General features: G+C 71.5%; 44 protein-coding genes and 1 riboswitch. Of the genes, 19 read left to right on the top strand and 25 right to left on the bottom strand.

Annotated elements, in window-relative coordinates:
• Nucleotides 1-331: 331 nt before the first annotated feature.
• Together ABZZ74_RS07770 and ABZZ74_RS07765 are read left to right on the top strand one after the other, a co-directional pair.
• Nucleotides 332-1,195: an alpha/beta fold hydrolase gene (locus ABZZ74_RS07770; RefSeq protein ID WP_356762406.1), complete on the top strand. Its 864-nt coding sequence runs from the start codon at nucleotides 332-334 to the stop codon at nucleotides 1,193-1,195.
• 230 nt (nucleotides 1,196-1,425) lie between these two features.
• On the top strand, nucleotides 1,426-2,883 hold the full coding sequence (locus ABZZ74_RS07765; protein ID WP_356762405.1) for a M23 family metallopeptidase: 1,458 nt from the start codon (nucleotides 1,426-1,428) through the stop codon (nucleotides 2,881-2,883).
• 80 nt (nucleotides 2,884-2,963) lie between these two features.
• Here ABZZ74_RS07765 and pcrA read toward each other — a convergent pair whose 3' ends face one another.
• Nucleotides 2,964-5,450: a DNA helicase PcrA gene (pcrA, locus tag ABZZ74_RS07760; RefSeq protein ID WP_356762403.1), complete on the bottom strand. Its 2,487-nt coding sequence runs from the start codon at nucleotides 5,448-5,450 to the stop codon at nucleotides 2,964-2,966.
• 240 nt (nucleotides 5,451-5,690) lie between these two features.
• Nucleotides 5,691-5,862: riboswitch (cyclic di-AMP (ydaO/yuaA leader) on the top strand.
• Nucleotides 5,863-5,869: 7 nt separating this feature from the next.
• On the opposite strand from pcrA, the gene ABZZ74_RS07755 reads away from it, so the two are divergent.
• On the top strand, nucleotides 5,870-7,024 hold the full coding sequence (locus ABZZ74_RS07755; protein ID WP_356762402.1) for an NlpC/P60 family protein: 1,155 nt from the start codon (nucleotides 5,870-5,872) through the stop codon (nucleotides 7,022-7,024).
• A gap of 727 nt (nucleotides 7,025-7,751) precedes the next feature.
• Nucleotides 7,752-8,747, top strand: coding sequence for a tellurite resistance/C4-dicarboxylate transporter family protein (locus ABZZ74_RS07750; RefSeq protein WP_356762401.1), 996 nt, complete (start codon nucleotides 7,752-7,754; stop codon nucleotides 8,745-8,747).
• On the opposite strand, the gene ABZZ74_RS07745 is transcribed toward ABZZ74_RS07750, so the two are convergent.
• Entirely contained in the window at nucleotides 8,725-9,078 is a 354-nt protein-coding gene (locus tag ABZZ74_RS07745; RefSeq protein WP_240863530.1) for a hypothetical protein, read from the bottom strand. The genes ABZZ74_RS07750 and ABZZ74_RS07745 overlap by 23 nt on opposite strands.
• 414 nt (nucleotides 9,079-9,492) lie before the next feature.
• Between ABZZ74_RS07745 and ABZZ74_RS07740 the strand changes: the two genes are divergently transcribed.
• Nucleotides 9,493-10,557: an NlpC/P60 family protein gene (locus ABZZ74_RS07740; RefSeq protein ID WP_356762400.1), complete on the top strand. Its 1,065-nt coding sequence runs from the start codon at nucleotides 9,493-9,495 to the stop codon at nucleotides 10,555-10,557.
• An 18-nt stretch (nucleotides 10,558-10,575) separates the two neighbouring features.
• Here ABZZ74_RS07740 and ABZZ74_RS07735 read toward each other — a convergent pair whose 3' ends face one another.
• Together ABZZ74_RS07735 and ABZZ74_RS07730 are read right to left on the bottom strand one after the other, a co-directional pair.
• Nucleotides 10,576-11,295: a response regulator transcription factor gene (locus ABZZ74_RS07735; protein WP_356762399.1), complete on the bottom strand. Its 720-nt coding sequence runs from the start codon at nucleotides 11,293-11,295 to the stop codon at nucleotides 10,576-10,578.
• Nucleotides 11,292-12,584 carry a PspC domain-containing protein gene (locus ABZZ74_RS07730; RefSeq protein ID WP_356762398.1) on the bottom strand — a complete coding sequence of 431 codons (1,293 nt, stop codon included), beginning with the start codon at nucleotides 12,582-12,584 and terminating at the stop codon, nucleotides 11,292-11,294. Before ABZZ74_RS07730 ends, ABZZ74_RS07735 begins: the two co-directional genes overlap by 4 nt.
• A gap of 188 nt (nucleotides 12,585-12,772) precedes the next feature.
• Between ABZZ74_RS07730 and ABZZ74_RS07725 the strand changes: the two genes are divergently transcribed.
• Both ABZZ74_RS07725 and ABZZ74_RS07720 read left to right on the top strand, forming a co-directional pair.
• Nucleotides 12,773-14,287 (top strand): PspC domain-containing protein, encoded by a 1,515-nt coding sequence (locus tag ABZZ74_RS07725; protein WP_356762397.1) that lies wholly within the window; start codon nucleotides 12,773-12,775, stop codon nucleotides 14,285-14,287.
• Nucleotides 14,274-14,519, top strand: a complete 246-nt coding sequence (locus ABZZ74_RS07720; RefSeq protein WP_356762396.1) for a hypothetical protein — start codon at nucleotides 14,274-14,276, stop codon at nucleotides 14,517-14,519. The genes ABZZ74_RS07725 and ABZZ74_RS07720 overlap by 14 nt, the downstream gene beginning before the upstream one ends.
• Before the next feature lie 60 nt (nucleotides 14,520-14,579).
• On the opposite strand, the gene ABZZ74_RS07715 is transcribed toward ABZZ74_RS07720, so the two are convergent.
• Together ABZZ74_RS07715 and ABZZ74_RS07710 are read right to left on the bottom strand one after the other, a co-directional pair.
• Nucleotides 14,580-15,107: a DoxX family protein gene (locus tag ABZZ74_RS07715; protein ID WP_356762395.1), complete on the bottom strand. Its 528-nt coding sequence runs from the start codon at nucleotides 15,105-15,107 to the stop codon at nucleotides 14,580-14,582.
• 160 nt (nucleotides 15,108-15,267) lie between these two features.
• Nucleotides 15,268-16,557: a hypothetical protein gene (locus tag ABZZ74_RS07710; protein ID WP_356762394.1), complete on the bottom strand. Its 1,290-nt coding sequence runs from the start codon at nucleotides 16,555-16,557 to the stop codon at nucleotides 15,268-15,270.
• A 187-nt stretch (nucleotides 16,558-16,744) separates the two neighbouring features.
• On the opposite strand from ABZZ74_RS07710, the gene ABZZ74_RS07705 reads away from it, so the two are divergent.
• Nucleotides 16,745-17,626 (top strand): DUF4429 domain-containing protein, encoded by an 882-nt coding sequence (locus tag ABZZ74_RS07705; protein ID WP_356762393.1) that lies wholly within the window; start codon nucleotides 16,745-16,747, stop codon nucleotides 17,624-17,626.
• Nucleotides 17,627-17,643: 17 nt separating this feature from the next.
• Here ABZZ74_RS07705 and ABZZ74_RS07700 read toward each other — a convergent pair whose 3' ends face one another.
• Nucleotides 17,644-18,438 carry a class II aldolase/adducin family protein gene (locus ABZZ74_RS07700; RefSeq protein WP_356762392.1) on the bottom strand — a complete coding sequence of 265 codons (795 nt, stop codon included), beginning with the start codon at nucleotides 18,436-18,438 and terminating at the stop codon, nucleotides 17,644-17,646.
• A gap of 140 nt (nucleotides 18,439-18,578) precedes the next feature.
• On the opposite strand from ABZZ74_RS07700, the gene ABZZ74_RS07695 reads away from it, so the two are divergent.
• Nucleotides 18,579-19,052, top strand: a complete 474-nt coding sequence (locus tag ABZZ74_RS07695; RefSeq protein ID WP_356762391.1) for a pyridoxamine 5'-phosphate oxidase family protein — start codon at nucleotides 18,579-18,581, stop codon at nucleotides 19,050-19,052.
• 18 nt (nucleotides 19,053-19,070) lie between these two features.
• On the opposite strand, the gene guaA is transcribed toward ABZZ74_RS07695, so the two are convergent.
• A complete protein-coding gene (gene guaA / locus ABZZ74_RS07690) occupies nucleotides 19,071-20,645 on the bottom strand; it encodes a glutamine-hydrolyzing GMP synthase (protein WP_356762390.1) in 1,575 nt (524 codons plus the stop codon).
• Nucleotides 20,646-20,980: 335 nt separating this feature from the next.
• Between guaA and ABZZ74_RS07685 the strand changes: the two genes are divergently transcribed.
• The gene (locus tag ABZZ74_RS07685; RefSeq protein WP_240863518.1) at nucleotides 20,981-21,235 is read left to right on the top strand and encodes a chorismate mutase; all 255 of its coding nucleotides are present in this window, start codon (nucleotides 20,981-20,983) and stop codon (nucleotides 21,233-21,235) included.
• 597 nt (nucleotides 21,236-21,832) lie between these two features.
• On the opposite strand, the gene ABZZ74_RS07680 is transcribed toward ABZZ74_RS07685, so the two are convergent.
• Nucleotides 21,833-22,984 (bottom strand): hypothetical protein, encoded by a 1,152-nt coding sequence (locus ABZZ74_RS07680; RefSeq protein WP_356762389.1) that lies wholly within the window; start codon nucleotides 22,982-22,984, stop codon nucleotides 21,833-21,835.
• A 226-nt stretch (nucleotides 22,985-23,210) separates the two neighbouring features.
• On the opposite strand from ABZZ74_RS07680, the gene ABZZ74_RS07675 reads away from it, so the two are divergent.
• Nucleotides 23,211-24,230, top strand: a complete 1,020-nt coding sequence (locus ABZZ74_RS07675) for a hypothetical protein (protein WP_356762388.1) — start codon at nucleotides 23,211-23,213, stop codon at nucleotides 24,228-24,230.
• A gap of 100 nt (nucleotides 24,231-24,330) precedes the next feature.
• On the opposite strand, the gene ABZZ74_RS07670 is transcribed toward ABZZ74_RS07675, so the two are convergent.
• The 4 genes from ABZZ74_RS07670 to ABZZ74_RS07655 form a co-directional block, all read right to left on the bottom strand.
• Complete coding sequence (locus ABZZ74_RS07670; protein WP_356762387.1) at nucleotides 24,331-26,106, bottom strand: GMC family oxidoreductase; 1,776 nt, start codon at nucleotides 26,104-26,106, stop codon at nucleotides 24,331-24,333.
• Nucleotides 26,107-26,136: 30 nt separating this feature from the next.
• Entirely contained in the window at nucleotides 26,137-27,750 is a 1,614-nt protein-coding gene (locus ABZZ74_RS07665) for a succinic semialdehyde dehydrogenase (protein WP_356762386.1), read from the bottom strand.
• Nucleotides 27,751-27,902: 152 nt separating this feature from the next.
• On the bottom strand, nucleotides 27,903-29,609 hold the full coding sequence (locus ABZZ74_RS07660) for a protein kinase (protein WP_356762385.1): 1,707 nt from the start codon (nucleotides 29,607-29,609) through the stop codon (nucleotides 27,903-27,905).
• 48 nt (nucleotides 29,610-29,657) lie between these two features.
• Nucleotides 29,658-30,563 (bottom strand): MBL fold metallo-hydrolase, encoded by a 906-nt coding sequence (locus tag ABZZ74_RS07655; RefSeq protein WP_356762384.1) that lies wholly within the window; start codon nucleotides 30,561-30,563, stop codon nucleotides 29,658-29,660.
• 102 nt (nucleotides 30,564-30,665) lie between these two features.
• Here ABZZ74_RS07655 and ABZZ74_RS07650 point away from each other — a divergent pair, with 102 nt between their 5' ends.
• Nucleotides 30,666-31,559: an AraC family transcriptional regulator gene (locus ABZZ74_RS07650; protein WP_356762383.1), complete on the top strand. Its 894-nt coding sequence runs from the start codon at nucleotides 30,666-30,668 to the stop codon at nucleotides 31,557-31,559.
• A 10-nt stretch (nucleotides 31,560-31,569) separates the two neighbouring features.
• On the opposite strand, the gene ABZZ74_RS07645 is transcribed toward ABZZ74_RS07650, so the two are convergent.
• From ABZZ74_RS07645 to ABZZ74_RS07630, 4 genes are all read right to left on the bottom strand, one after another.
• The gene (locus tag ABZZ74_RS07645) at nucleotides 31,570-33,207 is read right to left on the bottom strand and encodes a serine/threonine-protein kinase (RefSeq protein ID WP_356762382.1); all 1,638 of its coding nucleotides are present in this window, start codon (nucleotides 33,205-33,207) and stop codon (nucleotides 31,570-31,572) included.
• A 67-nt stretch (nucleotides 33,208-33,274) separates the two neighbouring features.
• Nucleotides 33,275-34,981: a serine/threonine-protein kinase gene (locus tag ABZZ74_RS07640; RefSeq protein WP_356762381.1), complete on the bottom strand. Its 1,707-nt coding sequence runs from the start codon at nucleotides 34,979-34,981 to the stop codon at nucleotides 33,275-33,277.
• Nucleotides 34,982-35,155: 174 nt separating this feature from the next.
• A complete protein-coding gene (locus tag ABZZ74_RS07635) occupies nucleotides 35,156-37,912 on the bottom strand; it encodes a protein kinase (protein ID WP_356762380.1) in 2,757 nt (918 codons plus the stop codon).
• 163 nt (nucleotides 37,913-38,075) lie between these two features.
• Nucleotides 38,076-40,448 carry a serine/threonine-protein kinase gene (locus tag ABZZ74_RS07630; RefSeq protein ID WP_356762379.1) on the bottom strand — a complete coding sequence of 791 codons (2,373 nt, stop codon included), beginning with the start codon at nucleotides 40,446-40,448 and terminating at the stop codon, nucleotides 38,076-38,078.
• A gap of 246 nt (nucleotides 40,449-40,694) precedes the next feature.
• Between ABZZ74_RS07630 and ABZZ74_RS07625 the strand changes: the two genes are divergently transcribed.
• Nucleotides 40,695-41,738: a serine hydrolase domain-containing protein gene (locus ABZZ74_RS07625; RefSeq protein ID WP_356762378.1), complete on the top strand. Its 1,044-nt coding sequence runs from the start codon at nucleotides 40,695-40,697 to the stop codon at nucleotides 41,736-41,738.
• Between the two features lie 195 nt (nucleotides 41,739-41,933).
• Here the strand turns inward: ABZZ74_RS07625 and ABZZ74_RS07620 are convergent, their stop codons facing one another.
• Nucleotides 41,934-43,640, bottom strand: coding sequence for a glycerol-3-phosphate dehydrogenase/oxidase (locus ABZZ74_RS07620; protein WP_356762376.1), 1,707 nt, complete (start codon nucleotides 43,638-43,640; stop codon nucleotides 41,934-41,936).
• Between the two features lie 271 nt (nucleotides 43,641-43,911).
• On the opposite strand from ABZZ74_RS07620, the gene ABZZ74_RS07615 reads away from it, so the two are divergent.
• Both ABZZ74_RS07615 and ABZZ74_RS07610 read left to right on the top strand, forming a co-directional pair.
• Nucleotides 43,912-45,120, top strand: a complete 1,209-nt coding sequence (locus ABZZ74_RS07615) for a nucleotide sugar dehydrogenase (protein WP_356762375.1) — start codon at nucleotides 43,912-43,914, stop codon at nucleotides 45,118-45,120.
• A gap of 124 nt (nucleotides 45,121-45,244) precedes the next feature.
• Complete coding sequence (locus ABZZ74_RS07610; RefSeq protein ID WP_356762374.1) at nucleotides 45,245-45,847, top strand: hypothetical protein; 603 nt, start codon at nucleotides 45,245-45,247, stop codon at nucleotides 45,845-45,847.
• A gap of 578 nt (nucleotides 45,848-46,425) precedes the next feature.
• Here the strand turns inward: ABZZ74_RS07610 and ABZZ74_RS07605 are convergent.
• The 4 genes from ABZZ74_RS07605 to ABZZ74_RS07590 all read right to left on the bottom strand — a co-directional run bounded on the left by ABZZ74_RS07605 (nucleotide 46,426) and on the right by ABZZ74_RS07590 (nucleotide 50,851).
• The gene (locus tag ABZZ74_RS07605; protein ID WP_133043226.1) at nucleotides 46,426-47,550 is read right to left on the bottom strand and encodes a GuaB3 family IMP dehydrogenase-related protein; all 1,125 of its coding nucleotides are present in this window, start codon (nucleotides 47,548-47,550) and stop codon (nucleotides 46,426-46,428) included.
• Nucleotides 47,551-47,656: 106 nt separating this feature from the next.
• A complete protein-coding gene (guaB, locus tag ABZZ74_RS07600) occupies nucleotides 47,657-49,159 on the bottom strand; it encodes an IMP dehydrogenase (RefSeq protein WP_356762373.1) in 1,503 nt (500 codons plus the stop codon).
• Between the two features lie 172 nt (nucleotides 49,160-49,331).
• Nucleotides 49,332-49,919, bottom strand: a complete 588-nt coding sequence (locus ABZZ74_RS07595) for a sigma-70 family RNA polymerase sigma factor (protein ID WP_093724548.1) — start codon at nucleotides 49,917-49,919, stop codon at nucleotides 49,332-49,334.
• A gap of 320 nt (nucleotides 49,920-50,239) precedes the next feature.
• Nucleotides 50,240-50,851: a response regulator transcription factor gene (locus ABZZ74_RS07590; protein WP_003948568.1), complete on the bottom strand. Its 612-nt coding sequence runs from the start codon at nucleotides 50,849-50,851 to the stop codon at nucleotides 50,240-50,242.
• Between the two features lie 381 nt (nucleotides 50,852-51,232).
• On the opposite strand from ABZZ74_RS07590, the gene ABZZ74_RS07585 reads away from it, so the two are divergent.
• Nucleotides 51,233-51,562 (top strand): WhiB family transcriptional regulator, encoded by a 330-nt coding sequence (locus ABZZ74_RS07585; RefSeq protein ID WP_356762372.1) that lies wholly within the window; start codon nucleotides 51,233-51,235, stop codon nucleotides 51,560-51,562.
• A gap of 133 nt (nucleotides 51,563-51,695) precedes the next feature.
• Here ABZZ74_RS07585 and ABZZ74_RS07580 read toward each other — a convergent pair whose 3' ends face one another.
• A complete protein-coding gene (locus tag ABZZ74_RS07580; protein ID WP_356762371.1) occupies nucleotides 51,696-52,604 on the bottom strand; it encodes a LysR family transcriptional regulator in 909 nt (302 codons plus the stop codon).
• A gap of 91 nt (nucleotides 52,605-52,695) precedes the next feature.
• On the opposite strand from ABZZ74_RS07580, the gene ABZZ74_RS07575 reads away from it, so the two are divergent.
• From ABZZ74_RS07575 to ABZZ74_RS07565, 3 genes are all read left to right on the top strand, one after another.
• Nucleotides 52,696-53,364, top strand: a complete 669-nt coding sequence (locus ABZZ74_RS07575; protein ID WP_356762370.1) for an MOSC domain-containing protein — start codon at nucleotides 52,696-52,698, stop codon at nucleotides 53,362-53,364.
• A gap of 61 nt (nucleotides 53,365-53,425) precedes the next feature.
• Nucleotides 53,426-54,199 carry an SDR family oxidoreductase gene (locus ABZZ74_RS07570; RefSeq protein WP_356762369.1) on the top strand — a complete coding sequence of 258 codons (774 nt, stop codon included), beginning with the start codon at nucleotides 53,426-53,428 and terminating at the stop codon, nucleotides 54,197-54,199.
• Between the two features lie 126 nt (nucleotides 54,200-54,325).
• Nucleotides 54,326-55,033, top strand: a complete 708-nt coding sequence (locus ABZZ74_RS07565) for an ester cyclase (protein WP_356762368.1) — start codon at nucleotides 54,326-54,328, stop codon at nucleotides 55,031-55,033.
• 53 nt (nucleotides 55,034-55,086) lie between these two features.
• On the opposite strand, the gene groL is transcribed toward ABZZ74_RS07565, so the two are convergent.
• Together groL and groES are read right to left on the bottom strand one after the other, a co-directional pair.
• Nucleotides 55,087-56,712, bottom strand: coding sequence for a chaperonin GroEL (gene groL / locus ABZZ74_RS07560; RefSeq protein ID WP_133043233.1), 1,626 nt, complete (start codon nucleotides 56,710-56,712; stop codon nucleotides 55,087-55,089).
• A 117-nt stretch (nucleotides 56,713-56,829) separates the two neighbouring features.
• On the bottom strand, nucleotides 56,830-57,138 hold the full coding sequence (groES, locus tag ABZZ74_RS07555; RefSeq protein ID WP_055493212.1) for a co-chaperone GroES: 309 nt from the start codon (nucleotides 57,136-57,138) through the stop codon (nucleotides 56,830-56,832).
• Between the last annotated feature and the right edge of the window lie 533 nt (nucleotides 57,139-57,671).

Genomic DNA, 57,671 nt, shown 5'->3' with positions numbered 1-57,671 from the left:
CGGAAAGTGAACGAACGTTATCGACAGCATCCCGCAACCGGCAGTTTCGCGGTGCGGACCGAGGGGGAAATCACACGGTGGGACACGTTCACCGCGCACCGTTCCGGCGGGAACAGGCGCAACGGGAGCCGCAACGAGGTCGCCGCACCACCGCGACGCAGGCCGCGCGCCGCGGCGGTACGGCGTGTCGGCGTCGGCTGGAAGGGCACGCGGGGTGCAGCAGCGACCCCACGCATCCCTCAGTCGCGCCGTCGGCCGTCTTCGTCGAGGCTATCCACGAGGGCACACGGGGGACAGAGACGTCCTCCAGTGTGCCGACAGGAGGTCGGCCATGACGGTCAGCAAGGCGGTGCAGCCCTTTCTCCCGTTCTGCCAGCGACTGCTCCCGAGCAGGCTGGCGGGGCTCTCCCTGGCCCTGCTGAAGGCCACCGCCCTGGAACTCGCGATCCTCGCGGGCCACCTCCTGCTCTATCCCTCCGGCATCACCCCGGAACGCCGGGGACCGGTCCCCCTCCCTCCGCCCGACGGCCCGGCCCAGCTGCCGACCGAGGCGAAACCCCCGGTCGTCCTGCTGCACGGCTTCATCGACAACCGCTCGGTCTTCCTGCTGCTGCGCCGCAGCCTCATCCAGCACGGCCGGCAGCAGATCGAGTCACTGAACTACTCGCCGCTGACCTGCGACATACGCACCGCGGCTGAGCTGCTGGGCCGCCACATAGAAGAGATCTGCGAGCGCACCGGCAGCAGCCAGGTCGACGTCGTGGGGCACAGCCTCGGCGGCCTGATCGCGCGGTACTACGTGCAGCGGCTCGGCGGGGACCTGCGGGTGCGCACCCTCGTCACGCTGGGCACCCCGCACTCCGGCACCCGGGTGGCGCCGCTGGCCAACGCGCACCCGATCGTGCGCCAGATGCGTCCCGGCTCGGAGCTGCTGGAAGAGCTCACCCGGCCCGCGCCCGGGTGCCGTACGCACTTCGTGAGCTTCTGGAGCGACCTCGACCATCTGATGGACCCGCTGGAGAGCGCCTGCATCGACCATCCCGACCTGCTCGCGGAGAACGTACGGGTGAGCGGGATCGGCCATCTGGCACTGCCCGTGCACCCCGCCGTCGCGACGGGGATACGCCAGGCCCTCGACGCCGCGGGGTCCGGCGCCGCGGCCGCTGCCTCCACCGGCGGTCTGACGGTGGCGTGAGACCCCCGAACGGCCGATCCACAGCCGCCGAAGAACCCGTTCACACCGACCGGACATCGAACACTCTTCGAACACAAGGCCAAACCCGCGCCCGCGCTCCCCCGAAACACGGCCGAATGCCCGTTTCCTGCGCGCCCGAAACCAGTTGAAGATTGTCGCGCCCGCATACCGCCGGGTACAGTCGCCGCACTGCTCTGGCAGCCCCTGTTGTCGAGGCGAAAGAGAAGTTGGTGAACGACCGTCACCCGTCGGGGACCATGACCACCCCGGCTCCGGCTTCCGACGCCACCTCGGCGCACTACGCGTCGTACGGCACCGAGGAGGCCCAGTACGGCGACTTCACCACGTACGGCGGCTACGACGCCAACGGTTTTCACACCGGCGCGCACACCACTACGACCTTCGCCGCCGACCCGCTCTTCGGCAGCCTCCCCGACGACGGCACCGGCTCCTACGACAGCACCCAATGGGCGACAGGCCACCACCAGACGCCGCACTACGACGCCTACGCGGCCCAGCACCACGCCGCCTATGACACCGGCGTGTACGAGACGGCCGCCTGGACCGGCGAACACCAGCATCTCTCGATGATCCCGGCGCAGGCCACCGGCCACGACGTCTCCGGGCAGTGGGACGCGAGCGCCTGGCTCCAGCCCGACCAGTCCGGTGGCGCGGCCGACCAGACCCAGCACTGGGAATGGGGCACGCAGACCTTCGACACGGGCGCGTACGACGCGACGCAGTGGAACTCCGACGTCCCGGTCGATCAAGGCGAACCGTTCGACCAGCAGGCGACCGCCCTCTTCGAACAGGTCGAGCACGGCTCCTACGACGAACCCGCCGGGGACGAGGGGGAGTTGACCGCCACGGGTGAGCCGCCCGCGGTGACGCCCCTGCTCGACGACCAGGAAGAGGTCACCCCCGCCCCGGCCTCACGCACCGCCGCCCGCAACGCGGCGCGCTCCCGCCGCCGTACGCCCGCCAGGCGCTCCGCGCTGCTGACCATCGCCGTGCCCTCGGCGTGTGTGATGGGGGTCGCGGGGATCGCCGCCGCGTCGGTCGGCACCTTCTCCGGCGACGACACCTCGACCACCGCCTCCGACGCGCCCACCGTGAAAGCGGCCGTCGCCAACAACAAGCTGGACGCGCAGCTGCGGAGCCTGTCCGCCGGCGCCGACGACTTCGCCGACCGGGCCAGCCGGACGCAGGAGCGCATCGACCTCAAGGCGCAGCAGGAGGCCGAGAAGAAGAAGGCGGCCGCGGAGGCGGCCCGCAAGGAGCGGCTGCGCCCCAAGTACGTCCTGCCGGTCACCCAGAAGGGGCTCAGCGCCTACTTCGGCCAGGCCGGCGTCAACTGGATGTCCGTGCACACCGGCATCGACTTCCCCGTCTCCTACGGCACCACGGTGATGGCCGCGACCGACGGCACCGTGCGCACGCAGTGGAACAGCGCCTACGGCAACATGTTGATCGTGACCGCGAAGGACGGCACGGAGACGTGGTACTGCCACCTCTCCAGCTACCGCGTCGCCTCCGGTACGACGGTGAAGGCCGGCCAGCCGATCGCGTACTCCGGGAACTCGGGCAACTCGACCGGCCCGCACCTGCACTTCGAGGTGCGTCCGGGCGGCGGCGCGCCGATAGACCCCCTGCCGTGGCTGCGCAGCCACGGACTTGACCCGACGTAGGCCGCCCAACTCTCCCCGTGAGCCCCCGCCCTTGGGGTGAATTCAATCAGGGTGAATTCAAGGGGTCGGGGGCTCAGTCCTCACAGCTTTTCGACCGGCGCGTACCTCAGCAGCAGCCGCTTCGGCTTGGCGTCGCCGAAGTCGATCGTCGCCTCCGCGTTGCCGCCCGTGCCCTTCACGGCCACGACCGTGCCGAGCCCGAACTGGTCGTGGGTGACCCGGTCGCCGACCGCCAGCGACACCACCGGCTTCTCGGAGGTCCGGCTGGTGGCGAACCCGGGCACCCCCGACGCCGACGAGCGCGAGCGGGAGGACGACAGGGAGGCCGCGACGCCGGACGCCGGTCCCGAGGAGACGGGAGACGTGGCGCCCGTCCGCTTCCAGTCCACGTGCTGCGCCGGGATCTCCTCCAGGAAGCGGGAGGGCGGGTTGTACGACGGCTGCCCCCAGGCGCTGCGCAGCGCGGAGCGGGTCAGATACAGCCGTTCACGCGCGCGCGTGATGCCGACGTACGCGAGCCGCCGCTCCTCCTCCAGCTCCTTGGTCTGGCCGAGGGCGCGCATGTGCGGGAAGACGCCGTCCTCCATGCCGGTGAGGAAGACCACCGGGAACTCCAGGCCCTTGGCGGTGTGCAGGGTCATCAGGGTGATGACCCCGGAGCCGTCCTCCTCCTCGTCGGGGATCTGGTCGGAGTCGGCGACCAGCGCGACCCGCTCCAGGAAGTCGGCGAGCCCCGGGGACTCCTCGCCCTCACCGGACTCCTGCTCGAACTCCAGGGCCACGGCCGCGAGTTCCTGGAGGTTCTCGATACGGGTCTCGTCCTGCGGGTCGGTGGAAGCCTGCAACTCGGCGAGGTAGCCGGTGCGTTCGAGCACCGCCTCCAGGACGGTCGCCGGGCCCGCGCCGGACTCGACGATCGTACGGAGGTCCTCCATCAGCGTGTTGAACTTCTTGACCGCGTTGGCGGAGCGCGCGGCCATGCCGTACGCCTCGTCGACACGGCGCAGCGCCTGCGGGAAGCTGATCTTCTCCCGCTGCGAGAGGGCGTCGATCATCGCCTCGGCGCGCTCGCCGATGCCGCGCTTGGGGACGTTCAGGATGCGGCGCAACGGCACCGAGTCCTCGGGGTTGGCCAACACGCGCAGATAGGCCAGGACGTCCCGGACCTCCTTGCGCTCGTAGAAGCGGACGCCCCCGACGACCTTGTAGGGCAGGCCGACACGGATGAAGACCTCTTCGAAGACACGGGACTGGGCGTTCGTCCGGTAGAAGACGGCGACGTCCCCGGCCTTCGCGTCACCCGCGTCGGTGAGACGGTCTATCTCGTCGGCGACGAACTGGGCCTCGTCGTGCTCGGTGTCGGCGACATAGCCCGTGATGCGCGCGCCCGCGCCGGCGTTGGTCCACAGGTTCTTGGGGCGGCGGGACTCGTTGCGCTCGATGACCGCGTTGGCCGCGGACAGGATCGTCTGGGTGGAGCGGTAGTTCTGCTCCAACAGGATCGTCGTCGCGTCCGGGTAGTCCTCCTCGAACTGGAGGATGTTGCGGATCGTCGCCCCGCGGAAGGCGTAGATCGACTGGTCCGCGTCACCCACCACGCACAACTCGGCGGGCGGGACGTCGTACTCGTTCGGCGGGACGTCGACGGGGTGCTCGCTCGTCCCCACCAGCTCGCGCACGAGCGCGTACTGGGCGTGGTTGGTGTCCTGGTACTCGTCGACCAGGACGTGCCGGAAACGGCGGCGGTAGTGCTCGGCGACGTCCGGGAAGGCGCGGAGCAGGTTGACCGTCGTCATGATCAGGTCGTCGAAGTCGAGGGCGTTCGCCTCGCGCAGCCGTGACTGGTAGAGGGCGTAGGCCTGGGCGAGGGTCTTCTCGAAGCCGTCGGTGGCCTGGGCGGCGAAGTCCTCCTCGTCGATCAGCTCGTTCTTCAGGTTGGAGATCTTGGCGCTGAAGGATTTCGGCGGGTAGCGCTTGGGGTCGAGGTCCAGGTCGCGGCAGACCAGGGCCATCAGGCGCTTGGAGTCGGCGGCGTCGTAGATCGAGAAGGACGAGGTGAAGCCGAGCTTCTTGCTCTCCCTGCGCAGGATGCGCACGCACGCGCTGTGGAAGGTCATCACCCACATCGCGTTCGCGCGCGGGCCGACGAGCTGCTCGACCCGCTCCTTCATCTCACCGGCGGCCTTGTTGGTGAAGGTGATCGCCAGGACCTGGCCCGGGTGCACGTTCCGCTCGGCCAGGAGGTAGGCGATGCGGTGGGTGAGGACACGGGTCTTGCCGGAGCCGGCACCGGCCACGATGAGCAGGGGGGCGCCATGGTGCACGACGGCCGCGCGCTGGTTCTCGTTCAGCCCGTCCAGCAGCGCCGCCGGGTCGATCGCCGGGCGGGGGGCGCCGTCGCGGTAATAGGCGTCCCGGTCCGGCGGCACGTCGAACTTCCCGCCGAACAGATCGTCCGGAACGGGCTCCGGTACGTGATCGTCCTCGGGCGGCGGCGGGGGTTCGTCCGCGGGCCCGCGAGGGGCTTGGAGGTCCGCCAGGAAGCTGTCGTCAAAGAGGCTGCTCATCGCTCTCCGAGTCTAGGGCGCCCCACTGACAGCCCGCCGCCGCCCTGAGAACATCGCCCGATCCGATACCTCGCACACGCTCCGTGGCGCGCCATCACCGCACGTGGCCGGGCGGGCGGGGCTGATCAAAGGTCACGGAAATGTATCGGACAAATCGAACATCAACCTTCACACGGACCACACGAGTTGGCTACCGTTCGGACGGGCCGTACGACCCCCACCGGCGAACCTCGCCGGGCCGTGCGGCCTCCGCCGAGTCCGGGGCGCCGCCGCGCAGCCGGAGCCGGGGACCCACGAGGACCTTGGGGTGAATCGGCCGGCCCCCTCCCGGGGACCGGGCCGTAGGGCAACCCTTCCGAACCACCCGCCCGAACCCGACAGCTAACCCGGTAGGCGGACGATGGAAGGAGTCGCCGGTCTTGGCGTCGCACCGCAAGACGCGTCCCGCCGTTACGCGCGTAGCAGGCATACGCACCCCCGCTCTCGCCACGGCCGCCCTCACCTCCGTGGCCCTGCTCTCCCAGTCGGCCAACGCCGCCCCCTCGGCCGACGGCAGCCCCAGCCTCGAGGAAGTCGAGAAGAAGGTCGACGACCTGTACCGCCAGGCGGAGTCGGCCACCGAGAAGTACAACGCGGCCAAGGAGAAGACCACCAAGCAGCGCAGACGGGTCGACTCCCTGCTCAACGACGTCGCCAAGCGCGCCCAGAAGCTCAACGAGGAGCGCGACAGGCTCGGCTCCTTCGCCGCCGCGCAGTACCGGACGGGTGCCGCCGCGCCCGACACGGCGACCTTCCTGCTCGCCGACTCCCCGCAGGACTACTTCGACCAGACGCAGCTGATGGGCCGGCTGACCGCCCGCCAGAAGAGCGCGGTCGACGACTACTTCACCGAGCAGTCCGCGACGATGAAGAAGCGCGAGGAGGCCTCCCGGAGCCTCGAGACGCTCAGCACGTCGCAGAGCGATCTGCAGACCGCCAAGGCCACGGTCCAGAAGAAGCTCTCCGACGCGCGCGAGCTGCTGTCGAAGCTGACGGCCGAGGAGAAGGCGCGGCTCGCGGCGATCGAGAAGAAGCAGCAGGAGGAGGCCGCGCGCAAGGCCGCGGAGCTGGCCCAGCAGCAGGCGGCGGCGCGGAAGGCCCAGGAGGGGACCACGTCCCAGGGCGGCACCTCCTCCTCGGACACCGGCACCACGGACTCCACGGACTCCTCCTACGCCGCCAAGGCCGCGAAGGCGCTCGCGTTCGCCCGCGCGCAGATCGGCAAGCCGTACGTCTGGGGCGCCACCGGTCCCGGCTCCTACGACTGCTCCGGCCTCACCCAGGCCGCCTGGAAGGCCGCGGGCGTGGACCTCCCGCGCACCACCTACGACCAGGTGAACGCGGGCACCACCGTCTCCCTCGCCGACGCCCAGCCCGGCGACCTGATCTTCTTCTACGACGACATCAGCCACGTCGGCGTCTACATCGGCAACGGCATGATGATCCACGCCCCCAAGCCGGGCGCGTACGTCCGCGAGGAGTCCATCTACTACGCCGGCGAATCAATCATCCACAGCGTGGTACGCCCGGCGTGAGGCGCCGGGCCGGGGCGCGCGGACGGTCTCGTGCGCCCCGTATGAGGCCGCCGGGCGCGCGACGCACTCGGCACACCACCCGGCGATGAGATGCGCGGCGCGCGACGGTCTCAGAGCGCCCGCCGACCCAGCGCGCGACAGGCGTGCGAAGCCGCTTCACGCGCCGCCGCACGACCGTGGGATGCGGGGCCCGCAAACACCTCCGCGCGGCCCCCAAACGTGCTGCAGCATGCGGCATCGCTTCCGCGCCACCGGCGGAGGGACGTGGGCACGCGACGGTCTCAGAGCGCCCGCCGACCCAGCGCGCGACAGGCGTGCGAAGCCGCTTCACGCGCCGCCGCACGACCGTGGGGCGCGGGGCCCGCAAACACCTCCGCGCGGCCCCCAAACGTGCTGCAGCATGCGGCATCGCTTCCGCGCCACCCGGCGGTGGGATGCGCGGCACGCGACGGCCTCTGAGCGCCCGCCGACCCAGCGCGCGACAGGCGTGCGAAGCCGCTTCGGGCGCCACCGGCCGTGGGGTGCGGGGCGCGCAAGCGGCTGGGGGCGGTCGGCTGCGGTTGCGGTAGGCGTGGGGCGTTGTTTGTGTGCCGTCGTGCACAGCCGCACTTCGGCGCGTAGGTGTCGGTCCGCGCCCATCCACCGCTCCGCGCGCCCGCGCGTATTTCCTTCCGACCGCGCGCGTGCCCTTCTCGGACGCCGGGCCGGGCTCCCTACCATCGGCCGCATGCCCGGCAGCCGCAGCCCCGTGCCCGACCGCTCCGCTCTCCTCGTCTGGTGGGCGCAGCGGCCGCCCGCGGCCGGGGCCGCCGTCATGGCGACCGGGATCCTGTCGGTCGGGCTTCAGCTGACGGGACACGAGACGGTGTCGCGGATCGCCCTCGTGCTGACCTGCGGGGGCTGGCTGGACCTGGCGGCGGACTTCGCCGCGCGGCTGCTGTGGGACCGGGAGAGTTGGCTGGCGGAGGCCAGGACGCCCGGGTCGCTCGCCGCCGTCGCGGCGACCGCCGTGCTCGGCACCCGCTTCTCGCTCCTGGGATGGCAGACCCTCGCGGAGGCTCTGCTCGCGCTGGCGGCCGTGCTGTGGCCGGTGCTGCTCGTGGACGTCGTACGGCACTGGCGGCGGCGCATGCCCGGCGCGGTGTTCCTGTGCTGCGTGGCCACCCAGGGGCTCGCCGTGCTCGGCGCCGTGCTCGCGGCCGCGGAGTCGACGGCGTGGCTCGCGCACACCGCGCTCGTGCTGTTCTGGCTCGGGCTCGTCCTCTACGGTCTCGCCTTCGCCCGGTTCGACCTGCGGCAGGTCGTGGAGGGCGCCGGCGATCAGTGGGTCGCGGGTGGCGCGCTCTCCATCTCGGCGCTGGCCGGCGCGAGACTCGTGGCCGCGGACAGCGCGTCCCTGTATCTGTGGAGCGGCGACGACCGCGGTGTCCTGCGCTCCGTCACCTTCGCGCTGCTCGCGCTGGACGCGGCCTGGTACGCCGTACTGCTCGTCGCAGAGGTGCTGCGGCCGCGGCCCGCCTACGACGTGCGCCGCTGGGCGACCGTGTTCCCGATGGGGATGACGGCGACGGCCGTCCTGTCGGTCGCCGCCGCCCTGCACGTGCCGTGGCTCACGGGGCCGGGACAGGTGTTGCTGTGGATCGCGGTGGCCGCGTGCCTGGCGGTCGCCGCTCAGGCTCTCGCGGCCGCCCTCGCAGGCCTCAGGTCCACAGCACCGCGATGAAGATGTTCACCGTGGTAAGGGCGCCGACCAGCCCGAACAGGCTCTTGTCCACCTTCTCCTCGTCCCGCTTCACATAGACCAGGCCGAGGATCACGACCAGCAGCGCCAGCTTGATGCCAATCTTGATGTTGTTGACGTGATGGTCGTCGGCCTGGTTGAGCCCGACCAGGATCGCGCCGGTGACCAGCATCGTCAGCGCGCCGTGCAGCATCCCCGGGACGAAGCGGGCCTCACCGCGGCCCATCGCCTTCAGCTGGGTGAGGAAGCCACCGAGGAGCGCGGCGATGCCGACGATGTGCAGGCCGACGAAGAGGTGGATGAGTACGTCCATGAGGCCGGAGCTTAAACAGGGGCGCATGGGGCGTCCGACACCGGCCCGCCTCCCCTGACCCGATCCTGCATATATGCGGCCCATAGCACCATGCCGCCCACAGGTGTCCCGAAACCGTCACTTCGGTCAGCGTCCTGCGCGAAGTCGACGGTCCCGGATCGCCGTCACGGTCGTATCCGGTCACCCGCCGGTCCGCTCGCGGCAGTTCCGCACAAGGCGTTACCCCGCCGACACCATCAGGTTTAGCGTCCTCCCCCAGGTGACCGGCTCCCCACCGCCGCCCGGGCCAGGGGCGGCAGTCGGCCACCACCGCCGAGAAGGTCCGGCGGCGGGCCGTTCCCCCTGTGCGGGCCGTCGCCGGACGCGTAAGCCGCCTCGGTACGGGGCGGTCGTACGAAAGGACGTGCAGTCCACGTGGCAGCGCACCGCAAGCCCAGTCGGCGTTCGCTCGGCGGCAACACGGCCCGTACCGCGTTCACCATCGCCCTCGCGGGCGCGGCCACCGCCACGGCCTTCGACGGGACCGGACACGCCGAGCCGAAGCTGACGCCGGCGCAGGTCAAGGCGAAGGTGGACAAGCTGTACCAGGAGGCGGAGACCGCCACGGAGAAGTACGACGGGGCGAAGGAGAAGGCGGACGCGGCCGAGAAGCGGCTGTCGGCGCTGCGGGACCAGGCGGCGCGCAAGACGGACAAGCTCAACTCGGCCCGGGACGCGCTGGGTTCGATGGCCGCGGCACAGTACCGGGCCGGCGGCATCGACCCGGCGGTGCAGCTCGCGCTGTCCGACGACCCCGACCGGTACCTCGACGGGGCCGAGTTCGTCGACCGGGCGGGCACCCGGCAGGCGGCGGCCGTGGCGGACGTCCGCAGACAGCTGCTGGACATCGAGCGGTTGCGCGGAGCCGCGCGCGTGGAGCTGACCGCGCTGAAGTCACGCCAGGCGGAGCTGCGGCGCCAGAAGAAGACGATCACCGGGAAGCTGGCCGCGGCACGGCGACTGCTGGACACGCTGCCGGCCGAGGAACGCTCCCGGATCGGAGCGGACGGGGGCACGCGTGCGTCACGGTCCGGCTCGGACGTGCGGGTCGGTCTGGACGCTCCCGGTTCCGCGACCGCCCAGGCTCCGGACTCCCGGGCCGCGGCGGCCGTCTCGTACGCCTACTCCAAGCTCGGCAGCCCCTATGTGTGGGGCGCGACCGGCCCCGGCGCCTTCGACTGCTCGGGCCTCGTCCAGGCCGCCTACCGCTCCGCGGGCCTCTCCCTTCCCCGCACCACCTACGCCCAGATCGACGCGGGCCACCGCGTGTCGCGCTCCGAACTCCTCCCGGGCGACCTGGTGTTCTTCTACTCCGGCATCAGCCATGTCGGTATCTACATCGGCAACGGCCGGATGATCCACGCCCCGAACCCCTCGGAGCCGGTGAAGATCGCCCCGGTCGACGAGATGCCGTTCGCGGGCGCCACGCGCGTGGTGTGAGCGCGTGTGGTGTGAGGCTCACACCAGCCGGCGTGCCGTCGCCCATCGGGTCAGCTCGTGCCGGTTGGACAGCTGCAACTTCCTGAGGACCGCCGAGACATGGGACTCGACCGTCTTCACCGAGATGAACAGCTGCTTGGCGATCTCCTTGTAGGCGTACCCGCGGGCGATCAGGCGCAGCACCTCGCGCTCGCGCTGGGTGAGGCGGTCCAGGTCCTCGTCGACCGGCGGGGCGTCGGTGGAGGCGAAGGCGTCCAGGACGAAGCCGGCCAGACGCGGCGAGAAGACGGCGTCGCCCTCCTGGACGCGGAAGATGGAGTTCACGAGGTCGGTGCCGGTGATCGTCTTGGTGACGTAGCCGCGGGCGCCGCCGCGGATCACCCCGATCACGTCCTCCGCCGCGTCCGACACGGACAGGGCGAGGAAACGCACCGGCTGCTCGGCGTCGGCCATCAACGCGGCGCAGCGGCGCAGCACTTCCACCCCGCCGCCGCCCGGCAGATGGACGTCGAGGAGGACCACCTCGGGCCGGGTCGCGGTGATGACGGTGACTGCCTGGTCGACGTCCGCGGCCTCGCCGACGACCTCGACGCCGGTCTCGTCGGTCCGGCCGATCTCGGCCTGCACACCGGTACGGAACATACGGTGGTCGTCGACGAGGACCACGCGCACGTGCCGCTCGCCGGCGCTCCCGCCGGTCGCCTCCACGGGCTCGTTCGCCTCGGTCGGGTCGCTCATGACGTCTTCTCCGCCCTCTCCATCTCCAGCTCGACCTCCGTGCCGCCGTCCGGCACCGCGCGCAGCCGCGCCGTGCCGCCGTGGCGCTCCATGCGGCCGATGATCGATTCTCTGACGCCCATGCGGTCGGCGGGTATCGAGTCGAGGTCGAAGCCGGGACCGCGGTCCCTGACCGACACGAAGACCGTCTTGCCCTCCACTTCGGCGTAGACCTGTACCGCACCGCCCTCGCCACCGTACTTGGCGGCGTTGACCATCGCCTCGCGCGCGGCCTGCATCTGCGCGCCGATTCTCTCGTCGAGCGGGCAGTCGCCGACGACGACGACCTCTATGGGGACGCCGTGCTTGTCCTCGACCTCGGCCGCGTTGCGCCGTACGGCGTCAGCGAGGTTGGCGGGTTCGTCGGCCTCGTCCTTGCCGGTGCCCTCCGGTTTGTAGAGCCAGGTGCGCAGGTCGCGCTCCTGGGCGCGGGCGAGGCGGCGCACCTCGCCGGCGTTCTCCGCGTTGCGCTGGATCAGGGTGAGGGTGTGCAGCACGGAGTCGTGGACGTGGGCGGCGACCTCGGCGCGCTCCTGGGCGCGGATGCGCATCAGGCGCTCCTCGGAGAGGTCCTGGGTCATACGGACGAGGTACGGCCCCGCGAGGAGCGTTATCCCGACCAGCACCGCGAGCGCGGCCTGGAGGACCGAGCCGAGATGGGCGGCGGAGCCCTGCAGGACGAAGACGCCGGAGACGCCCGCCGTGACGAGGAGGACACCACCCGCCGCGCGCAGCAGGGTGAGGGTACGGCGGCGGCTGCCGACCTCGACCCAGCGGGCCCGGCGGGCGTTGTCCGCCTGGCGCCAGACGAGGGCGACGCCCGCGCCGACGAGGACGGCCGGCCACAGGTAGGCCTTGGCGCCGCCGCTCAGATTGACGTTGCCCACGAACACCAGGGCCACCACGACCATGAGGAGCAGGGCGACGATCTGGCCCCGGTCCGGCTTGCGGGCGACGAGTCTGCGACGGCCGTCGGGCGAGGTCTCGGTCCCGACGAGCGACGGGGGCCGCTGCCCGCCGACGCCGCCGACGCCGAGCGGTACGAAGAACCAGAACGCGGCGTACAGCAGCGCGCCGAGGCCGTCGGCCATGAACAGGCCGACGAAGACGAGCCGCACCCAGACCACGGGCAGCCCCAGATGCCCGGCGAGCCCCCGCGCCACACCACCGAGCCAGCGTCCGTCGCTGCTGCGGTAGAGCTTGCGCGGCGGCCGCGGTTCGACAAGGGGCGCTGCAGCGGCTTCCGGCATGGCATCGATACTCACACGGTCGGCGGAGCCGGGCATCAGGGTCGACCCCCGAGACTCCCCTGATCTTCGCCGTCCTCGCCCTCCCGGCCCGTCGAACGCTTCCCGGGCGCCGGCTCAGGGGCGATATCAGGGTCCGGCCAGGGTCGTCCCGACTCCCGTCGGGGGCGCCCGGCCGTCACCATGGACACATGACAGATCACCAGCACGCCGCGACGGGTCCGGGGCCCGGCACCCCGCCCGACGCGGGCACGCACGCACCCGCGGGGGCGCCCGGGCAGGCGGGCGCGGGCGCGTGGAAACAGGGGAGCGCGGGAGCGGCTGCTGGAGCACGAGAGATCGGGGACGCGGAGAGCACGGAAGCCAAGACCGACTCACGCGAGGCGGGAGCCGTGGGCGGGGAGGCCGGAGCCGTCGGTGGTGACCAAGCCGCCGCCCCCGAGAAGTTCCGCCGGGACCGGCAGTTCAAGATGCTCGCCGGGGTCTGTTCCGGGCTCGGGCGGCAGTGCGACATGGACCCGGTGATCTTCCGGATCACCCTCGCCGTGCTCTCCGCGACCGGCGGTATCGGTCTGATCTTCTACGGCTTCGTCTGGCTCCTCGTCCCGTTCGAGGACGACGAGGAGAACGAGGTCCGCAAGCTGCTGACCGGCCGCGTCGACGGACAGGCGCTGGCCGCCGTACTGTTCGCGCTGGTCGGCTGCGGAGTGTTCCTGACCATGCTGAGGAACGGCGGGGTGCTGGCCTTCGCCGTGGTCCTCTCCCTGCTCCTCGCCGGCGCCGGGTACTGGTCGCGCCGGCGCGGCGCACCCGACCCCGACCCGCTGGCCGCCCAGGCCGTCGCGGACGCCCCGCCGGAGGCGAAGGCGCCGCCGGCTCCCGCCGCCTACCCCTCCTGGTGGCGCGACCCGATCGTCAAGGACGGCACGCACGTCGGCGGCACCGGCTATCTCTGGGGCCCCCGCGACTCCCGCGACCGAGACATCGCCGCGGCGGTCGACATCAGCCTCGGCACCCCCTGGACCGCCCACCCGAGCCCGCAGACCCCGCGCCCGGCGGCACCCAGGCCGCGCGGCCCCCGCTGGATCGGCGGCTGGATCTTCCTCCTCGCTCTCGTGGCCGGCGGCATCGGCACCGGCACGACCTGGCACGACCACGCCCTGGGCACCAGCCTGCAGACCGGCCTCGCCTGCGCGCTGCTCGTCTTCGGCCTGGGCATCGCGCTCAGCGCGTTCCTGGGACGCACGGGAGCCGGCTCGGTCTTCCTGGCCGTCGTGACGGCGGCGCTGCTCGCCGCGTCGGCCGCCCTGCCCAAGGACATCAGTACGCACTGGACACGCACGACCTGGCAGCCGGCCGCGGTGGCCGACGTCGGGACGTCGTACCACCTCGGGAGCGGTGTCGGGACTCTGGATCTGAGCCGGCTACGGGTGCCCGAGGGGCGGACGGTGACGACGGAGGCCGAGGTGGGGGCGGGCCAGTTGAAGGTCGTCGTGCCGAAGGACGCGACCGTGAGGCTGAGCATCGACGTGGGGGTGGGCGACATCCAGTTGCCGGGCGACGAGAAGAGGGACGTGGACGTGGAGCCGGGCAAGCACAAGGACGTCACCCTGACACCGGCCCCGGGTGCCGGGAAGGGCGGCACGATCGACCTCGATCTCCGGGTCGACGTCGGACAGGCGGAGGTGTCCCGTGCTGCGTCATGAGTTCCAGCCGGGAAGGCTGGTCGCCGGTGTCTTCCTCACGCTCGCGGGGGCGATGTACGCCGGTGACGCGGGCGGGTGGTGGGAGACGCCCTGGTTCGCGGTGATACCCGTCGTCACCGTCGGACTGTTCCTCGCCGGTGTGGTGGGGATGGTCAGCCGCGGGATACGCCGGCGACGGGCGGTGACGGCTCGGCGGGACGGTGCCGACAGGGAGCCGGCCGCGCATGCCTGACGGAGCGTCAACCCCGTACGGGTCGGCGCTCCGCCACCGGTAGCCCCCGCCGACCAGGAGCTACCGGTAACCTCCCGCCCGTGTTCGCCGCGCTCGGAGTGCGGCATCCAGGGAGAAGACGGGGGCTCCCGCCAGGACGAGGGGGAGCCAGGCCATCAGGTAGGCGAGGTCGTTGCCGTAGTAGTACGGGTCCGACGCCCAGCTCACCGTCAGCCACAGGCTGAGCGAGATCAGTGCTCCGCCGAGGGCGGCGAGGCGGGCGAGCAGGCCGATCAGGGTGCCGATGCCGACGGCCAACTCGCCGAAGGCGATGGCGTAGCCGAAACCGGTCGGGTTCTTCAGCGCCAGGTCGACCAGGGCCGGAATGGCGGACGAGTCGCGAACGGACCGCATGGTGTCACCGATGGAACCCGCGCCGGAGGATTTCATGAAGGCGCTGTTGGTGATCTTGTCCAGGCCGGCGTAGATGAAGGTGACGCCGAGGAAGATCCGGAGTGGAAGGAGGGCGTAGCGGGTGGCGCTGTCGCGCCAGTTCCGGTCGCCGTCGAGATAGGGGGTGTGCGTGTCCGTGCGTATGCCGTGAGTCATCACTGTCGCCTCTCGCCCGTGTGCCGGGGCCCCTTGAAAAACGGTACGTACGTCGGGGGCCGGGCGCTCAATGTGTTCGTGCCGATTTCTGACGGAGTGCGCGGGATCGAACAGCGCGTCCGCGTCGACAAGTGCCGTTCCCCTCACGGCGTCACATGAATCACTCGGTCACGTCGACCGCGTACCGGTTCGTCTCCACCCCCGCGGCCGTGACGACCTGCACCTCGACCCGGCCCGGTTCCACGTCCGCCGGTACCGGGACGGTGAGGACCGCGTCGGTCGGGTTGCTGAAGCCGCCGCTCACCGGGACGAGGGGGACGTGGACGTTGACCGGGCCGATGCGGACGACCATGCGCGACAGCCGGTCGGCGCCCTGGGCGCCCGGGGGCACGAAACCGGCGCCGCGGATCTCGATGTCGTCGCCGGTGCGGATCGGGGCGTCCAGGTCGCCGGCCTCCCGGGCGCGGACGACGGAGAGGATCACCGGGCGGCCGCCCTCGGCGTACTTGCCGGCCAGATAGGTCGCCGCCGAGACCAGCACCACCACGGCCAGTCCCCAGGGCAGGTCGGGCAGCTGGTCGGGGCGCCGGGCGAGCCGTACCGCGGCGAACAGCACGGCGACGGTGCTGATGACGACGTACTGGATGTCGGCGAAGCTGCCGCGGCCCGCGTCGTCGGTGAGCAGGTCGGCGGCCCTGGGCCGGTGCGCCCGTACCTTCTGCAGGCGTTGGGCGAGGACGCGCAGTCCGACCACGCGGCGCACCAGGACCGCGATCCCGCAGACCACCGCCAGCACGGTCACCACACCGGCGGCGCGGGCGAGTTCGAGGCCGGAGATCAGCGCGTCCCGTTCCGCGTGGTCGGAGGCGGCGGCCAGGCGGCCCACCAGCACCAGGACAGCGAAGGCGACGAGGAGGACCCAGGCCGCGGCCACCGTGCGGGAGGTGGAGAGACGGTTGTCCTCGCCGATGACCGGGGCCAGCGCGCCGCCCCGGGCGCGGTGGAACCAGGAGGCGGCCGTGAGCACACCGGCGGTCAGCAGCGCCGCCAGCAGTCCGGCCGTGCGCGCCGCCGTCCATCCCGCGCCGATCGCCGTCAGGGACTGCACCAGCAGCAACACCAGCACCAGGGCCCACACGGTGATGGTCGTACGGAGCCACAGCCGGGCCAGCCAGGCCTCGCCCTCGGCGCGGCCGCGTTCGGCGACCAGTTCCGCGGACTGGCTGAGCTCCTCCGACACCCACTGGCGGGATGCCTGCGCGGAGTGGGCGACCGCGGCGGGCACCCCCTGTCCGGCCGCGAACCCGTCGCGCATCAGCAGGAACTCGGCGACCGCCCGCCGATGTCCCTCGCGCGCCCCGTGCGGGCAGTCTCCGCAGGTGCAGCCACCCGCGTGCGCCCCTCCCGGCGCGCCCATGTCCGCCCCGCCTCTCGCCTCCTGCACCGCCACGCCCGACGCCCGCCTTCCGCACGATCCCATCGACCGGCGGCCCCCGTCCGGGGGTCGGCCGCCGTCCTGCAACTCCCCTGTGATGCCAGCGAATTGTGCCCTACGCCACCCCCTCCTCGTCGGCCAGGTCTGGTCAGCGTGGGTGAAGCGGGGGCCGCCGTGTTGACCCGGCTGCGAGAATTTCCCTATGGCCGAGATCATCCAGCGCGACGGGACCTGGGCCTTCGACGGCACCACGGTCAGGATCACGCCGGGCCTGCACCGCTCCGTGCCGCTGTTCCGGCAGACGTACGGGGAGGTCGCCGTACCCCTCGAGGCGATCGCGGGTGTGGTCTTCGAGCCCGAGCGCAAGCGGGGGCGGCTGCGGATGCGGCTGCGCGAGGGGGCGGATCCGTTGCTGCAGGCGACCGGTGGGCGGCTGCCGGACGCGGCGGATCCGTACCGGCTGCTGGTGGACGTGGACCGTTCCGGGGTCGCGGAGTACGTGGCGGAGGAGATCCGGCAGGCGCTCCTGCTGGAGCAGATCCCCAAGGAGCCGACCAAGGCGTATCTGCTGCCGGGTCCGCCGGTGCCGGTCTCGGTCCGTTCCTCCGACGGCACGGTCTCCTTCGACGGCACCCAGGTGCGCCTCGACTGGGCCGACACCTCGGACCGGGTCAAGCGGGCGACGGGGCCGCGGATCATGGCCGTCGGCGATGTGGTGCAGGTGGAGTGGCTGCCCAACTCCGGTTACGAGGACGGCTTTCTGCGGTTCGTGACCCGGGAGACGGTGTTCTCCAAACTGCCGCCGGAGAAGGACCCGTACGCCCTGGACCTGTGGGGCAGCGCGCGGCGCGATCTGCTGACCGCGCTGGTCGCCACCGCGGTCACCGCGCGACTGCCGCATCCGTCCACCCGGGGCGGCGGCGAGCTCGCCGGCCGCCGCCCCACCGGCGCCGTCCCGCCGCCGGCCGACCACCACGACGTACTGCTGCGCAGGTTGCGGGAGTTGGGCGAGCTGCACCGGGACGGGGTGCTCACGGACGAGGAGTTCGCGATGACCAAGGCGGCGGTGCTGCGCGGTTTCTGAAGGCCCGCGACACCCCCCTACGACAGCAGGTCCGGTTCGCTGCGGCTGATGTCCTGCCACAGGGGCTGGTAGTTGATCCAGGCGACCAGGTCGCCGCCGAGTTGTTCGCGGGTCGCGACCGCGAGCCGGTGGTCGATGAGGAGGGGGCGGCCGGCCGCCTTGGCGGTCAGCTGGACCTGCGCGGAGCGTTCCATGGACAGGAACCACCAGGCCGCCGCGTCCACCGAGTCGCCGACCGTGAGCAGGCCGTGGTTGCGCAGCACGAGCGCCTTGCGGGTGCCGAGCGCGGAGGCGATGCGGCGGCCCTCCTCGGCGTCGACGGCGACGCCGGTGTAGGCGTCGTAGAGGGCGTGGTCCTCGTAGAAGGCGCAGCTCTCCTGGGTGATCGGGTCCAGGAGCTCGCCGAGCGCGGACAGGGCACGGCCGTTCACCGAGTGGCAGTGGGCGACGGCGACGACGTCCGGGCGGGCCGCGTGCACCTGGGCGTGCACGGTGAAGGCGGCCTGGTTGACGTGGTAGCGGCCCTCGATGACCTGCCCGTCGGAGTTGGCGAGGACCAGGTCGCTCACCGTGACGTGCTTGAACGGCATACCGAACGGATTGACCCAGAAGCAGTCGCTGTACTCCGGGTCGCGCGCGGTGATGTGGCCGGAAACGCCGTCCTCGAACCCGTACCGGCCGAAGATCCGCAGCGCGCCCGCGAGCCGCTCCTTCCGGTGCCTGCGCTCGTCGTCGACCGAGTCGTGCATCGGCGGCATGGCGAAGCGCAGCCGATCGCTGGGCAGCGGAGTCGGTGGGGTCGGCCCGGGCATGTGGTCCTCCGGCACTGGGTTGCTTGACGAGGCGGAAGTTACCCTCGGTCAGCGCAGGAGAACAGAGCTGTTTTGTAAAGATGACGCGCGCAGCCGATACACGACAGAAGATGTCCGGTATCGGCGGCACCCTGGGTCGTATGGCATGGAACTGGGCGGCTTTCAGCGCCGCCGAACCCGAGTTCGCGAAGACCGCCGAGGAGCGCTTCGGAGCCTTCACCCATCATGTCCTGGCCACGCTCCGGCAGGACGGTTCCCCGCGTACGACCGGTCTCGAGGTCCGTTTCCTCCAGGGTGAGCTGTGGCTCGGCATGATGCCGGACTCGCTGAAGGCCCTCGATCTGCGCCGCGACGCGCGGTTCGCGCTCCAGGCGAACCCCGGCGAGGGGCAGACCATGGGCGGGGGCGACGTGCGGATCGCCGGGCGGGCGGTCGAGGTCGAGGATCCCGCGGCGAAGGCCGCATACGGCGAAGAGGTGGAACCGCCGGAGCCGTTCCACCTCTTCCGCACCGAGCTGACGGAGGTCGTGCGGACCTACGTCGAGGACGACACGTACCTGGTCGTCCAGGTCTGGAAGCCCGGTGAACCCCTGCGGACGATCAAGCGCACCTGATCGTCCGCGTGCGGGGGCCTACTCCCACTCGATCGTGCCCGGCGGCTTCGAGGTGACGTCCAGGACGACCCGGTTGACGTCGCGCACCTCGTTGGTGATCCGCGTCGAGATCTTCGCGAGGACGTCGTACGGCAGACGGGACCAGTCGGCCGTCATGGCGTCCTCGGAGGACACCGGGCGCAGCACGATCGGGTGGCCGTAGGTGCGGCCGTCGCCCTGGACGCCGACCGAGCGGACGTCCGCGAGCAGCACCACCGGGCACTGCCAGATGTCCCGGTCGAGGCCGGCCGCGGTCAGTTCCTCGCGGGCGATGGCGTCGGCGTCCCGGAGCAGGTCGAGCCGCTCCTTGGTCACCTCGCCGACGATGCGGATGCCGAGGCCGGGGCCCGGGAACGGCTGGCGCTGGACGATCTCCTCCGGCAGGCCCAGCTCCTGGCCGACCATCCGGACCTCGTCCTTGAACAGCTTGCGCAGCGGCTCGATGAGCTGGAACTCGAGGTCCTCGGGCAGGCCGCCGACGTTGTGGTGGGACTTGATGTTGGCGGTGCCGGTGCCGCCGCCGGACTCGACGACGTCCGGGTAGAGGGTGCCCTGGACCAGGAACTCCACCGCCGGGCCCTCGTCCGCGATGATCTCCGCCTGGGCCTGCTCGAAGACCCGGATGAACTCGCGGCCGATGATCTTCCGCTTCTCCTCGGGGTCGGACACACCCTTGAGCGCGGTCAGGAAGCGCTCCTCCGCGTCGACGACGACCAGCTTGACGCCGGTCGCGGCCACGAAGTCCTTCTCGACCTGCTCGGTCTCGCCCTTGCGCATCAAACCGTGGTCGACATAGACGCAAGTCAGCTGGTCGCCGATGGCGCGCGCCACGAGGGCGGCGGCCACGGCGGAGTCCACGCCGCCGGACAGACCGCAGATGGCGCGCTTGTCGCCGACCTGCTCGCGGATGGCCGCGACCTGCTCCTCGATGACGTTCCCGGTGGTCCAGTCGGGGCTCAGGCCCGCGCCCCGGTACAGGAAGTGCTCCAGGACCTGCTGGCCGTGCGTGGAATGCATGACCTCGGGGTGGTACTGGACGCCGTAGAGCTTCTTCTCGTCGTTCTCGAAGGCGGCGACCGGGACGACGTCCGTGGAGGCCGTGACGACGAAGCCCTCGGGGGCGGCGGAGCAGGCGTCGCCGTGGGACATCCACACGTGCTGCTCGGCGGGGGTGCCCTCGAAGAGGGTGGAGGACGCCTTGGACACGTGCAGGTCGGTGCGGCCGTACTCGCGGGCGCCGGTGTTGTCGACCGTGCCGCCGAGGGCCTGGGCCATCAGCTGGAAGCCGTAGCACATGCCGAAAACGGGGACGCCGGCCTCGAAGAGCTCGCGGTCCAGGCGGGGGGCGCCCTCCTCGTACACGGACGAGGGGCCGCCGGAGAGGATGATCGCCGCCGGGTTCCTGGCGAGCATCTCCGCGACCGGCATGGTGCTCGGCACGATCTCGCTGTAGACCCGGGCCTCGCGGACGCGACGGGCGATGAGCTGGGCGTACTGCGCGCCGAAGTCGACGACCAGGACGGTGTCGGTGGCGGCTGGGGTCGCTGATGACACGGGGTGCCTTCCGGCGGTTGGGCGAGGGCTGTGGTACCGAGTCTAACTGGGTTGGCGTGGGTGACCTCGCCGCCTCTGGGGGCTGCCGCCCCCAGGACCCCGCTTCCGCCCTGAACGGGCCTCGTCCTCAAACGCCGAACGGGCTGATGTATAGTCCCCGGCATGCTTCAGCGCTCGACGTTTACCTATGGCAACCGGCCCACCGGCTGCCATGGTCGTGCTGCTTGAGCCACTGACAAGCGACTTCCCCAGGCGCCCCGGGCCGACAAGGTCCGGGGCGCCTGGTGTTTTCCGGATCCTGTCGACTCGGGGCACCCCTCACCGAGGAGCCCGACATGACCACCACACCGGAAGCGACCATCGCGGACGCCCGGGAGCGCATCGACGCGCTCGACGACCGGATCATCGGTCTCATCCAGGAACGGATGGCCGTCTCCGCCGTCGTGCAGCAGACCCGTATCGCCTCCGGCGGCCGGCGGGTGCACCTGTCCCGCGAGATGGAGATCCTCGGCCGCTACCGCGAGGCGCTGGGCAAGCCGGGGACGCCGCTTGCGATGACGCTGCTCGAACTGTGCCGCGGTCGCATCTGAGTTCGGGCCCTTCTCACCCGTACGGCGCGTGACCGCCCCGTGAACCGCCTCGTTGGTGGGGTGTCCGCGCCAGCCAGGGGCGGGCCCGAAAGAACCACGCGTGGCTTGCTGGAGCGATGAGACGCACGGGTCGTGCCGTGCGTCGTGGGACCTCGTTCCAGGGTCGTGACCGGACGGCAGGGGACAGCAGCCCGGTCACCCAAGTAAACGGTCGGCTCCGGGGACGCCCGGGGCCGACCGGCGGAAACTGCAAAAATGCACAACCCTGGGTCAAACGGTTGCGGAGGGCGCGTCCATCCAGCACGATGCCTAGAAAGCCCCCAAGTCCCATCGCAGACAACCGCATTGCCGTGTCCTTGCGGAGTGCCAGAGGTCCAGACCATTCGTGCGCCGCTTGTGCGCCCGGTCGGCGACCCGGGGCACTCGGGACCACCAGGGCGCACTCAGGACCAGCGGCGCAACCCCCCGGCGCCGCTCCCCGGGCACCGGCGCTGCCCTGACGTCGGTGCTGACGGAGAAGGGCCCCGCGGCCTCAAGTCCCGCGGGGCCCTTCGCATGCCGGGTACGGCGTGTGCCCGCCCTGCCGCGCGTGCGGTACTAGGTGCGGCTCAGCGTTCCGCAGGAGTCCGCCTGGCCGATGGGGCGGCTGCGGTCGTACGGGTCGACCGACGGGCCGGTCGGCGTGGTGCCGTCGGTGGGCGCCCGGGACGGGAACTGCGGGTGCAGGTAACCGTCGTAGACGTCGCAGGAGGTGTTGCCGCCGTCCTCGTCGTAGTTCAGCAGGTTCAGCCGGCCGGGGGTGACCCGGTAGTGCACGGGGTCGGGGAGTTCGGCGTCGATGACGCGGCGCACGATGGTGCGGGTGACCTCGTCGGAACCGTCGGCGGGGGCGACCGGGTAGACGAAGGTGTAGTCGGCGTGCACGGCGACCCCGGCGAAGTCGCCCTTCTTGAAGGTGATCCGGCCGCGGACCTTGATGACCTTCCCTGCGGGCTTCACCTCCTTCGGGTCGAACCGGCTGAACAGGGACAGCGGGTCGTGGTGCTTGCTGGGCGTGCGCAGGGCCGTGTCGAGGTCGTCCAGCAGCTTCGGCTGCTTGGGGTCGAGCACCGAGAGGGCCGCCTCGGGGCGGCCGCCGGCCACCACCTTCGGGTTGAGGTTGGCGTCGACCAGCAGCTTCCTGGTCTGCTGGAGGGCCAGTTCGACCCGGTCCTTGGGGATCGAGCCCAGCGCGGTGGCCTTCGGCAGCACGATGCCGGCCTCGCCGTCGGCCCACTGCTGTGCCGGGGATCCCGCGAACGGGCGGGCCAGGGTGGGCACTTGGGGGTCCGCGGCGGAGGGCGGCGCGGTGGGCGGCGCCGTCTCCTCGGGCAGCGGCGAGGCGGCCGCGTCCGACGTGCCGGAGCCGAAGGGGTCGCCGGGGATCAGCGACGGCTTCATCGCGACGACGGCCACGGCGGCGGCGAGCAGCACGGCGAACACCGCGCCCACCCGGCGGCGCCTGCGCCCGCGCCCGTTCATCTCCTGCCAGGCCGGCCCGGTGCGCCAGCCCTCGGGCTCCTTCCCCCGCGCGTCCTGCTCGCGCAGCCGCTCGGTGACCATACGGGCCCGCGCGGACGGCTCCTTGGGCGCGGACCTGAGGTCACGTTCGCTGTCCTGGAGGAACTTCTCCCAGACGTCGTCGGGTATGGAGGGTTCCCCGCCGGAACCCGATCCGGATCTCGGCTCGTCGGACGGTCTGTCGGCCACGGCGCGAACGCCTTTCTGTGAAGCGTGACATGGGATGCGTGACAAGCGCACGGGTTGCGGCACGGTGGTGTCGAGCAGGAGAGCGTACGTGACGCAGGGCACATAAAAAATCTGTGAAGGTAAACACAACCATTCACCCCGGTCACGGATCCAACTTCACGAACCAAGGGCCACAACCCGCGCCCCACACGCGGAGCCCTCCACACTGGACTCCCTTGAGGTCTTGATGAAGCTTCGCCGTGCCATGGGCGTGGCGGCCGCGACGGCCGTCCTGGCTCCCCTTGCCCTGCTGTCCGCTCCGGTCGCGTTCGCGGACGGAACCCCGGAGACGTCGACGAGCAGCCCGACGGCGCCGGAGAGCACTGCGCCGGAGACCACCCCCGCGGCGCCGGAGACCACCCCGGCCGCCCCCGAGACCACCCCGGCGGCGCCGGAAAGCACCCCCGCCGCCCCGGAGAGCACCCCCGCCGCCCCCGCGAGCTCCCCGGCCGCCTCGCAGAGCAGCTCCACCTCCCCGTCGCCGAGCCCCAGCGAGAGCTCCCCGGGCGGTGCCGAGCTCTGCGTCGACGAGAACGGCGACAGCACCGCCGAGCTCAGCGCCGACCTGAAGAGCGGTCTGTCCGGTCTGCCCGACACGATCGTCGCCGGAAGCGGCTGGGTGCCGTTCTCCTTCAACGTCACCAACCACGGCGACACCAAGATCAAGGACATCAAGCCGCTGATCGGCGTCGCCGCCGTCGGCTGGGAGGACGCGAAGGACTACTCGGGACAGATCAAGGTCCAGGTCCTGGACAAGTCCTCCGGCACCTGGAAGACGATCGCGGACGCCGCGGGCGAGGGCGGCACGTTCACCGCGTTCTCGCTGGACGCGGGCAAGTCGGTCTCGTACCAGCTGCGCCTCAGCGTCTCCGGCAAGGTGCCGGACTCCCTCGGTCTGACCGGCGGTCTCGCCGAGTACGCTGACGACCAGGGCTGCTGGGTCGCCGACGACCCGAACGGCTGGGTCTACTTCTTCGACATCCTGGCCGCCGGCTCCGACGCCGGTAAGCCCGGCGACGCCAAGCCGCAGACGGGTGGCCGCAAGCCGCTGAAGGACGTCAGTGACGTGTCCGCCACCGGCAGCCTCGCCGAGACCGGCTCCAGCTCCGCGCTGCCCGTGATCGGCCTGGTCGGCGGTGTCGCGGTCGTCCTCGGCGCCGGCTCCGTCGTCGTCGCCCGGCGCCGCAGGGCCGGGTCGGACGCATAACCGGAACCGGAAAACCCACCGCAAGAAAAGTGAAGGACCCGCGCTCGGAGGGGAGCGCGGGTCCTTTCCTGTCCGATGCCGGAGCCGTACCGGCGTGGCCCTACGGCTTGGGCGGCACCGCCGGCATTCCCAGGAACGGCAGCCTCAGCGCGCCGAACGCCTCCGCGGGGACCGCCGGACTCATCGGCTCGACCGGCTTCAGCCGCTCGTACGCCGCTCCCTGCTCCGGACGCGGGTCCGCCTCCCCCTTGTTGGGCCAGTACGACATCGCCCGCTCGGCCTGCGCGGTGATGGTGAGGGACGGGTTCACGCCCAGGTTGGCGGAGACCGCGGCGCCGTCCACGACCGAGATGCCGGGGTGGCCGTACAGGCGGTGGTAGGGGTCGATGACACCGGTCTCGCGAGAGGAGCCGATGGGGCAGCCGCCGAGGAAGTGGGCGGTGAGGGGGGTGCCCATGAGCTCGCCGACGTTGGAGCCGGCGAAGCCGTTGATGTCGGCGGCGATCGCGGACGCGGCCTCGGAAGCCGCCTTGATCTGCTTGGGGTTGGGGGCGCCGTGGCCCTGGCGGGCGGTGAGCAGTCCCTTGCCGACGCCGTCCGGCTTCAGGTACGTCGTCAGGGAGTTGTCCAGTGACTGCATCACCAGGCCGATGATGGTCCGCTCCGACCAGCGGCGGTTGGAGAGGGAGCGCAGGACCAGCAGCGGGTGGCGGGCGGCGCTCCTGAGCCAGGCCAGCACCCTCGACGAGCCTTCCGCGTACGGCACTTGGAGGATCGACAGACCACCCATCGAGTTGGAGCCCTTGCCGTAGCGGACCGGCTCGATGTGGGTGTTCTCGTCCGGGTGGACGGACGAGGTGATGGCCACGCCACGGGTGAAGTCGACCTGCGGCGCGCCGGTGGCCTTGCGGTAGCGCCGGTTGTCGGTCTGCGCACCGACCAGGGCTTCGGAGTTGGTGCGGGTCAGCTCCCCCAACCTGTCCGAGATGTAGGGCAGTTGCCCGCCGGCCTTCATACGGTGCAGCAGGGTCTGGGTGCCGTAGGTGCCGGCGGCGATGACGACCTGGCGGGCCCGGAAGGTACGGCCCTCGGCGCTGCGGTCGTCGGTCGGCAGGGTGGCGACCGCGTACCCGCCCTGCGAGTCGTCCGTGACCGACACGACCGTCGTCATCGGGTGCACGACCGCGCCCGCCTTCTCGGCGAGGTAGAGGTAGTTCTCGTTGAGGGTGTTCTTCGCGCCGTGCCGGCAGCCGGTCATGCACTCGCCGCACTCGATGCAGGCGTTGCGGGCCGGGCCCGCGCCGCCGAAGTAGGGGTCGTCGACCTGCTGCCCGGGGGCCGCCTTCACCTTTCCCTCGGCGTCCTCGCCGTCGCCGAAGAACACGCCGACCGGCGCCAGGTGGAAGGTGTCGCCGACGCCCATCCGCTCCGCCGCCGCCTTCAGATGGACGTCGGAGGGGGTCATCGTCGGGTTGAGCCGTACGCCGAGCATGCGCCGGGCCTGGTCGTAGTACGGCTTCAGCTCTTCCTGCCAGTCGGTGATGTCCCGCCACTGCGGGTCCTCGAAGAACGGCTTCGGCGGGACGTAGAGGGTGTTGGCGTAGTTCAGGGAGCCGCCGCCGACACCCGCGCCGGCGAGGACCATGACGTTGCCGAGCAGGTGGATGCGCTGGATGCCGTACATGCCGAGCTTCGGCGCCCAGAGGTAGTTCTTCAGGTCCCAGGAGTTCCTGGGCAGGCTCTGGCGGGTGAAGCGGCGGCCGGCTTCCAGGACACCTACGCGGTAGCCCTTCTCGGTGAGGCGCAGGGCGGTGACGCTGCCGCCGAAGCCGGAGCCGACGACGATGACGTCGTAGTCGTGGGTGTCCTGGGGCACGTGCTCTCCTCGTTGAGAACCGAAGCGTTCCTACTTGAAGCGCAGAGCCTTCATCAGCCGCAGGCTCCGGCTCATGAACTGCGCGTACTGCTCGTCGTCCATCCCCAGCGACGGAGCCATCGGCAGCAGCCTCTGCTGGGCGACCGTCTGGGCCTCGGTGTACTTGAGGATGCCCTCGGAGCCGTGGCGCCGGCCGAGCCCGGAGTCCTTCATGCCGCCCATCGGGGACTGCACGCTGCCGTAGGCGGGGGCGTAGCCCTCGTTGACGTTGACCGTGCCGGTGCGCAGGCGCGCGGCGACCTGGCGGCCGCGGGCGCCGTTCTTCGTCCAGACCGAGGAATTGAGGCCGTACGGCGTGGAGTTGGCGTGCTCGACGGCCTCGTCGTCGGTCGTGAAGCGGTAGACGGAGACGACCGGACCGAAGGTCTCCTCCGTGCACACCGCCATCGGCTCGGTCACGCCGTCGAGGATCGTCGGCTCGAAGAAGTACGGGCCGATGTCCGGGCGTGCGACACCGCCGGCGACGAGCTTCGCGCCCTTCGCCACCGCCTCCTCGACGTGCCAGGTGACCGTCTCCAGCTGCCGCTCCCCCACCAGCGAGCCCATGTCGGCGCCGTAGGCGAGGGACGTGCCGAGCCGCATGGCCTTGGTGCGGGCGGCGAAGCGCTCCAGGAAGGCGTCGGCGATCGACTCGTGGACGTACAACCGCTCGATGGAAATGCACAGTTGGCCGGCGGAGGAGAAGCAGGCGCGGACCGCGCCCGCGGCCGCCTTCTCGATGTCGGCGTCCTCGAGGACCAGCATGGCGTTCTTGCCGCCGAGTTCGAGGGAGACGCCTACCAGCCGGGCGGCGGCGCCCTGGGCGACCTCGCGGCCGGTGCGGGTGGAGCCGGTGAAGGAGACGTAGTCGGCGTGCCGGACGACCTCGGGGCCGACGACCGGGCCCTCGCCGAGCACGACCTGGAAGACGTCGGCGGGCAGCCCCGCCTCGATGAGCAGGTCGCGGGCCCACAGGGCGGTGAGGCAGGTCTCGGTGTCCGGCTTCATGACGACGGCGTTGCCCGCGACGAAGGCCGGCAGCGCGTCGCCGACGGAGAGTTCGAGGGGGTAGTTCCAGGGGGCGATCTGGCCGACGACCCCGCGCGGGTGGCGCAGCTCGGTGACCTTGGTGAGGGTCGGTACGGCGCCCGTGTGCCGCTTCGGCTTCAGATACGCGGGTGCCTTGCGGCCGTAGTGGCGGGCGGCGACGGCGACGGCCTGCACCTCCTCGTGGGCGTGCAGCCGGGCCTTGCCGGTCTCCAGCTGGATCAGGTCCAGGACCTCGGCCTGACGCTCCAGGACCAGGTCGTGGAGGCGCAGCAGGACGGCCGCGCGCTGCCGTACCGGCGTCTGCGCCCACACGGCCTGGGCCTTGCGGGCAGCCTGGAAGGCCTTCTCCACGTCCTCGGGCGTGGACTCCGGCAGGTCGGCCAGCTTCTCGCCGGTGAACGGCGTGTGGTTTGCGGTGCGTCCGGAGCCGACCACGCCCTTGGTGAGCTGGGCGACCAGCTCCGGGGTGACCACGTCGGAGGCGGTACGGGCGCCCTCGGGCGCGGGGGCGAGGGGGTTCGTGCCGGTCTTGGCCGGGGCTTGCGCGTCCGTCATGAGCCGCAGGGTATTCCGGTACCGAAACTTTGGGTACCCGTCGGTAACGCGGCTTCACCGAGTACACACACACCGCCAGTGGTCACTGGCAAGGTTTGCGCTGATCAGGGCGTTGGGCGGGGACGGCGGGCGAGGGTTCGGGCTTTTCCGGTTCAGCCCTTTCCGATCCGCAGGCGCTCCCGCGCGCCTTTGAAGACGGCGGTGCCCCGCTTCTCGTCCGGGGTGCCCTTGGGCATCTGCACCTGGAGCTGGTACATCCGGTCGTCGGCGGTGCGGACGACGAGCTGGAGCCCCCGGACCGGTTTACGGTCCTGATCGTAGGTGACGTCGGCGAGGGCGGCCTGGTCGCCGTGGAAGGTGGTGGCGGTGTACTGGCCCGCGGTGCGCTCGTGCCCCTCCATGCCGATCGCTGTCTTGCGCGCCTCGGTCATCGGGGCGGCGGGGGCCTTGGTCCACTCGGTGAAGTGGACCGAGATGACCTCATCGGCGCCGTCGTTGTAGATGCTCCACCGTGGGTCGTCGCCGGGTTTGTCCGTCCCGTAAAGCTTCTGGTACCCCTTCGGCAGATAGAGCACGGCGTCCGTCCCCGTGTCCCGGTGCGCGGTCCAGGCCGCCGCACTGGGCGTCGCGCGGGCCGGTGTCTCGGTGAGGGTGGCGGTCTGCTCGGAGACGCCCGCGTCCTCGTCGGATCCGGCGAAGTACGAGGTGCCCCACCAGGTCCCGCCGACGAGGAGCGCGGCGACCGCGGCGAGCGGGACGGGACGGACACGGAGGGCCCGCTTCGGGGCGCGCGGGACACTCGCGGTGTCCGGCTCTTCCGCGCCGCCGGACGCGCTCACCGTCCCGGGCGGCGGCCCGGCGGACGGTTCGGCATCCGCGTCCGGACCCGGGTGCGACCCCGGGTCCGGCCCCGGGTCCTGGGGCTTCGCCCCCAGCCGTACGGTCCCCGCGTCGTCCGCGAACCCCCGCAGCAGCCCGACGTCCTGAGCCCTCGTCACCCGTTCCTCGACCCGCGGCACCGGCCACCCCTTTGCCACCGCCTCCAGCACCTCCCCGGTCTCCTCCGGGCCGGGCCGCTGCTCGGGGTCCTTCACCAGGAGCCCGGCGATCAACGGGCCCAGCGGGCCGGCCCGGCGCGGCTCGGGCGGATCGGCGGTGATGACGGCGGCCAGCGTCGACTCCACCGCCGTACGCCTGAAGGGGGACGCGCCCTCGACGGCCGCGTACAACAGCACGCCCAGTGACCACAGGTCGGAGGACGGCCCGGCGCCGCGCCCCGACATGCGCTCCGGCGCGACGAACTCCAGTGAGCCGACGAACTCCCCGCTGACGGTGAGGGATTCCTCGCCCTGGACATGGGCGATGCCGAAGTCGGTGAGGACGACCCGGCCCTGGGGACCGAGCAGGACGTTCGCGGGCTTCACGTCCCGGTGGACGATCCCGACGGAGTGCGCGGCACGCAGCGCGCCGAGGACGGCGAGGCCGATCCGGGCGGCCTCGACGGCGTCGACCGGGCCGCGCCGGAGCACCTCGTGCAGGGACTCCCCGCGCACCAACTCCATGACGATCCAGGGCAGTCCGTCCTCGTCGACCACGACGTCGAGAATGGAGACGGCGGACGGATGGTCGACGCGGGCGGCGGCGCGGGCCTCGCGGTAGAGGCGGTGGGCGGCCCGCTGGTGCTGCTCGTCCTCCGGGTCGCCCGGCAGCCGCGGCTGCTTCACGGCGACGTCCCGGTCCACGAGTTCGTCGTGCGCCTCCCACACGGTGCCCATGCCGCCGGAACCGATGCGCCGGGTCAGCCGGTAGCGCCCGCCAAGTACCCGGCCCACGCGCGTCTGTTCGCCGCCTGCACTCATGTCCCATGAGTACCGTGCGCGGCGGCGACTTGTCGACGCGGGGCCGGGTCACGGTGTCCAGGGCGCGAAGACGAGGGCCTCGCCACGGCGTCGCACCTCCGCGACCCCCGAGCCGCCGAAGTGCGCCGGGATAACCAACTCGCCCTGATCGGCGGCTCGTTCGAGCACCCGGCGACGACTGACGGCGGCGCCCTCGGGGTCCAGGCAGAGGCGGCTGCTGCACTCGGGGTGCGGGATCTGGACGGGGTTGTGCAGCAGGTCACCGACGAACGCGGCGCGTTCACCGCGGGAGGCGACCCGCAGGACGGACGAGCCCGGGGTGTGGCCGGGCGCGGACTCCAGGGTCAGATGTTCGTCGACGCGGTGCTCACCGTCCCAGAGCACGGCCTGCCCGGACCGGTGGACCGGCGCGATGCTGTCCTCGTAGGTCAGCCGGTCGTCGGGGCGCACCGGGCCGCCGTACGCGCCCTCGGGCCCGAAGTGGCGGTCGTCGGCGGCGGGAAGCAGATAGGTGGCGTTGGGGAAGGTGGGCGTCCAAGTGCCGTCCACGTCATGGGTGTTCCAGCCGACGTGGTCGCCGTGGATGTGGGTGTTGACGACGAGGTCGACGTCCTCGGGCCGCACCCCGGCCCGCTCGAGGCGCTTCGGCAGTCCGACGCCCTGCCGCTGGTGGAAGAGCGGGTTGCTCGGCCGCTCCCGCCCGTGCCCGATCCCCGTGTCGACGAGCACGGTCCGCCCGCCGCTGCGCAGCACCCAGGTCTGCACCGCCACCACGGCCCGGTCGCTCTCCGGCTCCCAGTGGTCCGGGACCAGCACCTCCCGGTTCTCCCGCCACACCTCGGGTCCCGCGCCCGGGATCAGCTCCCGGGCCGGCGCGAAGGGCGCCTCCCACTCGACGACCCGGACGACCTCGACGTCCCCGATCACGAAACGCTGTGCGCTGTCTTCAGTCATGTCATCGACGGTAGGCGGCACGAATGAGCATTCCAATGCCTGTCTGACTCCATCGAATACGCGTACGTCTCATCCGCGATCCGACCGGCATACACTCGATCCATGGACGTGGTGAGCGACGCGATCTCCGCCGTGCGGATCGGGCAGCCCTCCTCGAACCGGCTGCGGGTGGGCGGCAGCTGGCGCACACGGCTCGCGCCGTACGAGGGGGCGGGGTTCCATGTGGTCCTCGCCGGTGGTTGCTGGCTGCGGCCCGACGGAGGCGGCGAGCCGGTGACCCTGGGCGCCGGTGACGTCGTACTGCTGCCGCGCGGGGCCGGGCATGTGCTGGCGGACTCCCCGGGGGACACGGCGGGGGCGGTGCCCTTCGAGGAGATACGGACACCGCCGCACGGGCCGGACGGGCGTGAGGTGGAGCTGCTGTGCGGGAAGTACCGCCTGGACCACAGCCGCGTGCACCCTCTGCTCGCGGAGCTGCCCGACGTCGTCCATCTGCCCAACCGGGTCGGCGCCCACCCCGAACTCCGTTCCGCCGTCGACCTGTTGGCCCGTGAGCTGGACGAGCGGCGCCCGGGAGCCTGTCTCGCCCTGCCGAGCCTGCTCGACCTGCTGCTGGTCTACATGGTCCGGGCGTGGATGACCGAGGCCTCCGCGGGGGTGTGGCCGGCGGTGCTGAGCGACCCGGTCACCACCGCGGCCCTGCGCGCCCTGCACTCCGATCCGGCGGCCCCCTGGACCAACGACCGGCTGGCGGCGGAGGCGGGCGTGTCCAGGGCGACCCTGGCCCGCCGCTTCACGGCGCTCGTGGGGCGCCCTCCGATGGCGTACCTGACCTGGTGGCGGCTGACCCTGGCGGCGACCCGGCTGCGGGACACCGACGCTCCCCTGGCGGCGGTGGCGCGGGAGGCCGGGTACGGCACGCCGTACGCCCTGTCGCACGCCTTCAGCCGGGAGTTCGGGGTGACCCCGGGGCGGTTCCGGGCCGCCCGGTCCTAGGGCCGGCGGGTCAGCCCCCGGGTCGTGCCACGAACGTGTCCACCGCCACGTCGAAGTACTCCTTGGCCTCCCGCACCTTGCCGACCGGCGCCGACACCCAGACGTCGTACATCCGCCCGCCCTCGTCCCAGCACAGGTCGTAGGTGTGCCGGGGGCCCTCCGCCGCGCTGAAGCCGTTCCAGGTGAACTCCCAGAGGGCGGCGGGGTGTCCGTCGTGCTCGGTCGACGTGACCTGCCCGTCGTGGTAACCGGGGTTGGTGTCGGGCCCCTTGGCCGCCGAGCGCTTCATCACCGCGAGCGGACCGTCCGCATCCGGGTCGGCGACCTTGATGCCGAGACGGAAGGTCTCCCCCGGCGACAGGTAGAAGACCCGCTCCCCCTGCGGCGAACGCGTGAAGCCCTCCGGCACGGCGAGCGAGAAGCCGCCCGGATCGTCGGCGACGCGGTAGCCGGAGGGGGCGGACGGACGCGTCGCGGCGGAGCTGGGGCTGGAACGAGCCGTGGGACTGGAACTGGGACTGGAACTGCCGCCGGCGCCGCTCGACCTACTCGGGGACGGCGAGGGCGAGGCGCTCACCGACGTCCTCGGCCCCGAACCGGCGGGCGTACGGCCCGCTTCGTCGTCCCGGTTCATCAGCAGCGCGGCCGCCGACACCCCCGCCCCCGCCATCGCGGCGACCAGCAGCGCGGCCACCAGCACGCCCCGGGTGGAGCGCCGGGTCTCCACCGTGGGCGGCGACGGGGGCGCGGGGGCGGGTGGCGGCGGGCGCGGCACGTTCCGCTGGGTGGGCGTGTAGAGGGACGGCTGCGGGGTGCGGCCGAGGTCGCGGAAGGCACGCAGCATGTGTTCGGCCTGCGCGGCGCCGAGCCTGCGCTCCGGGTCGCGCTCCAACAGGCCCCGTACGACGGGCAGCAGCGGCTCCGCCTGCGCGGGCGGGCGGATCTCGTCGAAGACGACGGCGTGCAGGATGCCGCCCAACGAGTCCCGCCGGAACGGGGATTCACCGCTGAGCACCGTGCACAGCAGCGCGCCCAGCGACCACAGGTCGGACTCCGGGCCGGTCCTCGCCCCGGACATCCGCTCCGGGGCCGTGTACTCGGGCGAGCCGACGAAGGAGCCGGTCTCGGTGAGGGTGGTGGCGCCCGCGACCTGCGCGATGCCGAAGTCGGTGAGCACGACCCGGTCGGAGCCGGCCTCCATCAGCACGTTGGCGGGTTTGATGTCCCGGTGCAGCACACCGGCGGCGTGCGCGGTGCGCAGCGCGCTCAGCAGGCCGATGCCGATCCGCGCGGCCTCGTCGGCGTCGACCGGGCCGCGCGCGGAGATCCGGTCGGCGAGCGAGCCGCCGTCGATCAACTCCATGACGATGTACGGGCGTTCGTCGTCCTCGACCACGTCGTGCACGACGATGATGTGCGGGTGCCGCAGCTGGGCCACCGCCCGCGCCTCGCGCAGGGTGCGGTCGCGCCGTTGCCGGGCCTCCTCGTCGGAGAGCGTGTCGTCGAAGGGGAGTTCCTTGACCGCCACCTGCCGGCCGAGCAGCTCGTCGGTCGCCCGCCACACCACGCCCATGCCGCCGCGTCCGAGCCGCGTCTCCAGCCGATACCGGCCCGCGACGACACGGACGCCTTCCCCCTCGGTCCCCATGGGCCCCATCATGCCCCACCGGAGGAACCGGCTCCGGGACACCGACCGGCCAACTCCCGCACACCGCCTACGGGGCGGTCTTCTCCTGCCAGCCCTGCAGCACCGCCTTGAACTGCTTGTCCGTCGTCGCCCAGTCGGCGGCCGGCGAGGACATGTAGATCGCGTACTCGGTGCCCTCGCGGGACATGTACGTCTCCTCGATGGCGCGCCGCGGCCCCGGGAACTTGGTGTCCTTGGCCTGCGCGGTCCACGTGTACTCCCATACCGAGCCGTCCCGGTCGCGGTAGAGGTTCCGCTGCAGCTGGACGCGGTGGTAGGCGACGAGCCGCTGGAGCTGCTGCTCCAGGTCCTTCTGGTGCTCGTAGGCGCTGTTGAAGTCCGGCGAGGTGTCGATGGCGATGCGGACGAAGTGCTTGCCGCCGTCGGGTGTGTAGTCGACCTGCCGCAGGGGCCCGGAAACGCCGACGACTTGCCGCTTCCAGCCCTTGGGCAGGGAGACGGTGAAGCCCCAGGGATCCTTGTACGGCGTCCAGTTGGCGGGATCGGTCCCGCCCGTGCCCCCGGTCGGCGAACCCGTCGGCGACGGGTCCTGCGAGGACGACGAGCCGGAGTTGTCCGAGCCACGCCACTCGTCCCACTTCGCCAGGCCGAAGGCCACGCCGTTGGCGAGGATCGCGGCGAGGGCTATGACGAGGACGACGGCGCGCAGCCGCCGCCGCTTGGGCCGGGCGGCGGGAGCGGTTGGGCCCATACCGTGCGGGCCCATACCGTTCGGACCCATACCGTTCGGACCCATACCGGTCGGCCCGATCGCCGTGACCCCCGTCATGGGCGGGTACGGCGTCACGGAGCCCGTGGGCGGTGTCGCACCGTTGTGGGTGTGCGAACCAGTGCCGGGCTGGGTCTCGTAGCGGTTGCCCACATGTTGGGTCGGCACATAGACCTGCGCCGTGCTGGGGCGCCGCCCCTCCGCCGCCTCGGCGAGCATCTGCTCCGCGTCGGCCGCACTGGGCCGGGCGGCCGGGTCCTTGTGCAGCAGGGCCGCCATGACGGGCCCGAGCGGGCCGGCGTACTGCGGCTGGGTGGCCTCTTCCTCGACGACCGCCTGCATCGTGGACAGCGGCGAGGTGCGGCGGAAGGGTGAGCGGCCCTCCACCGCCGTGTAGAGCGTGGCGCCCAGCGCCCACAAGTCGGAGGCGGGGCCCGGGTCGTGGCCGCGGACCCGCTCGGGGGCGAGGTAGTCGACCGAGCCGACGACCTCGCCGGTGCGGGTGATGGTCGTGTCGCCCTCGATCTGGGCGATGCCGAAGTCGGTGAGCAGCACCCGGCCGTCGTGCCCGATGAGCACGTTGCCGGGTTTGACGTCACGGTGCAGCACGCCGGCGGAGTGCGCGGCGCGCAGCGCCCGCAGCACCCACAGCCCGATCCGCGCGGCCTCGGCGGGCTCGACGCGCCCGCGCTCCTTGACCGCGTCGGCCAGCGAGTAGCCCTCGACGAGCTCCATCACGATCCACGGCCGCCCGTCGTGCTCCAGCACGTCGTGCACCGTGACGACTGCGGAATGGTTGATCCGCGCCGCGGCACGCGCCTCCGCGCGCGTACGCGCGAGCAACCGCTCCCGGTCGCCCTCGGAGACGTAGAGCGCGGCGGTCAGCTCCTTGATCGCGACGGCCCGGTGCAGCACCTCGTCGTGTGCCCGCCACACGCGGCCCATGCCGCCGCTGCCGATGGAGTCGGCGAGCCGGTAGCGGCCCGCGACAAGCTGGCCCTGCATCTGATTCACGTTGCCCCGCAATGGTCTTGACAGGGTCAGACTAAGGACCTGCCCGCTCGCTGGGAACCACGGGGGTGCCAAGGTGACACCACTGTGACGGTTGTCGCTTCGGCCGCGAGAAGTGAACCTCAGGGCGTCCGGCACGTTACGACGCCGTGGATCACGGAGAGTGACTCACTTGGTGTAGGCGTAGGTGGAGTACGCCTGCTCGTACAGCTTGGTCACCTCGTCGCGCTGGGACTCCGGGCCGCGCACCTGCACGACGTGGTACCGCCCGTCGATCAGGATCGCGAGATTGCGGACGTACAGATCGTGTCCGCTGCCGTCGGTCCAGGTGAACTGCCCCTCGGCCATGACCCGCGTGCCCACGGTGATGGTTCTCAGCCCGCTCGCGGTGGCCCAGCTGGAACTGCGGTACGGCTGCAGTTCGTGCTCCTCGTCGCGCTGGTACGCCATCGGATCGCTGCCGTACGTCACGGCGCCGTCCCGCCCCGGCACGACGATCAGCTGGAAGTCGCCCTTGGAGTAGACGACCTGGTTCCAGGCGTTCTTGTCCGCCCGGCTCCACCCCTTGGCCACGGCGACCTGGAACCCCTCGGGGTCCTTGCGCAGGGTGAACCCGGCGGCGATGTCGGGGTCGGTGGTCTGGGTTCCGGTGGCCCCGGCGGAGGTCGAGGGGCTCTTCTCGGGCGTGGGCGAGGACTTGGGGGACGGGGACTGGCCGCCGGTGCTCTTTCCGGACGGCTGAGGCGCGGGACTGACGTCCCCGGCCGCTCCGGTCCGCTGCCCGCCCGCGGCACCGTCGTCGCCGGCCTTGGGCATGAACAGCATCGCGTAGGCGACCGCGCCCGCGAGCAACAGCAGTATCAACAGCAGCAGTGTCCTGCCGAGTCGTCGGGGGGACTGCGCCTGCTCCTTGGCCCGCTTGTGCCGGCCGTGCGGGGAGGTCGCGGGCAGCCCGGCGCGCCGCCTGCGCACCAGTTCGCCGCGCCGCCGGATGATCGGCAGCCGGTTCGGGTCGGCGGGCGGCGCGGGGACCACATGCGTACCGGCGTCCGGTTCGGGAGCCGACCGCACCAGCGAACGCAGCCAGCCCCTGAGTTCCTCGAACTCCAGCCGCTCGGTCGGGTCCTGTCGCAGCAACGACTCCACGACCGGCCTGAGCGGCCCGCACTCCTCGGCGAAGGCGGGCGGCTCGGCACAGACCATCTGCACCAGCTCGGCCGTCGACTCCTCGGGGTAGGGCGCGTGTCCCTGGACTGCCCTGAAGAGCAGGGCTCCGAGCGCCCACAGGTCGGTCGCCGGCCCGATGGGCGCCGCCAGTTGCCAGTTCTCGTGCACGGGCCCGGCCTGCTCCGGCGCCCACCGTTCGGTGACGGGCCCCACGACGGCCATCCGAGCCTGCCGCGCCCGCTCCGCCTCGAGAGCCGTGGTGGGCCCACGGGACGGCACGGGGGTCTTGGCCAGCAAGTCGTTCCAGTGGGCGGGCGGTCGGGGAGCACCGGTGTCCGACTGCGGGAGGCCGGTCGCGGGGGCCGCACCCAGGTCGTGGGCCGAGGTGCCGGGCGCGCCAAAGGGGTCACCGGTGCCAGGACCCCCGTTGTGGGCGCCGTTTTCCGCATACGTGCCGCGGCCGTTGTCGCCCCCGGAGGGCAACGCCGCCGGACCGTCCTGCTCCAGGGAGCCGTTGCCGGGCCCCCCGGGCACCGGAGTTCCTCCGGCTCCGGGACGACGGGAGGCGCCGTGCCAGGGTGCTCCGCCCACCCCGTACGGGTCGGCTATCTGCCCCGGCGGTACCTGGGGCGCATGCTCGACACCCTCACCCGAGGGATACGGCTGTGCCGTGCCGTTGGCCTGCGTCGCGGGGTCCGACTCGGGGGCCGGGCGGGCGCCGGGCAGGGCTGTGCGGCCGTTCTGTGCCTCCTGGACGCGGGCCGCGGCACGGGCGCCCGCCCGATAGGCGGCGATCGCCCCGGCCCGCGCGGCCCTGATGTCCCCACCGGTCTCCAGGGCCTTGGGCACCACGGCCCCCGACCCACCGCTCCCGTGGGCCGTGTCCGCCTCGGCACTCGGCAGCCCGCCGGCCGTGCGCGCCCTGATCGCGGCACTCCGGGCGGCCACGGGATCGACGTCACCGAGCCCGCCCGGGGAAGTCCGCGCACCCTGTCCGCCGCGCCCCCCGGGACCGGCCTGTCCGCCGAGCACGCCGAAGGTCCCCGTACCGCCGGAGGCCTCAACTCCGCCGTACCCTCCGGCGTCTCCCCGGCCGTCAGCCGGTGCGCTGCCCGGCGGTCCTTCGTCGTCCGGGGCCGGTACCGGGTCGTAGCCGCACAGGGCCTCCTCCGCGGCGCCGACCGCGAGGCCCGTCAGCATCACACGGCCGTCGTCGCAGACGAGGACCGTGCGGGCGGTGATGTTCCGGTGCACCCAGCCGTGCGCGTGCAACACCCGCAGCGCCATCAGGACGTCGGAGGCCACCTCGGCCGCCCGGTACGGAGGCAGCGGCTTCTCGGCGAGGAGCGCCGCGAGCGGCCGCGCGGCCACCAACTCGCTGACGATCCACAGCGACCCGCCCTCGGCGAACACGTCGAAGACCTGGTCGAGCCGAGGATGATCGGGTATGCGCGCCGCCGCCTGGGCCGCCTCGACCGCCCGCCGCACCGCGGGGTCCGTTGGCCTGCGGACGCCACCGCGCGCCGACGGGCGCCGACTCCCCCGGTCCCAGGGGTCACGCGCCGTGAACCCGTCCGGCAGCCCCTCCGCGTCGAGCACCTCCGCCTCGACGACCTCCGGCAACGGCACCTGCCGCACCAGGACTTCCTGTCCGCTGTAGGTGTCGAAGGCCCGGGTCTCGGTGAGTTCGTACTCGTCGGACGGCGGCAACGGCAGGCGGTAGCGGTCGGCGAGCACCCGACCCGCATAGTCGTCCACGCTGCCTCCCTCGGCCGCCCGGTCGGTCAATTCCGTTCGCCCTGTGCCCTGTTCCGAACGCATACCTGGATGCGTACGGTCCGCAAGCCTTCACGATACGTGCCGGAGGCAACCCACAGAGAGGGGATGCCAGATCTGACGCTTCAAACTCGGACCAGTCACTTTACGACTTCGGTTCGAACGTCTTCGCGAGCGTGTGCCAGGTGTCCTTACGGAGGTCACTGTCCCAGTTCGCGGCTTTCGCCGTGTACATCAGGGCGTACCCGAGATGGCCGTTCACGACGAATCCCCGGTCGATCGTCCGGTACTGCGTCCCGCCCTCCACATAGGTGAACTCCCAGTCGGCCGCGTTCCAGCCGCGGTAGTCCACCTGCTCTATGCGGATCTTCTGGTACTGCGAGCGCACCATGTAGCGCTCCTGGTTCTTCCAGTCCCCCACCGGGTCGCTCTTCGGCGTGGACGTCCAGGCGACGAGCAGCTTCTGCCCGTCCGGCCCGGTGAACCGGTCTCCCGCGGCACTCGTCGACTGGTACTTCCAGCCCTTGGGCAAACCGATCGAGTACCCCTGGCTCCCCGTGTACGTCGACGCCACCGCGCCGTCGTCACCGGAGGAACCGCCCGCCTGCGCCCCGCTGCCGCCGGACGCGCTCGGGCTGTTGCCCGGAGTACCGTCCCCGGTCGATACCCCCGGGGACTTCGTCGAGCCGCCGTCGGCCTTGCCTCCGGCGCCCGTGTCCTCCTTGGTACGAGGGCCGGCGGACGCGCTCGCGACTGCCTTTCCGCCGCCCTTCTTCGCCCCGTTGTCGGAAGTGTCGTCGCCCCCGCCCAGCGTGAGGGCCAGCACGGTCCCGATCACGGCGAGCGCGACGACCACCGCGATGATCACCAGCGTCCGCCGGGGCACCACGTCGGTGATCGGCGCCCTCGGCACGGGCCGCGGCGGCAGATCGGGCGGCGTCATCACCGGCCACCCCGAACTCCGGCCACCGGCCGCCCCGCTCGCTCCCTGCCCCGCACCCTTCGAACCTCCGGAGGGTCCCCCGGGAGACGCCGAGGAGGCGGAGGACGCCGGGGAGGCGGAAGAGCCCGCAGATCCCGCAAGCCCCGCAGAGGCACTGGAAGCCGCAGCAGTTCCGGAAGCCGCCGACCCGACAGAAGAGGACCCGACAGAAGAGGACCCGGCGGAGGCGGGCGCGGTAGATGAAGACCCGGCAGAAGAAGCCGACGACTGCGACGGAATCGACGGCGCCGAAGACGCCTTCCCGCCCGCCGGAGCCGCAGCACCACGCGAGGCCGAGGGAGCACCCGGGACCTTGGGCGCACCCGGCGCCGCGGGAGGAGCCCCGGGCGGCGGCGGAACCGCGGCCCCCTTCGCCCCCGTTCCGGCGGTCCCGTCGGCCACGGTCCCGCCCGACGCGGCACCCCCGGCGCCCGAACCCGCCGTACCACCGCCCGACTTGCCGCGGGACGTGGCCGCCGAACCGGCCGCAGCCGCCACGGCGGCCTTGCGCATGGAGCGCAGCGCCCCGCGCAGCTTCTCCCCGGCCTCCTCGCCCCGCTTGCTCCCGGAGCCACCCGAACCGCCCTTGCCAGCGGGCCGGTCCGGTTGCGCCGGGATCGGCACGACCTTGGTCGCGTCCGCCGGCGGCTCCGGCTCGGCCCGGCGCTCGGGCGCGTGGATGACGGCGTTGAGCATCGCCCGCGCCCGGGCGTCGTCGAGCCGCTGCGCCGGGTCCTTGGTGAGCAGCCCGTAGATGACGTCCTTCAGTGGACCCGCGTTCTTCGGCTCCTCCAGCGGCTCGGTCATCACGGCGGTCAGGGTCGCGATCGCGGAGCCCTTGTCGTAGGGCGGCACGCCCTCGACCGCCGCGTACAGCAGTCCACCGAGCGACCACAGGTCCGCCGCGGGACCCGGCTTGTGCCCGCGGGCCCGCTCCGGGGAGATGTAGGAGGGCGCGCCGACGAGCATGCCGGTGGAGGTGATGGACGGGTCGCCCTCGACCTGGGCGATGCCGAAGTCGGTGAGCACCACCCGGTCGGTGTCGGACTCCAGCAGCACGTTCGACGGCTTCACGTCGCGGTGCAGGATGCCCTCGCGGTGCGCCGAGCGCAGCACGTCCAGGATGGCCAGCCCGACCTCGGCGGCCCGCTTGGGCTCCAGCAGGCCGTCCTCCCGGATGACCTCGGCCAGCGACTTGCCCTCGACGAGCTCCATCACGATCCACGGCCGGTCGTCCTCGTCGACCACGTCGAAGACCGTCACCGCACTGTTGTTGCGGATCCGCGCGATCGCCTTGGCCTCACGCAGCGTCCGTGTGATCAGCCGGCGCTTCTCGTCGTCGTCGATGTTCGACGGGAACCGCAGCTCCTTGACGGCGACCGTCCTGCCCAGGGTCTCGTCCTCGGCCCGCCACACCGTGCCCATGCCGCCGCGGCCGAGCACGTCGTGCAGCCGGTATCGCCCGGCGAGAAGACGCTCGCTCTTGTCCTGACGAGTGTCCTGACGAGATGTACCCGCCCGCTCCGCCTCCGACATGCGTCCCCTCATACAACCCGCCCTGACAGAGCCTCCATTGTCCCTCACCCGACAAGTGCCCGACGCCCAGGGTGCCCCTGGCCCGACGACGGCCCGCGCACACCGGTTCGACGGCCGACCGACCTCGCTCAGTCCCCTTACAGGACCGTCACAACCATCGCAAAGCCACCTCCTCGCCGCCAGACCCGGACCAAGTCCGCGTCCCGCCACCCTGGATGATGTGCCGTGACAAGGGAGGAGCCCACGATGCCGTCGCTTCGAGCGCTGCTGGTCCTGCCACTGTCCCTGGCGCTGCTCGCCCTGACCCCGGCCGACTCCTCCGCGCCCCGGCCGCCGACCACGGACGCGGTCCTCCCGCTGCTGGTCACGCGGGGCGGCGCCCCGGCCGCGGCGCTGCTGGTCCGCGATGGAGCCGGAAGTCACTACGCCCGGGCCGGTACCGGCATCGCCCGCGACGACCACTTCCGCGCCGGGAGCATGACGAAGACGTTCATCGCGACGCTCGTCCTGCAACTGGCCGAAGACCACCGGCTGAAGCTGTCCGACACCGTGGAGCAGCACCTGCCCGGTCTGGTGCGCGGAGCCGGCACCGACGGCCGCACGATCACCCTGCGCGCCCTGCTCACCCACACCAGCGGTCTGCGCGACTTCACTGCCGACACCAAGGGCCTGGTCCCCCTCTCCCCTCGTCAGGCCGTACGCATGGCCCTCACCCACCCCCCGGCCCACCCCGGCCGTTTCTCCTACTCGAACACCAACTACGTCCTGCTCGGCATGGTCGTCCGGCAGGTGACCGGTCACTCCTACGCCGCCGAGGCCGAGCGCCGCATCATCGCTCCGCTGGGTCTGACCGGCACCTCCTTCCCTGGCTCCCGCATGTCGCTTCCCTCCCCGCACGGCCGCGCCTACGCCGCCGACGGAACCGACGTCACCGAACTCGACCCGCGGGTGGCCGGGGCCGCGGGCGAGCTGGTGACCACGCTCACCGATCTGGACCGCTTCTACACGGCCCTGCTCGGCGGGCGTCTGCTGCCCCCGCGCCGGCTGCGCGAGATGCGCGACACCCGCGCCGCACACGGCTTGTACGGCATGGGCCTGTATCCGGAGAAGCTGCCGTGCGGCACCACGGTGTGGGGACACAACGGCCGCATCCTCGGCAGCTACGTGCGCACCGCGGCCACCGTCGACGGCCGTCGCGTCCTCACCTACCGGGTGAACACGACGGCGATCACAGACCCCGACCTCGAACCGGCCCTGCTCGCCGCCGAGTTCTGCCCCCGCATCTCGTAGAACGATCCGGTTCCGAACGAAGATCCCGGTTCACGACACTCGTTCGAGTGAACCGAGCGGGGCTCCCCGGGGACGGCGGCTACGGGGTGCCCCAAGAACGGCACCCCGCAGCGGGCACAGTGTCCGGGACCCCGCAGCGGGCACAGTGTCCGGGACCCCGCACCGGCCCCCTACAGCGCCACAGTGTCCGGCGCCCTACAACGGCACGATGTCCGGCGCCCCCAGCCGCGCCGCGTCCGCCGTCAGGTCGTCCGGCTGCCGCTGGGACTCCCGCTCGGCCTCCACCCGCTTCTCGTAGTGCTCGACCTCGCGCTCGATCTGGTCCTTGTCCCAGCCCAGCACCGGCGCCATCAGCTCGGCGGCCTCACGGGCGCTGCGCGTCCCCCGGTCGAAGGTCTCGATGGAGATACGGGTGCGCCGGGTCATGACGTCGTCCAGATGCCGCGCCCCCTCGTGCGAGGCGGCGTACACGATCTCGGCGCGCAGATAGTCGTCGGCGGCCGGCATCGGCTCGCCCAGCGAGGAGTCGGCGGCGATGAGGTCGAGGACCTCCTCGGCCAACGAGCCGTAACGGTTCAGCAGATGCTCCACGCGCACCACGTGCAGCCCCGTCCGGGCCGCGATCCGCGCTCGCGCGTTCCACAGCGCCCGGTACCCCTCGGCGCCCAGCAGCGGCACGTCCTCCGTGACGCACTCGGCGACCCGCATGTCGAGCCCGTGCACCGCCTCGTCGACGGCGTCCTTGGCCATGACCCGGTAGGTCGTGTACTTGCCGCCTGCCACGACCACCAGCCCCGGCACCGGGTGGGCCACGGTGTGCTCGCGCGACAGCTTGCTGGTGGCGTCGGACTCGCCGGCCAGCAGCGGGCGCAGCCCCGCGTACACGCCCTGGACGTCGTCGCGGGTGAGCGGCACGGCGAGCACCGAGTTCACATGTTCCAGCAGATAGTCGATGTCCGCGCTGGAGGCGGCCGGGTGCGCCTTGTCGAGGTCCCAGTCGGTGTCGGTCGTGCCGACGATCCAGTGCCGGCCCCAGGGGATGACGAAGAGGACGGACTTCTCCGTGCGCAGGATCAGGCCCGTCGAGGAGTTGATGCGGTCCTTCGGCACGACGAGGTGGATGCCCTTGGAGGCACGGACGTGGAACTGTCCGCGCTCGCCAACCAGCGCCTGGGTGTCGTCGGTCCACACCCCGGTCGCGTTGACGACCTGCTTGGCGTGGATCTCGTACTCGCCGCCAGCCTCGACGTCCTGCACGCGCGCGCCCACGACCCGCTCGCCCTCACGCAGGAAACCCGTCACCCGGGCGCGGTTGGCGCACGTTGCGCCGTATGCGGCCGCCGTGCGCACCAGGGTGGCCACGTACCGCGCGTCGTCCATCTGGGCGTCGTAGTACTGCAGGGCTCCGACCAGTGCGTCCTTCTTCAAGGCGGGCGCGACGCGCAGGGCGTGACGGCGGGTCAGGTGCCGGTGGGCCGGCAGACCGCGCCCGTGTCCGCGGGCCATGGACATCGCGTCGTAGAGCGCGACGCCCGAGCCGGCGTACAGCCGCTCCCAGCCCTGGTGCTGCAGCGGGTACAGGAACGGCACCGGCTTCACGAGGTGCGGGGCGAGGCGCTCCAGCAGCAGCCCGCGCTCCTTGAGCGCCTCCCGCACGAGGGCGAAGTCCAGCATCTCCAGATAGCGCAGTCCGCCATGGATCAGCTTGCTGGACCTGCTGGAGGTGCCCGACGCCCAGTCACGCGCCTCGACCAGCCCGGTGGACAGGCCGCGGGTCACGGCGTCGAGGGCGGTGCCCGCACCGACCACACCGCCGCCCACCACCAGCACGTCCAGCTCGCGCTCGGCCATTGCCGCCAGTGACTCGGCCCGCTGCACCGGCCCCAGTGTCGCTGTCCTCACTGCTGCCTCCCGCTATCGATAGCGCCGGCCGCACCCGTCGGGCGAAGCCCGTGTCGTACCCCCCATGCCCAAATTCTGACCGTCTTGCCCGACTTCAGCCACCACGGCTCCCCACCCTGTGGACAACTTTCCCGGGACGACCGGAAAACACAGGCGACCAATCCCGCATAACGGTCATATTTACTCCTAGTCTGACATTGCGCTCGCCCATCCTGTCCACCGGGCTTGCGCACCTGTCCCGCTTCGGTTACTGGGAAGGACGGCCCACGCCATGCCCGCAGATCTCGCCGTCATCGGACTCGGCCCGTTCGGCCTGCCCCTGGCCCAGGCCGCCGTGGCCGCGGGCATCCCCACGCTCGGTTACCGCACCGGGCCGGAGCCCGGCTCGCTCAGCCCCGCCGAACTGCGCCGGATGCTCTCGGGGGGCTTCCGGCACGCCACCAGCCCCGCTGAGCTGGGCCGCGTCCGCACCGCGGTCATCTGCGCGCCGACCCCGCCCGGTCCGGACGGCGGTCTCGACCTCGCCCAGGTGGAGGCGGCGGCCCGCACCCTGGCCGCCCACCTGCGCCCGCACACCACGGTGATCCTCGAGTCGGCGGTCCCCCCGGGCACCACGGAGAACCTGCTCCGCCCGATCCTCGAAGAGGGTTCACGGCTGCGCGCGGGGCGCGATTTCCACCTCGCCTACTCCCCCAGCCGGGTGGACCCCGGCAACCGCGACGTCACGCCCGCCGGCACCCCCAAGGTGATCGGCGGCCTCACCCCCGCCTGCACCGAGTCGGCCGCGGCCTTCTACGGCCGCCTCACCGACAAGGTGGTACGCGCGCGTGGCCTGCGCGAAGCGGAGACGGTCCAGCTCCTGGAGACGAATTTCCGGCACGTCAACATCGCCCTGGTCAACGAGATGGCCGTCCTCTGCCACGACCTCGGCGTCGACCTCTGGGACGTGATCCGCTGCGCCGAGACCAAGCCGTTCGGCTTCCACGCCTTCCGCCCCGGCCCCGGCGTCGGCGGCCACGCCGTCCCGCAGGACCTGACCGTCCCCGCCGGCCGCACCCTGCGCATGGTCGAACTGGCACAGCAGGTCAACAGCCAGATGCCGCGTTACGTCGTCCAGCGCGCGGCCACGCTCCTGAACGAACACGGCAAGTCCGCGCGCGGCGCCCGCGTCCTCCTGCTCGGCGTCACCTACAAGCCCGACCTCGCCGACCAACAGGCCACCCCCGCGCGCGAGATCGCCGTCCGCCTGATGGAACTGGGCGCCTCCGTCAGCTACCACGACCCGCACGTCCCGTCCTGGAACGTCCTCGACCGTCCGGTCCCGCGCGCCGACTCCCTCTACGAGGCCGCCGCCGACGCCGACCTGACGATCCTGCTCCAGCACCACCGCACGTACGACCTCCAGGGCCTGTCGGTGAAGGCCCAGCTGCTCCTGGACACGCGCGGGGCGGCACCGACGGGGGCGGCGCACCGGCTCTGACGGCAAATTCACTGGTGGCCGTGTCAGTCCTGCCTGTTAGTCTCCCCTCACTCGTCGCACAGTCGTGCGCACGTTTCTCCGCTTCACCATTCCGCACGTTCCATCCCGTGGGGGGATTCCTGTCATGAGCCAGTCAGCTCCACCGCCGCAGCAGCCGTCGGCGCAGCCGGAGGCCCAGTCCCAGCCGCAGCCGCAGCCGGTCGACGGCAACCCGTACGCGCAGCAGCCGACCGACGGCGCTCCGTACGCCCCGCAGCCGGGCGCCGTACCCCCGCCGCCGGCACCGGGGGTCCCGTACGGGGCCGTCCCCGCTCCCGTTCCGGCGCGCAACAACGTCGGCCTCGGTCTGATGGCCGCCGTCGTCGCCGCCGTCGCCGCCGCCGGCGTCTACGGTGCGATCATCGGCATGACCAAGCACGAGATCGGCTGGGCGGCGGTCGGAGTCGGCTTCCTGGTCGGCCTCGCGGCGGGCCGTCTCGGGGGCCGCAACCCCGTGCTGCCGGTCGCGAGCGCGGTGCTCTCCCTGGGCTCCGTCTACATCGGCCAGCTGGTGGGCGAGGCGATGATCGGCGCCAAGGAGACCCCGCTCAGCTTCAGCGAACTGTTCTTCCAGCACTTCGACGTCGTCCAGGCGGCCTGGAAGGCGGACGCCGACCCGCTGACGTTCGTGTTCTTCGCGATCGCCGCGTACGTCGCCTTCACGGGGGCCAAGAAGGCGGCACTCTGACGCTGCCGGTGCGCGGCGGAGGGGCGGCGCGTGGGTGGTGAAGGGGGGCGCGCGGGTGTGCCGGACTTCGGGGCTGGTGGCATGGCGGCCGCGGCGCGGGTACCTTACGGAGACAGGTGGAGCCCACCGCAGCGGGCAACTGCGGCAGGCTCCTGGATGGATCACGGAGTGTCCGCCCCTAAGTTGCGTGGGGGCGGCCGCTCACCATCCGAAAATCCGCAAGATCCACCTCCTCCGGCACTTCACCGTCCACAGACGGATCCGGTCCCAGCGAGTGGGCTTGCGGTGGCGACCCATCGGCGCCCCCTTCCACGACGCCGCCCATTGACCCGGTAGGCGGTCCGTTGGAAATCGGGCCGGGCCCCGAGGAGCGGGGTCCGGAACCAAATCCTTGGAAGGGGGCGCTCCAACAACTTGGGGCGCCGATACGGACGTTATCGCCCTCGACCCGGCTGACCAGCCCATATCCGCCCCGAACGCAACCGCACGCCCCCACACCACCCCACGCGCCCCGCAAGCCAGGCACACGGAAGGGCCGGTCACCCACCAGGTGACCGGCCCTTCAGGCGCCGTACCCCCTACCGCTTGTGCTGCGAGTCCGCCACCGTCACCTCGACGCGCTGGAACTCCTTCAGCTCGCTGTAGCCGGTCGTGGCCATCGCCCGGCGCAGCGCGCCGAAGAAGTTCATGGAGCCGTCGGGGGTGTGCGAGGGGCCCGTCAGGACCTCCTCGATCGTGCCGACCGTGCCGAGGTCGACCTTCTTGCCGCGCGGCAGCTCCTCGTTGACGGCCTCCATGCCCCAGTGGTGGCCGCGGCCGGGCGCGTCGGTCGCCCGCGCGAGCGGGGAGCCCATCATCACCGAGTCGGCACCGCAGGCGATCGCCTTCGGCAGGTCGCCGGACCAGCCCACGCCACCGTCCGCGATGACGTGCACGTACCGGCCGCCGGACTCGTCCATGTAGTCGCGCCGGGCCGCCGCCACGTCCGCGACCGCGGTCGCCATAGGGACCTGGATGCCCAGCACGTTGCGCGTGGTGTGCGCCGCGCCGCCGCCGAAGCCGACCAGCACGCCCGCCGCGCCCGTGCGCATCAGGTGCAGGGCCGCCGTGTACGTGGCGCAGCCGCCGACGATCACCGGGACGTCGAGCTCGTAGATGAACTGCTTCAGGTTCAGCGGCTCGTGCGAGCCGGAGACGTGCTCCGCCGAGACCGTCGTACCGCGGATGACGAAGATGTCGACGCCCGCGTCCACGACCGCCTTGGAGAACTGGGCCGTGCGCTGCGGGGAGAGCGCGGCGGCCGTGACCACGCCGGAGTCGCGCACCTCCTTGATGCGCGCGCCGATCAGCTCCTCCTTGATGGGGGCCGCGTAGATCTCCTGGAGGCGGCGGGTGGCCGTGTCCGCGTCCAGCTCGACGATCTCGTCGAGCAGCGGCTGCGGGTCCTCGTGCCGCGTCCACAGGCCTTCGAGGTTCAGGACGCCGAGGCCGCCGAGCTCGCCGATGCGGATCGCGGTGGCTGGGGAGACGACCGAGTCCATGGGGGCGGCCAGGAAGGGCAGCTCGAAGCGGTAGGCGTCGATCTGCCAGGCGATCGAGACCTCCTTCGGGTCCCGCGTACGGCGGCTGGGGACGACGGCGATGTCGTCGAAGGCGTACGCCCGGCGGCCGCGCTTGCCGCGCCCGATCTCGATCTCAGTCACGTCTGTGGCCTTTCCCTGATGCGTTTCAGCGTCTTCCAGTATCGCCGACGGGTACGACAAGGGCGGCCCCGGATGGATCCGGGACCGCCCTTCGTACGCCTGTCGCCTACTTGCTGCTGTAGTTCGGCGCCTCGACCGTCATCTGGATGTCGTGCGGGTGGCTCTCCTTCAGGCCCGCGGAGGTGATCCGCACGAAGCGGCCCTTGGACTCCATCTCGTCGATGGTGGCCGCGCCCACGTAGCCCATGGTCTGGCGCAGACCGCCGACGAGCTGGTGCAGGACGCTGGAGAGCGGGCCGCGGTAGGGCACCTGGCCCTCGATGCCCTCGGGCACGAGCTTGTCGTCGGAGGCGACCTCGGCCTGGAAGTAGCGGTCCTTCGAGTACGACTTGCCCTGGCCGCGGGACTGCATGGCGCCGAGCGAGCCCATGCCGCGGTACGACTTGAACTGCTTGCCGTTGATGAACTGCAGCTCGCCGGGCGACTCCTCGCAGCCCGCGAGCAGCGAGCCCAGCATCACCGTGTCGGCGCCGGCGGCCAGCGCCTTGCCGATGTCGCCGGAGTACTGCAGGCCGCCGTCGCCGATGAGCGGGATGCCGGCCGGGCGGGCGGCGAGGGAGGCTTCGTAGATGGCGGTGACCTGCGGGACACCGATGCCGGCGACCACGCGCGTGGTGCAGATGGAGCCGGGGCCCACGCCGACCTTGATGCCGTCGACACCGGCGTCGATCAGCGCCTGGGCGCCGTCGCGGGTGGCGACGTTGCCGCCGATCACGTCGACGTTCACGCTGGACTTGATCTTCGACATCCAGCTGAGCGCGTTGCTGTTGTGGCCGTGCGAGGTGTCGACGACCAGGAAGTCCACACCGGCCTCGGCCAGCGCCTGGGCCCGCTCCAGCGCCTCGGGGCTCGCGCCGACCGCGGCACCGACCAGCAGACGGCCCTCCGAGTCCTTGGCGGCGTTCGGGTACTTCTCTGCCTTGACGAAGTCCTTGACGGTGATCAGGCCCTTGAGGACCCCCGCCTCGTCGACCAGCGGAAGCTTCTCGATCTTGTGGCGGCGCAGCAGCTCCATGGCGTCCACGCCGGAGATGCCGACCTTGCCGGTGACCAGCGGCATCGGCGTCATGACCTCGCGCACCTGGCGGCTGCGGTCGCTCTCGAAGGCCATGTCACGGTTGGTGACGATGCCCAGGAGCTTGCCGGCCGGGTCGGTGACGGGGACACCGCTGATGCGGAACTTGGCGCACAGCGCGTCCGCGTCGGCGAGGGTGGCCTCCGGGTGCACCGTGATGGGGTCGGTGACCATGCCGGACTCGGACCGCTTGACCAGGTCGACCTGGTTGACCTGGTCCTCGACCGAGAGGTTGCGGTGCAGCACGCCGACGCCGCCGAGGCGGGCCATCGCGATGGCCATGCGGGACTCGGTCACCTTGTCCATCGCCGCCGACAGCAGCGGGATGTTGACCCGTACGTTGCGCGAGATGCGGGACGAGGTGTCGACCGCGTTGGGGAGGACCTCGGAGGCTCCCGGCAGCAGCAGCACGTCGTCGTAGGTCAGCCCGAGTGTCGCGAATTTACCGGGCACTCCGTCGACGTTCGCAGTCATGACACCTTCTCCAAATGGCCTTGATCGGTGCGGATGTCCATGCTAACGGGAAGCAGGGCCGTCGAATTCCACGATTCCGCGTGACCTCGGGCTTCGTATGTTCGTACGGAATCCCCGAGCGGCCTGTTCAAGAAAGGCGCCGACTTCGGGAAAGCCGCCGACCGCCCAGGAATTACTGTTCCGCCAGTGCCCTGAGCCGGCTCAGGGCCCGGTGCTGCGCCACCCGGACCGCGCCAGGTGACATTCCCAACATCTGACCTGTCTCCTCGGCCGTGAGCCCCACCGCGATGCGCAGCAGCAACAGCTCCCGCTGGTTCTCCGGCAGGTTGGCCAGCAGTTTCTTGGCCCATTCGGCGTCGCTGCTGAGCAGCGCGCGCTCCTCGGGGCCCAGCGAGTCGTCCGGCCGCTCCGGCATCTCGTCGGACGGGACCGCCGTCGAACCGGGGTGCCGCATCGCCGCCCGCTGCAGGTCGGCGACCTTGTGCGCGGCGATGGCGAAGACGAACGCCTCGAAAGGACGGCCGGTGTCCCGGTAACGCGGCAGCGCGAGCAGGACGGCCACGCAGACCTCCTGCGCCAGGTCCTCCACGAAGTGCCGGGCGTCGCCCGGCAGCCGGGACAACCGGGTGCGGCAGTACCGCAGCGCCAGCGGGTGGACATGGGCGAGCAGATCGTGCGTGGCCTGCTCGTCCCCGTCCACCGCGCGATGGACGAGTGCACCGATCGCCCCTGCGGCGTTCGCCGCCTCGTCGTCGCGCATCGGTCCATGGTGCCTTGCGGCCGTGTGGTCCGTGGCATCGCGTCCGATGTTGTGCACCGAAGCGTTATGAGCAGGTGCGCCGGAACTCATCTCCTGCGCCCTCCCCTTCCGCTCGACCGACTCGTCCCCGAGAGACTCCACATCTTCAAGCATGCGGCATCCGCGCCGAAACGAGCAGCGGGCGCCGACGGAGCCATGTGACCGACGGCAGAACCGCGCCCTGAAGGGGCGCGGGGCTGCATCAACTGCGGCTACCGCCGCGTGGGCGCGACCAGCCACGAACGACCCGCACAAGAACGACGGCCGGTACGACCGAGCTCTCAGCGAACCAAGCCCCACCGGAAGCCAAGGGCAACCGCATGCGCCCGGTCGGACGCACCCAGCTTCTTGAACAACCGCCGAGCATGGGTCTTCACGGTGTCCTCCGACAGGAACAGCTCCCGCCCGATCTCCGCGTTGGACCGCCCATGGCTCATCCCTTCGAGCACCTGGATCTCCCGCGCGGTGAGGGTCGGCGCCGCCCCCATCTCGGCGGACCGCAGCCGCCGCGGGGCGAGCCGCCAGGTCGGGTCGGCGAGCGCCTGCGTCACCGTCGCGCGCAACTCCGCGCGGGAGGCGTCCTTGTGGAGGTAGCCCCGCGCCCCGGCGGCGACCGCGAGAGCGACACCGTCCAGGTCCTCGGCGACGGTCAGCATGATGATGCGCGCGCCGGGGTCGGCGGACAGCAGCCGGCGCACGGTCTCGACGCCGCCCAGTCCGGGCATGCGTACGTCCATCAGGATCAGGTCCGAACGGTCGGCGCCCCAGCGGCGGAGGACTTCCTCGCCGTTGGCCGCGGTCGTCACGCGCTCGACGCCGGGCACGGTCGCGACCGCGCGGCGGAGCGCCTCTCGGGCAAGCGGGGAGTCGTCGCAGACGAGGACGGATGTCATGGCCGCCCTCCGCAGCTGATGCACGTCACCTTGAGCCTCCAGGCTGGTACGAAATCGTCACCTGTGCGGTCGACTGTCTCGGACACTAGCCCGAGCACTTCTTGTTTCAACCGCCTCCGCACTCTCAACGACGGTCACTCGAAAGAGTTACGGGGCCGTGTGCCATCTTCGGCACTCTACGTGAGGGAGCGGACACGGCGCAGACATGCGGGGCCGACCCTCAACGTTTCATCACAACCGGTGCCCCATTCAGCCCTATTTCTTCCCATCTGCTGGTGTCTGAGGCTAGATTCGCAATGAGTCATATTTTCATCTCCTTAGATAAGAGATGTACGGTCGTGGGCACCGTATCCGCTCAGAACGGCTACAAGGGGTCACGTAATGGCAGATTTCTCCCGCCTTCCCGGACCGAACGCGGACCTGTGGGACTGGCAGCTGCTGGCTGCCTGTCGCGGGGTGGACAGCTCGCTCTTCTTCCATCCGGAGGGCGAGCGAGGCGCGGCCCGGAGCGCTCGCGAGAACTCGGCCAAGGAGGTCTGCATGAGGTGCCCCGTGCGCGCGCAGTGCGCGGCGCATGCGCTGGCGGTGCGAGAGCCGTACGGCGTGTGGGGCGGCCTGACCGAGGACGAGCGCGAAGAACTCATGGGGCGGGCGCGGAACCGGCTGGTGTCGGCGGGGGCCACTGGCGCGGACAGCGCCTCGAACAACTGAAGGAACGTTTCGGCGTTCCAGGTTCCCGAGCTCCTGGACCCAGAGCTCCCGACATGAAGGGCACGCACGCGTGCCCTTCTTTTCTCGCCTCTTTTCTCGCCCCCGCGCGTGCTCGCCGTCGAGCGGCCGCGGGTCACGGCTGCCGGGCCGCCGCGTGCGCGAGGTGGTCCAGGGTCGCCGCGACGGCCGGCACCAGGGCGAGGTCCGGCAGCGTCAGCGCCACGATCTCCCGCCGCACCGCGGGCCGCAGCGTCAGCACGCGCGCGTGGCGCGGCCGTACGGACTCGATGGCCAGCTGCGGCAGCACCGCGACGCCCAGACCGGCGCCCACCAGACCGACCACGGCCGGATAGTCGTCGGTCGCGAAGTCGATCCGCGGGGTGAACCCGGCGCCCTCGCACACCTCCACCAACTGTCCGCGGCAGCGCGGGCATCCGGCGATCCACGGCTCGTCCGCGAGCTCCCCGATGGCCACGGACCCGGCGCCGGCGAGCCGGTGCCGTTCCGGTACGAGCCCGACGAGCCGGTCGCTCAGCAGCGGCCGTACGACGAGGTCGTCCCACTCCCCCTCCTGGCCGCCCGCCGCGCCCTCGTACCGGAAGGCGAGCGCCACGTCGCACTCGCCCTCGCGCAGCATCTCCACCGACGCGGGCGGTTCGGCCTCCTCGAGGGAGACCCGGGTGCCGGGGTGGGCGGCGCGCAGGGCCGCGAGCGCGGCCGGTACGAGGGTGGAACTGCCGCTGGGGAACGACACGAGCCGTACCCGCCCGGCGCGCAGGCCCGCGATGGCGGCGATCTCCTCCTCGGCGGCGGTGAGCCCCGCAAGGATGGTGCCGGCGTGGCGGACGAGCGCTTCACCCGCCTGGGTGAGCCGCATCTCGCGCCCGCTGCGGACGAGCAGCGGGGTACCGACGGACGCCTCCAGCGCCTTCATCTGCTGGCTGACCGCGGGCTGGGTGCAGCCCAGTGCGCGTCCGGCCGCCGAGAAGGAGCCGGTGGTGGCGACGGCGCGCAGGACACGGAGATGACGGGCCTCGATCACCCTTCGAGGATAAGCGAAGGATAAGCAAGACTTTGGTACGGCGTCGAATAATCGGTCGACGCTTTGAGATCCGGCGGCCTACCGTTCCGTCATGAGGCTTCTGTCGGTGAATCTGGGCAGCGCGCGGGCCGTGCCGTACACGGACAACCCCGAGGGGGTGACCGGTATCGACAAGCGGCCGGTGGCGGGGCCGGTGCGGGTGGCGGCGCCCGGGCCCAAGGGCGTCGGCGGGAGCGGGCTGGCCGGGGACGCGGTGTGCAAGCGGCAGCACCACGGCGGGGACGACCAGGCGGTGTACGCCATGGCGCGCGAGGACCTGGACGGCTGGGAGCGCGAGCTGGCGCGCCCGCTGGCGAACGGCTCCTTCGGCGAGAACCTCACCACCGAGGCCCTGGACGTCTCGGGCGCGCTGATCGGCGAGCGGTGGCGGATCGGGGACCGGGTCGTGCTGGAGGTGACCTGCGGGCGGATCCCGTGCGGCACCTTCCAGGGCCATATGGGTGAGCGGGGGTGGGTGAAGCGGTTCACGCGCCAGGGCGCGCCCGGGGCGTATCTGCGGGTGATCGAGCCGGGTGAGATACGGTCCGGCGATCCGGTCGAGATCGTGCACCGGCCCGCCCACGACGTGACGGTGGCCCTGCAGTTCCGCGCGGTGACGACCGAACGGACCCTGCTGCCAAGGCTGTTGGCGGCCGGGGACGCACTGCATCCGGAGGTGCTGTCCGACGCGCGGAAGTACCTCGAGAAGTACGGCACCTGAACCTGCCTCACCGCCCGCCCGCGGATCGGACTCCTTGCCTCCGGGTAACTACGCTTGGGCCATGACAACGGCTCTGATTACGGGATCGACGGCGGGCATCGGCGCCGCGTTCGCACGGCGGCTGGCGGCGGACGGACACAACCTGGTCCTGGTGGCCCGGGACACCAAGCGGCTGCACGAACAGGCGACCGAACTCCACGACCGGCACGGTGTCGAGGTGGAGGTGGTGACGGCGGACCTGGCGACGGACGACGGCATCGAGACGGTGGCCGCCCGCCTCTCCGACCGCAGGAACCCCGTCGACCTGCTGATCAACAACGCCGGCTTCGGCAACAAGGGCCACTATCTCGACGTCCCCATGGCGGACGAACTGAAGATGCTCAAGGTCCACTGCGAGGCGGTGCTCCGGCTGACGTCGGCGGCGACGGAGGCGATGCGGGAGCGCGGCCGCGGGGGTGTCGTCAACGTCGCCTCCGTCGCCGCCTTCGTCCCGCGCGGCACCTACGGCGCGTCCAAAGCGTGGGTCGTGCAGTTCACCCAGGGCGCGGCGAAGGATCTCGCGGGCAGCGGCGTACGCCTGATGGCCCTGTGCCCCGGCTTCGTGCGCACGGAGTTCCATCAGCGCGCCGGCATGGGCACGGACAACATCCCCGGCTGGATGTGGCTCGACGCGGACAAACTGGTGGCGGCGGCGCTCGGCGATCTGGCGCGGGGAAAGTCCCTGTCGATCCCGGACCCCCGCTACAAGGCCCTGATGGGCCTCGTGAAGGTGACGCCCAGGGGGCTGCTGGGCGGGATCAGTTCCCGGACGGGCCGCAAGTACGGGCCGCAGTAAAGGAGCCGACAGCAAGGGCGCCCATGGCGGGGGCGCCCACAGCAAAGCCGCCGACATGGCCCGATGACGCCGGCGGGCAGAGAATGGGGGTGTTCAACCGGACCCAGGCGGACCGGAGGCAGCACCATGACCTTCGTACAGCTCATCGACTGCAGGACCAGCCGTTTCGACGACATGAACCGGCTGATGGACACATGGGTCGAGCAGACCAGGGGGAAGCGGACGGCGACGCACGCGGTGGTCGGCAAGGACCACTCCGACGCGTCGCACTTCATCGAGATCGTGGAGTTCCCGTCGTACGAGGAGGCGATGCGGAACTCGAACCTGCCCGAGACGGACAAGATCTTCCGGGAGATGGTGGCTCTCTGCGAGGAGATGCCGACCTTCACGGACCTGGACGTGGTGCGGGACGACCGGCTGTACGCGGCGAACGTACGGCGGTTCTTCGAGACGATCGCCGTCAAGGGCGATCTGCCACCGCTCGACGACCTGATCGCCGAGAACTACCACGACCACGATCCCGCCAACGAGCAGGACACCATGGGCATGGACGCCATGCGGCGGGAGATCGGCATGTGGCGCGCCGGCTTCGACTTCGTCTTCGACGTCGAGGACCAGATCGCGGACGGGGACCGGGTGTGCACCCGGTGGACCTGGCGCGGCACCCAGACCGGTGAGTTCATGGGGCTCCCCGCCACGGGTCGGAGCGTCGTGATGACCGGGGCGACCATCTTCCGTTGCGACCAGGACGGGAAGATGGTCGAGGGCTGGTGGCAGTACGACCGGCTCGGGCTGATGGCGCAGTTGGGCGCCCTGGACCAGTTGGAGCAGTAGACGCCGAAAGGCCCGGCACCCCAGAGGGTGCCGGGCCTTCGTGCTGCGGTGCGTCAGTGGGCGTGGCCGTGACCGTGGCCCGCGGCCGCCGGCTCCTCCTCTTCCTTCTTCTCGACGACCAGGGTCTCGGTCGTCAGGAGGAGGGAGGCGATGGAGGCGGCGTTCTCCAGGGCGGAGCGGGTGACCTTGACCGGGTCGATGACGCCTGCCTTGACCAGGTCGCCGTACTCGCCGGTCGCGGCGTTGAAGCCCTGGCCCTTGTCGAGCTCGGCGACCTTGGAGGTGATGACGTAGCCCTCGAGGCCGGCGTTCTCGGCGATCCAGCGCAGCGGCTCGACGACCGCGCGACGGACGACGGCGACACCGGTGGCCTCGTCGCCGGTCTTGCCGAGGGAGCCCTCGAGCACCTTGGCGGCGTGGACCAGCGCGGAGCCACCACCGGAGACGATGCCCTCCTCGACCGCGGCGCGGGTCGCGGAGATGGCGTCCTCCAGACGGTGCTTCTTCTCCTTCAGCTCCACCTCGGTGGCGGCGCCGACCTTGATCACGCACACGCCGCCGGCCAGCTTCGCGAGGCGCTCCTGGAGCTTCTCGCGGTCCCAGTCGGAGTCCGTGTTCTCGATCTCGGCCTTGATCTGGGCGACGCGGCCCGTGACGTCCTCGGAGTTGCCGGCGCCGTCGACGACCGTGGTGTCGTCCTTGGTGACGGTGACGCGGCGAGCGGAGCCCAGCACGTCCAGGCCGACCTGGTCGAGCTTGAGGCCGACCTCCTCGGAGACGACCGTGGCGCCGGTGAGGATCGCCAGGTCCTGCAGCATCGCCTTGCGGCGGTCACCGAAGCCGGGAGCCTTGACCGCGACCGCGTTGAAGGTGCCGCGGATCTTGTTGACGACCAGGGTGGACAGGGCCTCGCCCTCGACGTCCTCGGCGATGATCAGCAGCGGCTTGGAGGAGTTGGTCTGGATGACCTTCTCCAGCAGCGGCAGCAGGTCGGCGATCGAGGAGATCTTGCCCTGGTTGATCAGGATGTACGGGTCGTCGAGGACGGCCTCCATACGCTCCTGGTCGGTGACGAAGTACGGGGACAGGTAGCCCTTGTCGAAGGCCATGCCCTCGGTGAAGTCCAGCTCCAGACCGAAGGTGTTGGACTCCTCGACGGTGATGACACCGTCCTTGCCGACCTTGTCCATCGCCTCGGCGATCAGCTCGCCGACCTGCTGGTCCTGGGCGGACAGCGCGGCCACGGCGGCGATGTCGGACTTCTCGTCGATCGGGCGGGCCGTCGCGAGGAGGTCCTCGGAGATGGCGGCGACGGCGGCGTCGATGCCCTTCTTGAGCGCGGCCGGGGAGGCACCCGCGGCCACGTTCTTCAGGCCCTCGCGCACCAGCGCCTGGGCGAGCACGGTGGCGGTGGTGGTGCCGTCACCCGCGATGTCGTTGGTCTTGGTCGCCACCTCCTTCACCAGCTGCGCGCCGAGGTTCTCGTAGGGGTCCTCGACCTCGACCTCACGGGCGATGGTGACGCCGTCGTTGGTGATGGTGGGCGCGCCGAACTTCTTGTCGATGACGACGTTGCGGCCCTTGGGGCCGATCGTCACCTTGACCGTGTCGGCCAGCTTGTTGACGCCGCGCTCGAGGGCGCGACGGGCGTCCTCGTCGAACTTCAGGATCTTCGCCATGACAGCGGGAGCCCTCTCGGATCTGTGGGTTCTAACAAAGACACTGCGCCCCGGGCGCCCGGCTTCTTGGTGGTCGCGGGGGCCAGGGGCGCAGCGTGGAAAAACTCTGAGGCGGTACTACTTCTCGATGATCGCGAGCACGTCGCGAGCCGAGAGGACGAGGTACTCCTCGCCGTTGTACTTCACCTCGGTGCCGCCGTACTTGCTGTACAGCACGATGTCGCCGGTCTTGACGTCGAGCGGCAGGCGCTCGCCGTTCTCGAAACGGCCCGGGCCCACGGCCAGGACGACGCCCTCCTGGGGCTTCTCCTTGGCGGTGTCCGGGATGACCAGGCCAGAGGCCGTGGTCTGCTCGGCGTCCAGCGGCTGGACCACGATGCGGTCCTCGAGCGGCTTGATGGCAACCTTGGAGCTGGCGGTCGTCACGATCCGACCTCCCCCTTCGGAGATCTCACGGGGTTAACTGTCTGAGGTGGCGACCAGGTCGATCCGTCGTCGCGGGTGCCGGACCTGCCCGTCGCTTGTTTGGCACTCTCCAGGGGGGAGTGCCAGAGCCGAGACTATGACCGCGATTAGCACTCGGTCAAGCGGACTGCTAATCCGACGGCGCGTCGGCCCGCGATGAGATCGCCGGGTGCGTCGCGAGAGGGTCCCGTCCGCGGCAGTGCACGCGTACCGTCGCCCCATGCCCTCCCGGTCCCTGGCGCGCTCGCGGTCCTGCTTCCGGCCGAAAGCGCCATCGGCCTGGTGTCCGCGGCCACCCTGGCACTGAACGGGCACACGTGGGGCGCGGCGGCCCGCGATGCCGTGGCCGGGTGCGTCGCGAGAGGGTCCGGTCCGCCGCGGTGCACGCGTACCGCCGGCCCATGCCCTCCCGGTCCCTGGCGCGCTCGCGGTCCTGCTTCCGGCCGAAAGCGCCATCGGCCTGGTGTCCGCGGCCACCCTGGCACTGAACGGGC

It is taken from the genome of Streptomyces sp. NPDC006476 (assembly GCF_040612015.1).
GTDB classification, from domain to species: domain Bacteria; phylum Actinomycetota; class Actinomycetes; order Streptomycetales; family Streptomycetaceae; genus Streptomyces; species Streptomyces griseorubiginosus_B.
The sequence above is the reverse complement of the archived record's forward strand: the minus strand, read 5'-3'. Positions and strand labels throughout refer to the sequence as shown.

Coding starts and splice junctions, on each gene's coding strand:
- ABZZ74_RS07770 (WP_356762406.1), top strand. CDS start 332: ATGACGGTCAGCAAGGCGGTGCAGCCCTTTCTCCCGTTCTGCCAGCGA.
- pcrA (WP_356762403.1), bottom strand. CDS start 5,450: ATGAGCAGCCTCTTTGACGACAGCTTCCTGGCGGACCTCCAAGCCCCT.
- ABZZ74_RS07750 (WP_356762401.1), top strand. CDS start 7,752: ATGCCCGGCAGCCGCAGCCCCGTGCCCGACCGCTCCGCTCTCCTCGTC.
- ABZZ74_RS07745 (WP_240863530.1), bottom strand. CDS start 9,078: ATGGACGTACTCATCCACCTCTTCGTCGGCCTGCACATCGTCGGCATC.
- ABZZ74_RS07735 (WP_356762399.1), bottom strand. CDS start 11,295: ATGAGCGACCCGACCGAGGCGAACGAGCCCGTGGAGGCGACCGGCGGG.
- ABZZ74_RS07730 (WP_356762398.1), bottom strand. CDS start 12,584: ATGCCGGAAGCCGCTGCAGCGCCCCTTGTCGAACCGCGGCCGCCGCGC.
- ABZZ74_RS07725 (WP_356762397.1), top strand. CDS start 12,773: ATGACAGATCACCAGCACGCCGCGACGGGTCCGGGGCCCGGCACCCCG.
- ABZZ74_RS07715 (WP_356762395.1), bottom strand. CDS start 15,107: ATGACTCACGGCATACGCACGGACACGCACACCCCCTATCTCGACGGC.
- ABZZ74_RS07705 (WP_356762393.1), top strand. CDS start 16,745: ATGGCCGAGATCATCCAGCGCGACGGGACCTGGGCCTTCGACGGCACC.
- ABZZ74_RS07700 (WP_356762392.1), bottom strand. CDS start 18,438: ATGCCCGGGCCGACCCCACCGACTCCGCTGCCCAGCGATCGGCTGCGC.
- ABZZ74_RS07695 (WP_356762391.1), top strand. CDS start 18,579: ATGGCATGGAACTGGGCGGCTTTCAGCGCCGCCGAACCCGAGTTCGCG.
- ABZZ74_RS07685 (WP_240863518.1), top strand. CDS start 20,981: ATGACCACCACACCGGAAGCGACCATCGCGGACGCCCGGGAGCGCATC.
- ABZZ74_RS07675 (WP_356762388.1), top strand. CDS start 23,211: ATGAAGCTTCGCCGTGCCATGGGCGTGGCGGCCGCGACGGCCGTCCTG.
- ABZZ74_RS07665 (WP_356762386.1), bottom strand. CDS start 27,750: ATGACGGACGCGCAAGCCCCGGCCAAGACCGGCACGAACCCCCTCGCC.
- ABZZ74_RS07660 (WP_356762385.1), bottom strand. CDS start 29,609: ATGAGTGCAGGCGGCGAACAGACGCGCGTGGGCCGGGTACTTGGCGGG.
- ABZZ74_RS07655 (WP_356762384.1), bottom strand. CDS start 30,563: ATGACTGAAGACAGCGCACAGCGTTTCGTGATCGGGGACGTCGAGGTC.
- ABZZ74_RS07650 (WP_356762383.1), top strand. CDS start 30,666: ATGGACGTGGTGAGCGACGCGATCTCCGCCGTGCGGATCGGGCAGCCC.
- ABZZ74_RS07645 (WP_356762382.1), bottom strand. CDS start 33,207: ATGGGGACCGAGGGGGAAGGCGTCCGTGTCGTCGCGGGCCGGTATCGG.
- ABZZ74_RS07640 (WP_356762381.1), bottom strand. CDS start 34,981: ATGCAGGGCCAGCTTGTCGCGGGCCGCTACCGGCTCGCCGACTCCATC.
- ABZZ74_RS07630 (WP_356762379.1), bottom strand. CDS start 40,448: ATGTCGGAGGCGGAGCGGGCGGGTACATCTCGTCAGGACACTCGTCAG.
- ABZZ74_RS07625 (WP_356762378.1), top strand. CDS start 40,695: ATGCCGTCGCTTCGAGCGCTGCTGGTCCTGCCACTGTCCCTGGCGCTG.
- ABZZ74_RS07615 (WP_356762375.1), top strand. CDS start 43,912: ATGCCCGCAGATCTCGCCGTCATCGGACTCGGCCCGTTCGGCCTGCCC.
- ABZZ74_RS07610 (WP_356762374.1), top strand. CDS start 45,245: ATGAGCCAGTCAGCTCCACCGCCGCAGCAGCCGTCGGCGCAGCCGGAG.
- guaB (WP_356762373.1), bottom strand. CDS start 49,159: ATGACTGCGAACGTCGACGGAGTGCCCGGTAAATTCGCGACACTCGGG.
- ABZZ74_RS07595 (WP_093724548.1), bottom strand. CDS start 49,919: ATGCGCGACGACGAGGCGGCGAACGCCGCAGGGGCGATCGGTGCACTC.
- ABZZ74_RS07590 (WP_003948568.1), bottom strand. CDS start 50,851: ATGACATCCGTCCTCGTCTGCGACGACTCCCCGCTTGCCCGAGAGGCG.
- ABZZ74_RS07585 (WP_356762372.1), top strand. CDS start 51,233: ATGGCAGATTTCTCCCGCCTTCCCGGACCGAACGCGGACCTGTGGGAC.
- ABZZ74_RS07575 (WP_356762370.1), top strand. CDS start 52,696: ATGAGGCTTCTGTCGGTGAATCTGGGCAGCGCGCGGGCCGTGCCGTAC.
- ABZZ74_RS07570 (WP_356762369.1), top strand. CDS start 53,426: ATGACAACGGCTCTGATTACGGGATCGACGGCGGGCATCGGCGCCGCG.
- ABZZ74_RS07565 (WP_356762368.1), top strand. CDS start 54,326: ATGACCTTCGTACAGCTCATCGACTGCAGGACCAGCCGTTTCGACGAC.
- groL (WP_133043233.1), bottom strand. CDS start 56,712: ATGGCGAAGATCCTGAAGTTCGACGAGGACGCCCGTCGCGCCCTCGAG.